Source organism: Nocardia sp. NPDC051570 (assembly GCF_044454005.1).
GTDB lineage: Bacteria > Actinomycetota > Actinomycetes > Mycobacteriales > Mycobacteriaceae > Nocardia.
On record NZ_JBITDI010000008.1, the window covers coordinates 88,430 to 145,596 of the forward strand.

The following is a 57,167-nucleotide window of genomic DNA, read 5'->3' on the forward strand; positions in this document are numbered from 1 at the left end:
GCGGCAGGGCGGCAGGGCGGCAGGGCGGCAGGGCGGCAGGGCGGCAGGGCGGCAGGGCGGCAGGGCGGCAGGGCGGCAGGGCGGCAGGGCGGCAGGGCGGCAGGGAAGAGAATAGGCCAACGCCGAGGGGCCGGGCGGCGGCGAACGGAATGGGCCGCCGAGGGGTATCGGAACGGCCGCCGCCCGGCGGCGGGGATCTCAGTGCCGCACAGCCTTTTCCGCGCCCGCGCCCGTGAGCGACCGGACCTGCATCTCCACGTACTTCTGCTCGTCGTGCTCCTTGGACAGCACGGTGCCGAGCCAGCCGAGCAGGAATGACACCGGGATCGATACCAGACCCGGATTGGCGAGCGGGAACCAGTGGAAGTCGGCGGATTTGATCATCGCGGTCGGGGCGCCGGAGACGGCCGGGGAGAAGACGATCAGGACGATCGTCACCGCCAGACCGCCGTAGATACTCCATAGTGCGCCACTGGTATTGAAGCGCCGCCAGAACAGCGAGTACAGGATGGTCGGGAGGTTGGCCGAGGCCGCGACGGCGAAGGCCAGTGCCACCAGGAAGGCCACATTCTGATTCTTGGCCAGGATGCCGCCGACGATCGCCACCGCACCGATGACCACCGCGGTGATCCGGGCCACCCGCACCTCGCCGGATTTGCTGTCGACCCGGCCGCGCTTGATCACATTGGCGTACACATCGTGCGCGAAGGAGGCCGAGGCGGTGATCGTCAGCCCGGCCACCACCGCCAGAATCGTCGCGAATGCCACGGCCGCAACGAATCCCAGCAATAACGGCCCGCCCAGTTCCAGCGCCAGCAGCGGCGCGGCGGCGTTCTCCTTACCGGGCGCCTCGGCGATCTTCTCCGGGCCCACCAGCGCCGCCGCGCCGTAGCCGAGTACCAGGGTGAACAGATAGAACAGCCCGATCAGCCCGATCGCCCACACCACCGAGCGCCGGGCCTCCTTGGCCGTGGGCACGGTGTAGAAGCGCATCAGCACATGCGGCAGCCCGGCCGTGCCCAGCACGAGAGCCAGTGCGAGGGAGAGGAAGTCGAGTTTGGACGTCTCGTTCTTGCCGTATTTGAATCCGGGCTCGAGCAGCTTCGCGCCGGTCTTACCGCCGTGATCCACCGCATCCTGCAGCAGCGACGACAGATTCAGCCCATACTTCGCCAGCACCCATACCGTCATCGCGGCGGCCGCGACGATCAGCAGGACCGCCTTCACGATCTGCACCCACGTGGTGCCCTTCATCCCGCCGACGAGCACGTACACGATCATGATCGCGCCCACCACCGCGATGACCAGGTTCTGCCCCAGATCCCCGGACACGCCCAGCAACAGCGACACCAGCACACCCGCACCGGCCATCTGTGCGAGCAGATAGAACAGACTCACCGTCAGCGTCGAGGTGGCCGCCGCCGCCCGCACCGGCCGCTGCCGCATCCGGAACGCCAGCACATCGCCGAGCGTGAACTTGCCGGTGTTGCGCAGCAATTCGGCCACCAGCAGCAACGCGACCAGCCACGCCACCAGGAATCCGATGGAGTAGAGGAATCCGTCGTAGCCGTACAGGGCGATCGCTCCCGCGATACCGAGGAAGCTGGCCGCCGACAGATAGTCGCCGGAGATCGCGATCCCGTTCTGCGGCCCCGAGAACGCCCGCCCGGCCGCGTAATAGTCCGCGGCGGTGCGGGTATCGCGGCTGGCGCGGAATACGATCACGAGCGTGATCAGGACGAACACCACGAAGATCGTGATGTTCACACCGGGACGGCTCCCCTCGACGGCCGCGGCCACGATGCCGCTCATCGATCGGCTCCTTCCATCCGCTCGCGCAGCGCATCGGCCAGCGGATCCAGTTTCCGATCGGCGTAGCGCACATACAGCGCGGTGATCGCGAACGTCGAAACGAATTGCAGCAGACCGAAGATCAGCCCGACGGTGATATTGCCGGCCACCTTCGCCGACATGAATTCGTGCGCGTAGTCGGCGAGCAGTACATACAGCGCGTACCAGGCGAGGAACAACACCGTCATCGGAAAGACGAAGATCCGGAAACGCCGTCGCAGGCGCTGGAATTCGGGACTGTCGTAGACCTGCGCCCACTCCCCGGCATGATGTTCTGTAGTCAACGCGCTACCTCCTCGTGAGCCCGGTCACAGTATCAAGGAAGCCGACATTTCACCCGTCGAATGCCGTTGTCCGCAAGCGGGACCCGCGACGGATGCCCCATGGTTGCGGTGGCAGAGTTCGCTGCTATGCCGACGAACCGAACGACGACCGTCTCCGAGCTCGCCGCACTCGCCCCCGACCTGCGCGCCGCGCTGACCCGGGCGCGCTACGACACCGACTCGCTCCTCGAGGCGCTCGGTGAACAGGCCCACGGCGCGCTGGGCCGCTCCGAACCGGTTCCGGTGCGCCGGGCCGCGCGCGCCGCGGGCGAATTGGGCACGCTGGTGCGGTTGCTGCTGCTGCGCGATCCGCTGCCCGAACAGGAGGTGGCCGCGGCGCTCGCGCCCCTCGACATCGATCGCGCGGTCGCGGCCGGATTGCTCGAACAGGACGGCGCACAGATGCGGGCCGCCCTGGATCTGCGGCCGATGGATCTGGGTACCGGAACCCGTTGGATCCTGTCGGATCTCGACGATTCGATGCAGCGTCGCTCGCTGAGCGGTGACCATGTGCTCGGCGTCGGCCAGGCGTCGCTGTCGCTGCTGCGGGCCACGCCGAACCGACCGGTCGGTTCCGTATTGGATCTGGGCACCGGCTGCGGCGTGCAGGCCGTGCACGCCACCTCGTATGCCGGCACGGTCACCGGAACCGATATCAGCCGCCGCGCATTGTGGCTGGCCGAGGCGAACGCCGCGCTCAACGGGCTGGATATCGAACTGCGCGAGGGCTCCTGGTTTGAACCGGTGGCCGGGCGGCGCTTCGATCAGGTGGTGGCCAATCCCCCGTTCGTGGTCGGCACGGCCCGCATCGAACACACCTACCGCGATTCGGGCCTGGCCCTGGACGGTGCGAGCGAACTGGTCATCGGGCAGGCGCCGCAGCTGCTCGCGCCCGGCGGCACCGCGGCCATGCTGGCCTCCTGGGTGCATCTGTCCGGCGAGGACTGGCAGGCCCGGGTGTCGTCCTGGTTGCCCGATCACGGCATCGACGCGTGGATCGTGCAGCGCGATATCGCCGATCCGGCCCTGTATGTCGGAACCTGGCTGCGCGACGCCGGATTCGATCCCCGCGCGCCCGAGGCGCAGCAGCGTGCCGAGCGGTGGCTGGACGCGCTGGCGGCGGCCGACGTCGAGGGCATCGGCTTCGGATTCGTCTATCTGCGCGCCATCGACGGACCCACCGAACTGCTCGCCGAGGACCTCACCCACGCCTTCGACGATCCGCTCGGCGCCGAGGCCATCGGTTACTTCGAGCGCTCGGCCTGGCTGCGGGCGGTCGCCGCGAGCGAAAACCTCGCCTGGGCTTCGCGTTTCGAGGTCGATCCGGCCACCGCGCTCGAGCGGGTCTCCCTGCCCGGCGCCGAGGGCTGGGAGCAGCGCGTCGTCCGCGTGCACCGCGGCGACGGACCGCGCTGGCAGCACGAGATCGACGACAGCGCCGCGGCCCTGCTGGCGGGAATGCGCGCCGAGGGTCTGCCGTTGGAAGAACTGGTCGATCTGCTCGCGATCGGCCACACCGGCTCGACAGCCACTCCGGAGTTTCGGGCGGCCGCACTTTCGGTGGTCACCGGGTTGGTTCGACACGGACTGATCCATCCGGTGGGCACTGTGTGACCTCGAACCGAGGGGCTTACCTATCCGTCCTCCGGGTAGGCCTCATCGGAAGCAACGGTGAACACAGTCACGGATTGATCCCCGTCGCGTCGCCGCCCGGCAACGCCGGGTGCACTCGTTCCCCACGGTGTTCCTTCTTAGGAACTTCTCAGATGGGGGTGACGAAAACCGCAGTTCAAGGCGGTTTTACCGCGACCGCCGCGGGGAACTATCCCAGTGTCGGGTCCGTTGTTCGGAGTGAGACACCACCGACAGGAGGCAAGTCATGACAAGCCCCGCCACCACTGGAGTGCGCGCCAGCGATTCGGACCTCGACGCCCAGAGCCCCGCCGCCGACCTGGTACGCGTGTACCTGAACGGGATCGGCAAGACGGCGCTGCTGACGGCGGCCGACGAGGTCGAGCTGGCCAAGCGCATCGAGGCGGGTCTCTACGCCCAACACCTGTTGGAGACCAGTAAGCGTCTGTCCGCCAGTCGCAAGCGCGATCTGGCGATCATCGTCCGCGACGGCCAGGCCGCGCGGCAGCATCTGCTCGAGGCCAACCTGCGCCTGGTCGTATCGCTGGCCAAGCGCTACACCGGCCGCGGCATGCCGCTGCTCGACCTCATCCAGGAGGGCAACCTCGGCCTGATCCGGGCGATGGAGAAGTTCGACTACACCAAGGGCTTCAAGTTCTCGACCTACGCCACCTGGTGGATTCGTCAGGCCATCACCCGCGGCATGGCCGATCAGAGTCGCACGATCCGGCTGCCCGTCCACCTCGTGGAGCAGGTCAACAAGCTGGCCCGGATCAAGCGCGAACTGCACCAACAGCTGGGCCGTGAGGCCACCGACGAGGAACTGGCTCGCGAGTCGGGCATCGCGGTCGACAAGATCGCCGATCTGCTCGATCACAGCCGCGACCCGGTAAGCCTGGATATGCCGGTCGGCAACGACGAAGAGGCCCCGCTCGGCGATTTCATCGAGGACTCCGAGGCCACCTCCGCCGAGAGCGCGGTCATCGCCGGACTGATGCATCGCGATGTCCGCAGCGTCCTGTCCACCCTCGATGAGCGCGAGCAGCAGGTCATCCGGCTGCGCTTCGGCCTCGACGACGGTCAGCCGCGCACGCTGGACCAGATCGGCAAGCTGTTCGGCCTGTCCCGCGAGCGGGTGCGCCAGATCGAGCGCGAGGTCATGTCCAAGCTGCGCAAGGGCGAGCGGGCCGACCGCCTGCGTGCCTACGCCAGCTGACACAGACGCTGGGCCGTCCGGAATCCGGCCCAGCTCCTTCGTGGTGATCATGTCGGGTGATCACCACGAACGCCGGCCGGTGGCCGCGCGCCCATCCCCTTCGGGCTTGGCGCGAGCCGGTCGGCGTTGTTGTCTTCGCGAAGTTTGCTGGGCGCCCTTCGCCGGTTTGCCAGTGACATGCAGCAATCTTCCAGCTATTCTCGACACGCCCGACCGGGCAACACGCTGATTTTCCCAAACGTCCACTTCAAACCGTCGGGTCGTTATTTAATGTGGTAATGACCACATCCCGAACGTCGCGAATCCTGCAGTGGACGGTCGCAGCAGTATCGGCCGGTCTCATGTCTCTGGTGGCAGCGGCCCCAGCCGCGGTCGCGAATTCCCCCAGCAACGGAACTGCTATCAATCAGGGCGGTGGAAACGGCACTGGCGGAAACAGTGGCGGAGCCGGTGGCCCGAAAAACCCCCCTCAGAATCCCCCGCAGAACATGGGCGGCGGCAACGGCGCCCCGAGCCCGCAAGGTGGACAGGGCGGCAAGGGCGGGGGCGCGCCCGGCATGGGCCAGAAGCCAGGGCAGAACGGAACACCCAACAAGGGCAGCAAGGGTGACGGTACCGACGGTACCGACGGCAAGAACGGGACCGACGGCAAGAACGGCACCGACGGTAAGAACGGCACCAACGGCACGGGCGGCCAAAGTGGCACGGGCGGACCGGGAGGTGCCGGTCTGTTCGGTTTCAACGGCTTCAACGGCGGCATGACCGACTTCAGCGCCATTCCGGGCCTGGGTCAGCTGCTGGGCCAGAACGGCCTGGGCACACCGGGGGAGAACGGCAACGGTCCCAAAACGCCCCCCGGCGCTCCGACCGGCCAGAACGATGGCGACGCCCAGAGCCAGGGTTCCGGCAAGGACAAGGGCAAAGATGGCGAGACTCTCAAAGACAAGGACAAGAACAACAAGCAGGCCGGCGATCGGAGTGGCAACACTCAGGGTGGCGGCCAGTCCGGCAACTAGGGAACACACATTCCCGCATCCGACCTTCCCGGGTCGCCGATGGCCCCGAAGAACACTTCGGGGCCATCGCATGTCCGGACCTCGGAACCGTCGCCTGCCATAGTTTCGGGGCCATCGCGCATCCCGTCCCGGGCGGGACAGTCGCTTACTCCTCTTCGAGCACGGTCTCCAGACGGCCGAGCATGCCCGGCCAGCCGCCGCGCATGATCTGGCGGGAGAGTTGGGAATTCGGATCGTCGGGGTCGAAACCGGTGTGGGTGAACAGGATTCGGGTCCCGGTGCCCTCGGGGCGGAGTTCCCAGGTGACGACCCAGCCGGTGTCGGTATCGGCGTGGGCGTCGTTCCAGCCGAGGCTCAGGCGCCGGGGCGCGACGACTTCCATGACCTCACATCGGATCTCGCCGGAGAAGCCGATCTGCGGCACGGCGCGGCCGCGCATGCGGAACTCGGTGCCCACCACCGGTTCGAAGCCCGTGGTCCGCATCATCCACCGAGCCATCAGGTCCGGTGTGGTCAGCGCACGCCACACCTTCCGCGGCGGATGCGGGTAGAAGTGATCGAGTTCGATGGTCGTCGGATCATCGGTCACCGGTCGGATTCCGTTCTGTCGTCGGGGTCGTCGGGCATGGTGTCGAGTACCGCGCCCAGGTCGCGCAGTCGGGCCCGCCAGAATCGTTCGAACGGATCGAGCCAGGTCTGCAGGTCGTGCAATGGTTGCGGCTCCACTCGGTAGTACCGGTAGCGCCCGCGTTTGCGCTCATCGACCAAACCGCAGTCGCGCAACACCTTCAGATGTTCCGACACGCTGGGTCTGGCCATATCGAACCGGTCGGCGATCGCCTGCACGGTCTGCTCGCCGTCGAGCAGCAGGTCCAGAATCTCGCGCCGAGTCGGATTGGCGAGCGCGCCGAACACCAGATCGGTACTGCTGGATTTCACGCGATGCGGCATCGGCCCTCGTTCCATCGGTATTCAGCGCCGCCGGAACAGCATCGGGGCGGCGATGGCGAGCAGAAGAATACGCAGGCACCAGGCCGCGGCCGCGACGTAGCACCCGCGCCGGTATGTCCGAATCCGGCCGAGACCGGTCGGGCTCCGGTCGTCATGTCCGCGCCGTCGCGATCGCAGCCTCCCGCAGCGTTCCCGGGCAGCAGACGGCTTCGATCCGCCTGCGTCGAAAAGCGTTGTCACCGCAGCGGACTCGCCGCGGCGAGGATGAAGGAATCACCGTCCGGATCGGCGAAACTCGCCCGCCGCCCCCAGGGCAGATCCTGGGGTCCGTCGACCTCGGCGCCGGACTCGCGCAGCCGCGCAACGGTCGCGTCGAGGTCGACACTGTCGAGCAGGACACCGCCAGGTTCCCGGATTCGCGCCCGGGAACGGCGTGTGCGAGACGATCGAAGTGCCGGACTCGCCCGGGGGCCACCTCCAGCCACCGGTTATCGCCCCGGACGTCGTCGCCGCGCACGGCGAAGTCGAGGACCTCGGTGTAGAACTTCTCGGCCCGATCCTGGTTGGAGACCAAGGCCGTGATCTTGCCGATCTGCGAGATGGTCATGGTCGTGACCATAGGTCGGATTTTCCCTACCTGTCAACCGTAGGAGTTTTCCTACGCGTTGTGAGTAGCATCGCTCTATGGACGAGGCGAACTACGTACGACCCGATGAGGCTCGGCGGCGCTTCCGATCGGGTCTGTGGGCGGGTCCGACGACGGGCATCTGCCTCGGATATGTCCAGGCGAACCTCGTGGTGCTTCCCGCCGAGGCGGCCGACGACTTCCACGCGCTATGCCGGGCCAATCCGAAACCCTTACCGCTCATCGAGATGACCACACCCGGCGACCTGGAACCACGGCACGCCGCGCCGGGCGCGGATCTGCGCACCGATCTCCCCCGCTATCGCGTCTACCGCCACGGCCGCCTGGACGACGAGCCGACCGATGCCCGCGAGGTGTGGCCCGAGGACGCCGTCGCCTTCCTACTCGGCTGCAGCTTCACCGCCGAGGCCCGCCTGCTGGCCGCCGGAATCCGCCTCCGGCATCAGGAATTACGCCGCAACGTCCCCATGTTCATCACCTCGCGGCAGTGCACCCCGGCGGGCCGATTCCACGGTCCGATCGTCGTCTCGATGCGTCCGCTGCGCCACGACGATGTGGAGACCGCGTGCCGTATCACCGCCGAACTGCCGCTGGCACATGGCGCTCCGCTGCATATCGGCGATCCGTCGGCGCTGGGCATCGTCGACCTGACCCGGCCCGAATTCGGCGACGCGATCGAGCCGGAACCCGATGAGACGCCGGTGTTCTGGGCCTGCGGGGTCACCCCGCAGGCCGTGATCGCCGCCTCCGCCCCGCCCCTGGCGATCACCCACGCGCCGGGTCATATGTTCCTCACCGACCTGCGCGACGACAGCACACCGTTCTAGCGCGACGTCATTTGGTGGCTTCCGCCGTCGAACGCGGGGATCTGTTGTCCACCATGGACTTTCCGTCGAAGACCGGATCGGCGGGCACGCCGAGCAGATCGAGTACCGTGGGCGTGACACCGATCAGCGAGTGGGCGCCGGTGGTGACGCCGCGCCGGAACGCCGGCCCGCGGGCGATGACGAAATTCGCTGTCTCGTCGGCGGATTGGCCGCCGTGACCGCCGCCGGGCTTATGGCCGTGATCGCAGGTGACGATGATGTTCCACCGCTCGCGCGGATGGGCCTTGGCCCGGGCGTCGACGGCATCGACGATCCGGCCGACGAGTGCGTCGACGCGGGTGACGGCGTCGAGATAGTCCCGCGAGGCGCCGCCGTGGCTGTGACCGGCGGTGTCGACCTGATCGAGATGGGTGAACAGCAGATCCGGACCGGCCTTGGTGATCGCGTCGACATCCAGATCGGTGGTGGCGGCGTCGATCTTCTGCTCGGTCGGGTCGGCCGGGGGCTTGCGGGTGGCGATGTCGACATCGGCATGCGGGGTGCCGCTGCCGCTCATGACAGGGATGCGATCCCAGCTCGCGATCGAGCGGGTGTCGAGTGCGGGCCTGGCCCGCTCCGCCCGGGTGAAGACGGTCGGATACTTCGCGAACGGCGCGGCGGTGAAGTTGTTGTCCTTGATGCCGTGTTTGGTATCCCACACTCCGGTCAGCACGCTGGCCCACGACGGTCCGGAGACCGTGATGTGCGGCGCGATCGAGCGCTGCCCGAGGGTGCCCTCGGCGGCCAAGCGCAACAGCCGAGTGGCTTTGGCCTCCTGGACCTTTCGGAACATCGTCCCATCCAATCCGACCACCACCACCTTCTCGATGCCGCCGGCGCTGTCCTGAGATGGTTCCGCGGCCGCGGCCCCCGCCGCGACGAGTGCGCTCACCGCGACGAGACCGATGGCCGCCAACTGCTTCAGATAACCCGGTGCTCTACTCATGCCCACCACCAGACCACGGCCACCGCCGCCCGCGGCCCCCGTCGGCACGACGTTCACACAGGATTCAGCGGGGAACCGATTACGTTGTCACGGTTGACAATTCGAGAACAACGTCCGACTCTGCGACGGCTATCCCGAGTTGCGCAGGGCCGTCGCCAGGCCGTTCATGGTGAGCAGGATGCCGCGCTCGACCAGTTCGGTGGTGTCGCCGGCGCGGCGTCGACGCAGCAGATCCACCTGCAGCTGATTGAGAGGCTCCAGATAGGGGAAACGATTGCGAATGGATTCGGCCAGCGCCGGATTGTCGGCAAGGAGCTGGTCGCTGCCGGTAACGGCCGCATGCATGCGGACGGTGCGGTCGAATTCGTCGCGGATCATGCCGAGGATGTGCTCGCGCAACGATTCGTCCTCGACGAGTTCGGCGTAGCGGGCGGCGATATCCATATCGGCCTTGGCCATGACCTGCGCCAGATTCGAGATGACCGTGCGGAAGAACGGCCACTGCTGATACAGCCGCGACAACGTCGCCAGTCGGCCCGGATCGTCGCCCACCCACTGCTCGATCGCGGTGCCCGTGCCGTACCAGCCGGGCAGCATGACCCGCGACTGGCTCCAGGCCATCACCCACGGAATCGCGCGCAGATCGCTCACCGAGCTGGTGGGCTTGCGCGAGGCCGGGCGGCTGCCCAGGTTCAGGTCGGCGACCTCGGCGATGGGAGTGGACGCGCGGAAGTACTCGACGAAACCCGGTGTGTCGTGCACCAGTCGCGCATACGCGCGCCGGGCCAGCTCGGCCAGCTCCTCGAACAGCTCATAGGCGGGTTCGGCCTCGGCGCCGAGGCCCTCGACATCCAGTAGCGTCGACTCGAGCGTTCCGGCGACCAGCGCCTCCAGATTGCGGTAGGCGGTGCCGCGATCGGCGTATTTGGTCGAGATCACCTCGCCCTGTTCGGTCAGGCGCAGCGATCCACGCACCGCGCCTGCCGGCTGGGCGAGGATGGCGTCGTAGCTGCGGCCGCCACCGCGGCCCACGGTGCCGCCACGACCGTGGAACAGCCGCAACCGAATTCCGGTCTTGCGCGCCGCCTCCACCAGATCCAGTTCGGCGCGATACAACGCCCAGTTGGCCGCGAGATAGCCGCCGTCCTTATTGGAGTCGGAGTAGCCGAGCATCACCTCCTGCTGCATGCCGCGCGCGACGACCAGACGGTGGTAGGCCGGGACTTCCAATGCGGCGACGAGGGTTTCGGCGCCGTGGCGCAGATCGTCGATGGTCTCGAACAGCGGCACCACCCCGACCGGGCTGCTCGGCGGCGTCTGCGCATCGCCGGGATCCAGGATCCCGGCCTCCTTCAGCAGCAGCGCCGCCTCGAGCAGATCGCTGACCGAGGTGCACATGCTGATGATGTAGTTGGGCACGGTGTCGGGGCCCAGATCGTCCAGTGCGGCCTTGGCGGCCCGCACCACGCCCAGCTCCTTGACGGCCAGTTCGCTCAGCCGCGCCGTCGGGCCGAGCAGCGGACGTCGCGTGCCGAGTTCGGCCGCCAGCAATCGCACGCGTTCGGGTTCGGGCAGGCTCGCATAGTCGGAATGCACTCCCGCCCAGGCGAACAGCTCCGCGACGACCTGTTCGTGCGTTTCGGAGTTCTGGCGCATGTCCAGGCCCTGCAGATGGAAGCCGAAGGTTTCGACCGCGCCGCGCAGCGCGGCCAGCCGGTCGTCGGCCAGCAGCCCGTCGCCGGAGGCGCGCATCGACGCGTCCACGACAGTCAGATCGTCGAGCAGTTCCCCGGGACCCGCGTACGGTTGTGCGCCGACATCCACGCCCTCGCCGGGGATCTCGCCCACGGCCCGCTTCGTCGTCGCGGTGAGCCGCGCCCGGATACCGCGGATCGCGCGGCGATAGGGTTCGTCGGCGCGCTGCGGCGATTCGTCGTATCCGGCGTCGGCCAGCCGCGCCAGCTCGGGCGAGACCTGCACCAGCCGCGCCGACTGGGACAGCGACTTCTCCAGGCCCACAAGCTCTTTCAGATAGTGACCGAATGCGACCGCGCCCGCGCGGTGGGTGGCGCGACGCACCACCTCCCCGGTGACGTTCGGATTCCCGTCGCGATCGCCGCCGATCCACGATCCCGGCCGCAGGATCGGGCGCGTCAGCAGCTCGCGATCGGGCCACCGCGACCGCAGCGCGTCGCGCACCTCGGCGTTGATCCGCGGGATCACCTCGAGCAGGGACATATCGTAGTACCGCAGCCCGACCTCGATCTCGTCCTGAATTCGCAGGCGCGCCAAGCGAATCAGAGCGGTGCGCCACAGCGTGAGCACCTGACGGCGCAGCCGGGTCTCGAGTTCGGCGTATTCCGGCTCGGTCGCGCTGTAGCGCTGACGCATCCGCATCAGCTCGGTGATGCGCGACTGCACGTCGAACACCGTGCGGCGGCGGGTCTCGGTGGGATGCGCGGTGATCACCGGCGACATCAGCGCATCGGCGAGCAGCTCGGCGACGGTCGCGCCGTCCGGCGGGGCGGAGTCCAGCTTGCGGTACGTCGCGGCCAGGCTCGAATCCTGCGGCGGCTCGCCCGCCGCCTGATGGACCGTGCGGCGGCGGTCGCGCTGCAGATCCTCGGACAGATTGGCCAGCAACAGGAAATGGCTGAACGCCCGGATCAGCGGGATGGCGACGTCGATCTCGGTATCGCGCAGCATATCGGCGACCGCGCTGCGTTCCACCTCCGATCGGCGCACCCGGAACGCCTCGACCCGGACCCGCTCGATGAGGTCGAATACCTCCGGCCCCTCGTGGTCGCGAATCGTCTCACCCAGGATCGCACCGAGGAAACGGATATCGTCGCGCAGCGGCGCGGTGGCGGCCTCGATCTGATCTTCGCGCATAGGGCCAGTATCGACCATCGGTGCGATCGCGGGCCGTCGCAGGCTGCGCAAATGTGGGCGCGGCCACCATCGCGCCCGGAATACTCCCGCTCGACCGGCGGGTTCGCCTGGAACATGCGTACCTTCATCGTGCACGGCTACTCCGCCTCCGTCGATGCTCACTGGTTCCCCTGGCTGGCCGAACGGCTCGAGAACGCCGGCCATCGTGTATCGATCGTGGACCTGCCCACGCCCACCGCTCCGATCCGGCGGGAATGGGATGCCCGGCTGGCCGCCGAGCGGGTCACCCACGGCCGCGCGGTTCAGGACAGTCGGCGGGGCCCGACATCGAAGCGGCTGGGTTCGGGGCCGATGCGTACGCGCGCGTAGAGGATGGCGGCCCCCTGCGGCGAGGCCAGCACCGGTTCGATCGCGAGCTCACGGACCTCGGGCAGATCGTCGCAGAGGGCCGAAATGCGTTGCGCCAGTTCGGCGAGCGCTCGCTTGTCCACCGGTTCCCCGACCGTGCGCCCGGGCACTCCGGTCTGCCCGTCCAGCAGCGGTGCCGCGCGCGGCGCCTCGATCAGCGCGACCGCTTCGGCCTCGGTCAGCGGCAGCGCCCGGTACACCCGGTCGCCCAGCAGGTCGATGATGGTTCCCGACAGCCCGAAGCTGATCACCGAGCCGAACGACGGATCGTCGCGCACCCGCAGCACACAGCCCAGGCCCTTGGTGGCCATCCGCTGGATGTGCACGATCTCATTGCCGGACAGTTCGGCCAGATCGTCGTAGGCGCGGCCCACCGCCGAGGGTCGCCACAGATCCAGCCGTACCCCGGTCAGATCCGGGCGCAGCCGCCACAGTTCGCCGGTTGCCTTGGCCGCCACCGGATATCCGAGCTCCTCGGCCGCGGCGATCGCCGCCTCGGCATCTCGGACCTCCCGGAATTCGACCACCCGCACGCCGTAGCAGGCGAGCAGTTGCGCGGCGTCGAGATCGGCGAGCCAATCACCCTCGGGTACGCGAGACATCCACTGCCCCACCAACTCCCGTGCCCGCTCGGTATCCAGATCCGCCGGTCGCACGACCGCCGACACCGGCCGGGTTCGCCAGTCCGCGTAGCGCCGCACCCGAGCCAGCGCCCGCGCCGCCCGTTCCGGCTCCGGATAGGACGGGATCGACCCGCGCTCGACGATCCCGCCGGCACCTCGTGTGGACAACAGATTCGGCATCCCGTGTTCGGCGACGAAGGTGGTCAGAACCGGTTTCGAGATGCCGGCGGCGCCGGAGCGAATGGCCTCGGCGTACGCCGCGATCGATATCGGCACGGGCGGGGAGAAGATCACGATCAGCGCGTCGACCTGCGGATCGTGCGCGGCCGCGGCGACGGCGGTGAGATAGTCGGCCGGATCGGCCCGCGGGCCCAGATCGGTCGGCTCGCCCACGACGAGTCCCTCCCCGAGCGCCGCGTCCGCGGCCAGCCATTCCAGCGCCGCGCTGTTGCCGATCACCGCCAGCCGCGGCCCGGCGGGCAGCGGCTGATAGGCCAGCAGCATCGCGCAGTCGAACATCTCCGAGATGGTGTCCACCTGCACGATCCCGGCCTGCGCGAACAGGTCTCGCTCGAGTGAGCGTTCCAGCGGGCTGATCGGACCGGTATGCATGGCGTTGCGGCCGTTGCTCACCACGACAACGGGTTTGGTGCGCGCCATCCGCCGCGCGATCCGCGAGAACTTGCGCGGATTGCCGAACGTCTCCAGATACAGCAGCACCACATCGGTATCGGGATCGGTGTCCCAATACTGCAGCAGATCGTTACCGGAGACGTCGGCGCGATTACCCGCGGAGACGAAGGTCGACAACCCCAGCATGCGCGCGGCCGCCTCGCCGAGAATCGCCCCGCCCAACGGTCCGGACTGACAGAAGAATCCGACCCGACCCCGGCCAGGCAGCACGGGGGCCAGAGTGGCATTGAGCGAGACCGCCGGATCGGTGTTGGCGATGCCGAGCGCACTCGGCCCGACCACCCGCATGCCATGCCCGCGCGCGGCATCGACCAGATCGCGTTCGGCGGCGTATCCGGCCGGTCCGGTCTCGGAGAATCCGGCGGTCAATACCACCAACCCCTTGACGCCCTTGGCCATACAGTCGTCGAGCACCGATTTGATCTCGGTGGCCGGCACGGCGACCACCGCCAGATCCACCTCGTCGGGGATATCGCGGACGGTGGCATAGGAGCGCACGCCGCGCACCGAACTGCGATTGGGGTTCACCGGATAGACCGGCCCCTGGAATACCCCGGACAGCAGATTAGCCAGGACCGCGCCACCGACTCGGCCCGAGGACGGGGTGGCGCCGATCACCGCCACCGCGCGCGGGCTCAGCAGATTGCCGACGCTGCGCGCCTCCGACGCCCGCTCGCGCGAATCCCGCACCGAGAGCAGGGCTTCGGTGGGATCGATCGCGAATTCCAGATGCAGCACCGAACCGTCGCGATTGCGCCGCACCTGATATCCGGCGTCGCGGAACACGGTCACCATCGCGTTGTTCTCCGCGAGCACCTCGGCCACGAAGGTGTCGATGTGATTCTCCGCGGCGGCACCGGCCAAGTGCTCCAACAGAATCGACCCCAGACCCCGGCCCTGATGTCCGTCGGCGACCACGAACGCCACCTCCGCCGCGCGGGTGCCCGCACGATCGGCCAGCAATTCGTAGCGACCGACCGCGATGATCGACTCGCCCAGCACCACCACCAGCCCCACCCGATCGCGATAGTCGACGTGGGTGGTGCGGAACAGATCCTTCGGGGTCATCTTCGGATACGGCCCGAAGTAACGCAGATATCGGGTGCGGTCGGACAATCCGGCGTGGAATCGCTCCAGGGGCTCGGCGTCCTCGGGCGTGATCGGGCGCAGTCGCACCACGCGGCCGTCGGAGGCGAGCACATCGGCGAACCAATGCTGCGGGGGCGGAGGCGGATTCGCGGGCGTGGCGGCGGACGGTTCAGTCACGAGGGTCCTCCGGATCCAGGCCGAGCAGCCCGAAAGTGGCTCGGCGCGTGGCCAATACGGACGTGTCCAGAGCACGTTGCGCGCGGTCGTGGCGCTCGTCGCCGGTCTCCGCGGTGCCGCCGGGCCCGTCCCAGCGGGTGAAGGCGGGTTCGACGCCGTCACTCATGCTGCGCGGCGGTTCGACCGCGGGCAGATAGGCGCGGGCCTGCTCGATCCAGTCGGCCGGAATCGGTGTCGCCGGATCGATATCGCGGTCCAGTGCGGCGGCCAGCAGATGGGTCCAGGCCCGGGGCACGACCCGGATCAGGCCGTATCCGCCGCCGCCGACCGCGAGCCAGCGCCCCTCGGCGTAGCGGTCGGCGAGCTCGCGCATCGCGAGGAACGCCGCCCGCTGACCGTCCACGCTCAACTCCAGATCCGCCAGCGGATCCTCGCGATGGGTGTCGACACCGCACTGACTGATCAGCACCTGCGGCCGGAACGCCGCCAGCGCGCTGGGCACCACGGCGTGGAAACCGCGCAGCCACTGGGCATCCCGGGTCCCGGGCAGCACCGCCAGATTGACCGCGGTGCCCTCCGCCGCCCCCGCGCCGATCTCCTCCGGCCAGCCGGTATTGGGCCACAGCGTGGCCGGATGCTGATGAATCGACAGGGTCAGCACCCGCGGATCGCCGTAGAAGGCCCGCTGCACCCCGTCGCCGTGATGGACGTCGACGTCGACATAGGCGATGCGATCGAAACCGTTGTCCAGCAGCCACGAAATCGCCACGGCCACATCGTTGTAGATGCAGAAGCCCGACGCCGCATCGGCCATCGCGTGATGCATACCACCGCCGATGCTCACCGCCCGGCGGGTGCGCCCCGTGGCGATCTCCCGCGCGGCGGCCAGCGTGCCACCCACGATCACCGACGCTGCCTCGTGCATGCGCGGAAAGACCGGATTGTCCTCGGATCCCAGCCCGTGCGCGGGCGCGACCGGTGTCGGGGCGCCCGGTGGTGGCGGCACGATATGGCGGACCGCCTCGATATAGGCGGGCGTGTGAATCCGCAGCAACTCCGCCTCCCCGGCCGGATCCGGGCTCAGGGTCTCGATTCCGTCGAGTAATCCCAGGCCACGCGCCAGCGCCATGGTGAACCGCAATCGCGCCGGTTTCATCGGATGTTCCGGTGTCCAGCTGTACTCGAGGAACCGGTCGGTCCACACCACCGTGGCGTCGCTTGCCATGGATCCCACGCTAATGCACCGGTGTCGGCGCAAGCGAGAAGCGAACACGGGGAAGCACGGAGCGGATTTTGTCGTTGCCATGCAGTACAAATGCAGCAGACGCGGTGTGCCGGGCAGCGGCGCGCCCCGGGAGCGCACGCATCGTGCGTTCGGGATTTCCGCAGGACCAGCTACATATGCTGACGCCGGTCGCACATCCGCGCGTGAGTAGAATTCGTCCCGACGAAGGGGTAACAGGTGAAGGATCTGGTCGACACCACGGAGATGTATCTCCGTACCATCTACGACCTCGAGGAAGAAGGTGTCACTCCGCTGCGCGCGCGGATCGCCGAACGCCTCGAGCAGAGCGGTCCGACCGTCAGCCAGACGGTCGCGCGGATGGAACGCGATGGACTGCTGACCGTCGCGGGCGACCGGCATCTCGAGTTGACCGAGAAGGGCCGGGCCATGGCGGTCTCGGTCATGCGCAAGCACCGGCTGGCCGAGCGGCTGCTGGTCGACGTGATCGGGCTGGAGTGGGAGAACGTCCATGCCGAGGCGTGCCGCTGGGAGCATGTGATGAGCGAGGACGTCGAGCGTCGCCTCGTCGAGGTGCTCAACAACCCCACCACCTCCCCGTACGGCAATCCCATTCCGGGATTGGACGAATTGGGTGTGACCGGGACCTCCTCCGATGAGGAGAAGCTCGTGCGGCTGTCGGATCTGTCGCCCGGTCAGGTGTCGGCGGTGGTGGTGCGCCGGCTGTCCGAGCACATCCAGACCGATCCGGAGGTCATCGGCCAGCTGCGTGAGGCCGGTGTGGTGCCCGACGCCCGGGTGACCGTGGAGACCCGGCCCGGCGTGGTGGTCATCTCGGTGCCCGGCCACGAGGGTTTCGAACTGTCCGATGAGATGGCCCATGCCGTCCAGGTGAAGTTGGTCTGATCCATGAAACTTCTGGTGACCGGCGGCGCCGGATACGTCGGCGGCGTCTGCGCGCAGGTACTGCTCGAGGACGGCCACGAGGTGGTCGTCGTCGACGATCTGTCCACCGGCAACGCCGACGGCGCGCCCACCGGCGCGAAGTTCGTCGAGGGCGATATCGCGACCGTGGGCGTCGAACTGATCGAATCCGAATCCTTCGACGGTGTGCTGCATTTCGCCGCGCAATCGCTGGTCGGTGAGTCGGTGCAGCAGCCGGAGAAGTACTGGTACGGCAACGTGGTGAAGACGCTCGCGTTGTTGGAGGCGATACGCCGTACCGGAACTCCGCGGCTGGTGTTCTCCTCGACCGCGGCGGTCTACGGCGAGCCCGAACAGGTGCCGATCACCGAGGATTCGCCGACCCGCCCGACCAATCCGTACGGGGCGTCGAAGCTGGCCATCGATCACGCCATCACCTCCTATTCGGTGGCACACGGGCTGGCGGCGACCAGCCTGCGCTACTTCAACGTCGCGGGCGCCTACGGCGGCCTCGGCGAAAACCGGGTCGTGGAAACCCATCTGATTCCGCTGGTCCTGCAGACCGCTCTGGGACATCGGGATTCGATTTCGGTATTCGGCACCGACTACCCGACCTCGGACGGGACCGCGGTGCGCGACTACATCCACATCCGCGACCTGGCCCAGGCCCACCTGCTGGCGCTGGCCCAGTCCCGGCCGGGCGAGCATCGGGTCTTCAATCTCGGCAGCGGCACCGGATTCTCGGTGCGCCAGGTGATTTCGGCATGTGAACGGGTGACCGGCCTGCCCATCGCCGCCGTGGACGCGCAGCGTCGCGCCGGTGATCCGGCCGTGCTGATCGCCTCCAGCGAGCGTGCCATCGCCGAACTGGGCTGGGAGCCACGACACAACGATCTCGACGAGATCGTCTCCGACGCCTGGGATTTCCTGCGGTCGCTGGGCGAGCGGGCACACAGCGCCCGCTGACGGGCGTGCCGCGCTCATCGGTCCCACCGAACCGCGTCGATACCGAGATCCACACCCACCGCGGCGGCCTTGTCCCGGCCGCTGCGGGCCAGTTTTCGCACCTCCCGTGGCGGCATACCGGTCCGCAGGGCGGTATCGAGCAGTGCCGTGATCCGGTGGCCGGGTTCGGCGTGCAGCGCCGCGGCGAAGGCGACCCCGGCGAGCGGACCGTCACCGCGAACGTAGGCGCTGTAGCCGAGCAGGGTCGCCGCCTCGGCGCGATCGGCGCCGGTCGTCGCCTGGCACAGCAGCGTCCACACCGTCTCGGCGGCGTGGGCATGGTCGCCGACCGCGAGCGCGAACAGCGCATCGCGCACCGTCGGATCCCGCAGTGCCACGGCCAGTTCCGCGAGTTCGCGCGCCCGCACCAGCTCGCCGGAATCGACCGCCGCGATCGACCAGAGCACCATCTCCAACGCGGCCCGGCTGTAGGAGCCGGGCTCGCAACGACAGACGGCCCGGCGGTACTGGTCACGCGCCCGTGTCTCGGCCTGTTCGAGCACGGCGGCGACTTCTGCCGCGGCCCGCGGATCCGGCGCGACGACGGCCATCAGCTCCTCGCGTGAGGTCCGGATCGGGCGGCCGTCGAGCACGTGTGCGAGCGTGATCGGCGAATCCGCCGGATTCGATTGCAGGCCGCCGACATCGGGCTCGAGCAGGCTCCACCACGGCGCCTCGCCGGCGATCTCGCGCACCGCGCACACCTCGCCGACGACCACATCCTCGGCCTCCAGCGCGGCGCAGAGCACCCGGACCAGCTCGCGATGCCGCGCCGAGCGGGCGCCCGGGCGCCCGGCCCGCGGCGCGCCGGCGCGATCGTCGACGATCAGGAGCAACACGGCCAACGTCCGTTCCTGCACGCAGATCGTGGCCAGCTGACCGGCCAATCGGGCCCATGCGCCACAACCGAATACGTCCAGATCGTGCCGGGCCACGATGCCCAGGCTCAGCGAATCCGGGTGATCCGGGGCCTCCCGCAGCATGCACACCACCAGCGAACGTTCCGGCATGAAGCCGAGCAACGCCGGGACGGCCGCGATGAATTCGCTCGCATCGTCCAGCCGCAGTCTCGGATCGGGCCACAGCGGCTCGAAGCCGTGGTCGACGGATCGCTCGGCCGAACAACAGGGTTCGCCGGGCGCGGTGGGCGCCGGCGGCCCACCGCGCAGTCTCGGGACCGATCGAGGCTCTCCCGCCCGGCATTTCGGTGACCCGCAGATCGGCGGGCGGGCGGCGTCCCGGGGCGCCTCGAGGGCGCCGTTGTCGCCGGGTACTGGTTCGGCTGGCGTGGTCATGTCGACCAGCTTGCGCGCCAGCCGATCTCACCGATCCCCGGCGACCTGCGGTTTCATCCAGGCTGTGGATAACGGTTCGGCTGTGGATGAATCCGGTCGAAACGACCGTGCCACACCTAGTCCGACGCGGTGGTCAACTGAGCCAGCTCCGCTTCGCTCAGCCGCAGCCCACCCACGGCCAGCAAGTCGGCGAGCTGCGCGGTCGTCCGGGCGCTGGCGATCGGGGCGGCGACGGTCGGCTGCGCGGCCAGCCAGGCCAGGGACACGGCGGCCACCGGGACCCGATGGGCGGCGGCGATGGCATCCAGCGCGTCGAGGACGCGCAGCCCGCGGTCGTTCAGATAGGCCGCCGCACCTTCCGCTCGCGGGCTGTCCACCTCGGCGCCCGGACGGTACTTGCCGGTCAGAAAGCCCTTGGCCAGTGCGTAGTACGGCACGGTGGCCAGGTTCTCGGCCTGGGCCAGCGGCAGCAGATCGCGCTCGAAATCGGCGCGCTCCACCAGGTTGTACTGCGGCTGCACGGCCACGTAGCGGGCCAGGCCCTCGCGGTCGGCAACGGCCAGCGATGCGCGGATGCGCTCGGGCGACAGGTTGGAGGCCGCGACGTAGCGCACCTTGCCCGCGCGCACCAGCTCGTCGTACGCCGCGACCGTCTCCTCGAGCGGAGTGTCCGGATCGTCGTAGTGCGCGTAGTAGAGATCGATGTAATCGGTGCCCAGCCGCCGCAGCGACGCCTCGACCGCACCGTGAATCGCCTTGGCGGACAACCCTTGGAAGGGTGCGAGCCGACTGCCCTTGGTGGCGATCACCACACGCTCGCGCCCGCCGCGCGCCTCGATCCACTCCCCCAGAATCGTCTCGGATTCGCCACCGCTGTTGCCCGGCACCCACGCGGAGTACACATCCGCGGTGTCGATGAAGTTCCCGCCCCCGGCGACGAAGGCGTCGAGCACCTCGAAGGACCCCGCCCGATCCGCGGTCCAGCCGAACACGTTGCCGCCCAGACACAGGGGAAAGACGTCCAGATCCGTCGCACCGAATTTCGCCATGAATTCGAACGTACTCCGGTCAGCCCCGGCGCACGTCGCCTACTGCGGCGGTGAACACCTGATCCAGTCCGGCCGTATCGGCGCGGCCGTCGCCGTAGCTCATGTAGGTGACCGCGATGCGCACCTCACCGATCTGCCCGAGCAGGGTCTGCAGCGACCGCGTCAGCCCGGGCCCGCCCACCTGTCCGGTCACCGTGCGCCGCAACGCGAGCGCATCGTCGACATGTGCGGGCGGCGGCGGATCCAGCTGCGTGGCAACGGTATTCGTGACCGGTCCGCGGCTGACGCGGATCGTGCCGCAGCGCTGCAGCCGGTCGCGCAGCCGGGCCAGCGGGACATCGGTCCGGGTCAGCTCGACGGTGAGGGTGGCTCGGGTGTCGTTATCGGTGCCGACCGCGATCGCGCCCCGATCCGGCTCGAACGACGGCGTCGGTACGGCGCAGTCGGCCGGATCGACCTGTGCGCCCTCGGGAGTTCCGCTGATGTCCCCGGCCGCGCGGCGTGCCCGATCGGGCGGCAGCACGACGGTCGTATACCTCGCCGGAAACTGCTCCCGGCCCGGCAGCAACCGCGTCAACGGGCCGGCGGAGGGTGCGGTCGTATTCCGCGCGGCCTCGGGATGTCCGGACACCGTCGAACCGCACGCCGTGAGCATCAAGCCCAGCGCCGCGCATCCGAGGGCCCGACCGAACGCGCGCCCATACCGCGCGCCCGGTGAATCCGGCACGATCACATGTTCACTATGCCGAAGCGGCGCGAACGCCCCGCGCTGCCACGCCGGTGCCCGGTGGGCGGGAATGTGAATCGGTTACCGGTTGTTGTCCGGGTGCGGTCCACCCCACCCTGCGAGGTCTCCGAAGAACATGAGAGACAATGAAGGTGGTCGGCGATCCCGCGTCGAGGTGGGCCACCGCAGGAAGGAGTACGCGATGGACTACGAGTCGCGAATGTACGAGCTGGAGTTCCCCGCTCCACAGCTGTCGTCCGCCGACGGTGCCGGTCCGGTGCTGGTGCACGGGCTGGAGGGTTTCACCGACGCCGGCCATGCGGTGCGCCTGGCGACGACCCATCTGCGCGAGAGCCTCGAATCGGAGCTCGTCGCCTCGTTCGATGTGGACGAACTGCTCGACTACCGCTCGCGACGTCCGCTGATGACGTTCAAGACCGATCACTTCACCGATTACGCCGAGCCGGAACTGAACCTGTGGGCCCTCAAGGACACCGAGGGCACGCCGTTCCTGCTGCTGTCGGGTCTGGAACCGGATCTGCGCTGGGAGAAGTTCGTGACCGCGGTGCGCCTGCTGGCCGAACAGCTGGGTGTGCGCCGGACCATCGGCCTGAGCGCGATCCCCATGGCGATTCCGCACACCCGCCCGCTGGGCGTGACCGCGCACGCCAGCGACAGCGATCTGATCGGCGACCATCAGCGCTGGCCCGGTGAGCTGCAGGTACCCGGCAGCGCCTCGTCGCTGCTGGAATTCCGGATGGCCCAGCACGGCCACGAGTCGATCGGCTTCTCCGTGCACGTGCCGCACTACCTGGCCCAGACCGCCTATCCCGAAGCCGCTCAGACCCTGCTCGAGAGCGTTTCGGACAACGTCGGCCTGCGGCTGCCGCTGGCCGCGCTCGGCGAGGCCGCCGCGCGCGTGCGCGAACAGGTCAACGAGCACATCGCCGGCAACGCCGAGGTGGAGACGGTCGTGCAGGCCCTGGAACGTCAGTACGACAGCTTCGTCACCGCCCAGGAACGCCAGTCCAGCCTGCTCGCGGGCGACGCGGACCTGCCCACCGGCGACGAACTCGGCGCGGAATTCGAACGCTTCCTGGCCGAACAGTCCGGCCTCGGCGACGACGAGGACGGCCGCGAGAGGTAATGCCAGGGCGCGGAAAACCGCGTAACAACACCCGGTAACGTTGAAAGACGTGCAGCTTTCCGAACTGATCCCCGATCGCGCCATGCCCGATGTGGATCCGGAGTGGCTGTACGAGAGCTTCGCCGACTGGACCCTCGAACAGGGCCTGACGCTGTATCCGGCGCAGGAAGAGGCGCTGCTGGAGCTGATGACCGGGGCGAATGTCATTCTGGCCACGCCCACCGGTTCCGGTAAGTCGATGGTCGCGGTCGGCGCGCATTTCGCGGCGCTCAATCGCGGTCAGCGCAGTTATTACACCGCCCCGATCAAGGCCCTGGTCAGCGAGAAGTTCTTCGCGCTGTGCGAGGTATTCGGCGCGGACAAGGTCGGGATGGTCACCGGCGACGCCGCGGTGAATCCGACCGCACCGATCATCTGCGCGACCGCGGAGATCCTGGCGAATCTGGCGCTGCGCGAGGGCGCGGCCGCCGAGGTGGGCCAGGTGGTGATGGACGAGTTCCATTTCTACTCCGATCCCGATCGCGGCTGGGCCTGGCAGGTGCCGCTGGTGGAGCTGCCGAACGTCCAATTCCTGCTGATGTCGGCCACTCTCGGCGAGGTCGACTTCTTCGCGAAGGATCTCGAGCGCCGCACCGGCCGATCCACCGCGATCGTCACCGGCTCCGAGCGCCCGGTGCCGCTGATGTTCTCCTACGTCCGCACGCCGATCACCGAAACCCTCGAGGAATTGGTCTCCACCCACCAATCCCCGGTCTACGTCGTGCATTTCACCCAGGCCGCCGCCCTCGAGCGCGCGCAGGCGCTGACCAGCGTCAACTTCGCGTCCAAGGCCGAGAAGGATGCCATCGCCGAGGCCATCGGCAGTTTCCGTTTCTCCAGCGGTTTCGGCAAGACGCTCTCGCGGCTGATCCGCCACGGCATCGGCGTGCACCACGCGGGCATGCTGCCCAAGTACCGCCGCCTGGTCGAGCGGCTGGCCCAGGAGGGCCTGCTGAAGGTGGTGTGCGGCACCGACACCCTCGGCGTCGGCATCAACGTCCCGATCCGCACCGTATTGCTCACCGGGCTCACGAAATTCGACGGTGTGCGCACCCGCCGCCTCAAGGCCCGCGAATTCCATCAGATCGCCGGACGGGCGGGGCGCGCGGGCTACGACACCATCGGCACGGTCGTCGTGCAGGCCCCCGAACACGAGGTCGAGAACGCCCGGCTGCTCGCCAAGGCCGGCGACGATCCGAAGAAACAGCGCAAGGTCCAGCGCCGTAAACCGCCCGAGGGCTTCGTGTCCTGGTCCGAGGACACCTACAACCGCCTCATCGCCGCCGAACCCGAGGCGATGGTCTCGCGCTTCCGGGTGACCAACTCCCTGCTGCTCAACGTGATCGCGCGGCGCGGCAACTGCTTCGATGCCATGCGGCATCTACTCGAGGACAATCACGAACCGCGCCCGGCGCAACGCAAGCACATCCTCAAGGCGATCGGGCTCTACCGGGCTTTGCGCGATGCGGGCGTGGTGCAGCAGCTCGACGAGCCCGACGAATTCGGCCGCCGCGCGCGGCTGACCGTGGACCTGCAGCGCGACTTCGCACTCGATCAGCCGCTGTCCCCGTTCGCGCTGGCCGCGTTCGAACTCCTTGACAGCGACGCGGTGACCTACACACTGGATGTGGTGTCGATCATCGAGTCCACGCTGGAGGATCCGCGTCAGCTGCTGCTCGCCCAGCAGCACAAGGCGCGCGGCACCGCCATCGGCGAGATGAAGGCCGACGGCATCGACTACGACGAGCGCATGGAGCTCATCGAGGACATCACCTGGCCCAAACCCCTGGCCGAACTGATCGAGCCCGCGTTCGAGACCTATCGGGCCGGTCACCCCTGGATGTCGGAGTTCAGCCCCGCCCCCAAGTCGGTGGTGCGCGAAATGATCGAGCGCTCACTGACTTTCACCGAACTGGTCAGCGAATACGAGTTGGCGCGCTCGGAGGGTCTGGTGCTGCGCTACCTCGCCGACGCCTACCGCGCCCTGCGCCGCACCGTCCCCGAATCGGCCCGCACCGAGGAGCTCGAGGACATCACCGAATGGCTGGGCGAGCTTGTGCGCCAAGTGGATTCGAGTCTGCTCGACGAGTGGGAGCAGCTCACCAATCCGGGTGCGGAGAACGACGACGACCAGCTGGCCTTCGGCGCGGATACGGTACGCCCGATCACGGCCAATGAGCGCGCCTTCCGCGTGCTGGTGCGTAACGCGATGTTCCGGCGCGTCGAGCTGGCCGCGCTGGGCCGCTGGGATCGGCTCGACGAGATGGGTGACGGGCCGGACTGGGAGTCCGCGCTGGAACCCTACTTCGCCGAATACGGAACCCTCGGCACCGGCCCGAATGCCCGCGGCCCCAGGCTTTTCCAGATCGATCAGCGTCCGGACTTCTGGCATGTGCGCCAGGTGCTCGACGACCCGGCGGGCGATCACGGCTGGTCCCTCGACGCCGTGGTCGACCTCGCCGAATCCGATGCCGCCGGCGAGGTGGTGTTCGACGAGATGGCGGTGACGGCCGGATGAACTCTTCGGTCCGCATTCCCGTCAGCGCACTGATCCTGCGCCGAAAACAGGTCCCGGCATCGGCCGGGAATCCTGGATGGTGACACCGCTCACTGCCGAGTGGTGATGTTGTGCTGCGCATGCAGCGGCGTCATCAGGGCGTATGGAATCACCGTCGGGTGTCAAGACGGCGTCAATCCGGTTCGTAATACACAGCATCCTGCTGATACTGTCTCGCTCGGCCTGCAGCGGAAAGCTGCCCAGAAGGAAGAGAGTTCCCTTAGATTGTTGAGCTCAAACGCGCCCGAGTCGCCCTGTCTCGTCATCGATCTCGCCCGGGTGCGCGACAACTACCGCGCACTGCGGTCCGCGCTACCCACAGCGCGAATTCGGTTCGCGGTCAAGGCATCTCCCCTGCCGGAGATCATCCGGCTGCTCTCCGACGAAGGCGCCGAATTCGATGTCGCCAGCATCGGCGAGATCGAGCAGTGCCTGAGCCTGGGCGTCGACCCGGCCGCACTCTGCTACGGCAATCCCATCAAGAAGGCGAGCCATATCGCGGCCGCCCACGCCGCGGGTGTGCGCCGCTATGCCTTCGATACCGAGGACGATCTCGAGCGCATCGCCGAGCACGCGCCGGGCACGGAGGTCGAGTGCCGCTTCCTGGCCTCGGCGCCGCAGTCGCAGACGCCCTTCGGCACCAAGTTCGGCTGCGCGCCCGGTGAGGCGGTGCGGCTGCTGGTGCGGGCGCGCGATCTGGGACTGCGGGTCATCGGGCCGTATTTCCATGTGGGCTCACAGCAATTGGACCCGGCGGCGTGGCGGATCGGCATCGAGCAGGCCGGCGCGATCACGGAAGCCTTGGCGGTCAAGGACATTGCGGTCAGCGCGGTGAATATCGGTGGGGGACTGCCGATTTCGTATGTCGATCCCGCGCCGACGCTGTCCGAACTGGGTGCGGTGATCGCCGAGGCGGCATCGCACCATCTCCCGGAGCACACCGATCTGGTGGTGGAACCCGGCCGCGCCCTGGTGGGCAGCGCCGGCGTGATCCACGCCGAGGTCGTGAACGTGCGCATCGCGCCGGACGGGCGGCGCTGGATATACCTCGATATCGGCCGTTACAACGGAATGGCCGAAACCGAGAACGAGTACATCGCTTACCGGATCGAAACCTTACGAGACGGTGACCCCACAGACGAGGCGGTGATTGCCGGTCCGACCTGTGACGGAGACGATGTACTCTATCAACGCACGCGTGTCCTGTTACCTACCACGCTGCGAGCCGGTGATCCCGTTCGGATCTTCGATACCGGCGCCTATACGGCGAGCTATTCGTCGGTGTCCTTCAATGGTTTCCCGCCTCTGACTGTGCATGTCATTGGCGCTGAGCGAGAGTGAGTTTGCCCATGACGGCAGAATTCACCGGTTGGCATGTGCTGGCCGAGTTCGGTGGTGTCGACGCAGCCCTTTGCAACGATCTCGAACGACTCGAAACAGCGCTTCGAAAATCGTTGCTAGGAGCCGGAGTCACCATCTGCGATGTGGTTCATAAGCAGTTCGAACCGCAGGGCGTGACGGTGTTGGCGCTCCTTTCCGAGTCGCATGCCTCGATTCATACCTATCCGGAATCGGGCGATATCTTCGTCGACGTGTTCACCTGCGGCAGTATCGGCGCCGGTGCCACGAAGGCGGTCGAACTACTGCAGGCGGAGCTGTCCCCGGGCAGTGTGCATATGGAGGTGATCCAGCGCGGGCACGCCGCCCGCCGGATCCACGAGCCCGTCGGCGAGGGTCTGACCCGCGTCTGGGATCTGAAGGATGTCCTGGTCGACACCCGAACTCCGTTCCAGCACATGGTGATCGCGCGCACCGAACAGGGTGTGTCGCTGTTCTCCGACGAGGATCGCCAGTCCACCGAGTATTCCCAGCTGACCTATCACGAGGCCATGCTGGTGCCCGGTTACGCGCTGGCCGCGAAGCTGGACAAGGTGCTCATCGTCGGCTCCGGCGAGGGCGTGGCCTCGCAGATGTCGGTCGCCGCCGGTGCGTCGCTGGTCGACCACGTCGACATCGATCAGCTGGAGGTGGAGCTGTGCGCGAAGCATCTCCCCTACGGCTACACCGAGGCCGATCTGGACCGGGCGGTCGCGCAGCAGGGCCCGATCAAGATGCACTACGCCGACGGTTGGGACTTTCTGGCCAAGGCCGAGGCGGCGGGCGTCCGCTACGACATGATCGTCATCGATCTGCCCGACGAGCGCGTCGAGGACGCCCAGCACAACCGCCTCTACGAGGACGATTTCCTGCTGCGATGTAAAGCGCTGCTCGCCGAGGGCGGCGTGCTCGCCGCGCAGGCGGGCTGTCAGACCATGTGGCGCAACGAAACATTGAAGCGCTCGTGGACCCGCTTCCACAACCTGTTCGCCACCGTCGTGCCCTACGTCAGCGACGAACACGAGTGGACGTTCATCTTCGGCACCCCCGCGGTGCTCGAGGATCCGGTGACGAAGATGACCGCCACCCTGGCGAGCCTGCCCTACCGGCCCGAGACGGTCGACGCACAGGCCCTCGTCCGCGGCGCCATCGAACCGCACGCCCTGCGCGTCGGCGTCCCCGTAGGCTGACTGCCGCACAACGGAATACGAGAAAGGCCCGCCCGGATCGGTTGTCCGGGCGGGCCTTTCGCATCGCCACATCGGCGCCGAGGACCGACCGTCCGTCACGAACCCGGTAGCAGCAGACCGAAGGTCGGATGTGGGGAGGCCTGACGTAGGACCAGCCGCCCGCCCTCGGCCTCGACGAGGGAGCGGGCCAGGGCCAGGCCTATCCCGTGGGTGTCGTCGCGGCCGGTCGGGCGGGGAGCGAAGGCGGCGTCGGGATCGGTCAGACCGGGGCCGTGGTCGGAGACCTCGATGAGCAGGTCCTCGGCCACCGTGTGGGCGCTGAGGGTGGTCGGGCCCGCGCCGTGTACGAGTGCGTTGTCGACGAGGACCTCGACGACGTGGCGAATCGCGGTGGCGGAGGCGTGGATCGGCGGCAGGTCGGCCGCGCAGGACACCCGCAGGGATCGTCCGCGCTCGGTGAAGATGGTCTGCCAATGGTCGCGGACCGCGTCGAGCAGGTCGGCGGTCGCCAGCGCTGGGCGGGCCGTGGTCTCGTGCTCCCGGGCCAGGCGCAGGAGATCCTCGATCGTGGATTCCAGTCGCTCTCCGCGGCGCAGGGCGGTCACGACGGCCTGCCGCAGATCCGCGCCGGGGCGGGCCAGTGCCGCCTCCAGGCCGAGCAGCAGCGCGGTCAGTGGCGTACGCAGTTGATGGGAGACCTGGGTGCTGACCGCGCGCTCGCGCTCGAGCAGCCGGCCCAGCCGGCCCGCGGTGACCTGCAGCGCGTCGGCGAGGGTATCGGCCTCGGCGATCCGTGAGCGGTGCGGATCGATGGTGAAATCGCCGTCGCCGAGCGCCCGCGCCGAGGCGGTCAGCCGTTCGAGCGGCCGGGCGATCCGGCCGCCCTCGTAGCGCGCCAGCAGGGCCGCGATGCCGACCGCGGTCAGGCCGAGCAGCACCATGAGCAGCCAGGCGCCGTGGGTCTGTTCGCGGACCAATCCGTAGGGCATGGAGACCCGTACGGTGGCCGCGACGACGCGATCGGTCCAGATCGGCACCGACACCGCCAGATCCGGCCCCTCGATCAGCACATGGATATGGCCATCGGCGGCCGCGGCGGCCAGCGGTGATGTGGCGGGGCCGTTTTGGCGAATCAGCCGACCGTCGACGGTGTAGACGCCGACGGTGCGATTCGCGTGCGGGCGCGCGACGCCCTCGGAGCCGCCGGGTACCGTGGCCGCGGCCCGGAACGCATCGCGCTGCAGTTCGGTGACGGCCTCGGTGTAGTACATCCGCTCCACCGCGATCGTGAGCGGCACGGCGAACAACAGCATCGACAGCGCGGTGACCGCCACGATCGAATTCCATACCCGGCTCCGCAGCGATCGTGCGCGCGAGATCGTAACATGCACTGCCCGAATGCCTTTCGATTCTCCCGGCCCGGCCGTACCACCTATCATCGGATGATGGGATCGGCTCAGCTGCTGGTGGTCGAGGACGACCCCGATATCGGCGTCGAACTGCGTAACGCACTGGTGGGCAACGGTTATACGGTCCACTGGGTGCAGACCGCGGCCGATGCCGAGGCCGCGGTGGCGCGGCGGCGGCCGGATCTGATCCTGCTCGATCTCGGGCTGCCCGACCGCGACGGTGTCGCACTGTGCCGCGTCCTGCGCGCGGCCCTACCCGGCACCGTCATCGTCGTGCTTACCGCGCGTACACAGGAATTCGAGGTCGTGGTCGCCCTCGACGCGGGGGCCGACGACTATCTGACCAAACCCTTCCGGCTCACCGAGCTGTTCGCTCGCCTGCGCGCCCATCTGCGCAGGCAGTCGAGCGGCGAGGGCGCGGCCGTGTTGTGCGCGGGTGAGCTGCGCGTCGACCCGCACGCCCGGCGCGCCTGGATCGGCGAGGCCGAACTGTCGTTGCGGCCCAAGGAATTCGACGTACTGGCGCTGCTGCTGGCGCGCGCAGGGGAGGTGGTCACCCGCGACACGCTCATGTCCACCGTCTGGGACGAGCACTGGTACGGCTCGACCAAGACCCTCGACGTGCACATCTCGGCGCTGCGCCGCAAACTCGCCGAACACGGCGAGGATCCGCTCAGCATCACCACCGTGCGCAGCCGCGGGTACTGCTTCCAGACGCGATGACATTCGACACCTCTTGTCCCCCAATGTATTCGGGATCAACAAAGGCAAGCGTAAGGTTTACCTTCCGATGACCGGGCGCTAACCCTACGATTCGTAACGTCGATGACATGAGTTACGGCACTGCTCTTCGAACCGAGATCCACAGCGACCGCATCACTCCACTCATCGGCATCTTCGACATGTACTCCGCCTCGCTGGCCGCCCAGCACTACAACGGAATGTTCGTGTCCGGCTTCGGCTTCGCGGCCTCGCACTACGGCCTGCCCGATATCGGCTTCATCGCCTGGCCCGATATCGTCGCCTTCGTCCAGCGACTCCGGCTGGCCTTCCCCCGCCAGCATCTGCTGGTCGACATCGACGACGGTTACGTCGACCCCGAGGTCGCCTGCCACGTCGTCACCCACCTCGAACGCATCGGCGCCTCCGGGGTGATCCTCGAGGATCAGAAGCGGCCACGACGCTGCGGCCACGTCTCGGGCAAGCAGATCCTGCCCTTCGACGAATACCTCGAGAAGCTGAATCTGGTGCTCGAGACCCGATCCGATCTGGTCGTGGTGGCACGCACCGATGCCACCGAGGAATCGGAGATCCTCTACCGCGCCGCCGCCCTGGCCGATACCGATGCCGATGTGCTCCTGGTCGACGGCGTCCGCAGCATCGACTGGATCCGCAAGGTACGCAACGTCATCGGCGACAAACCCCTACTGTTCAACCAGATCGCCGGCGGCCTCTCACCACGACTGTCGCTGCCCGAACTCCAGGACCTCGGCGTCGACGTCGCGATCTACTCCACGCCGTGTCTGTTCGCCGCCCACACCGCCATCACCGACGCACTGCTGGAACTGCGCGCCAATGACGGTCGGCTACCCGAATTCGACGCCGCCAGCGTCGGCGTCGCCGCATCGCTGGAGCTGTTGGAGCGCAATATGGCCCGTCATCACGAGACTCGTGGCGATGATCTGCTGGTGACCAGCACCGCGATCACCCGCTGATCCGAGAGACGAAGGGCCCGGATCGATACAGACCGGGATCCGTTGCGGTCTGCGGGACGCAACGGATCCCGGTCTGTACCCATCGAGGAGGCGGTGCGACCCCTCAGCCGAATCGCACCGCCACGGGTCTCACGGCAGGACCGGCGGCTCGATTCCCAACTCGCGCAGGCGGTTCCGGTAGGTCTCGACCGAGGCGAGCTTGATGCCCTCGTAGCCGCGGACCACATCCGCGAGCGACGCGGCCTCGACGGCGCGGTCGTAGTCGGTGCTCAGAGTGGCGGCCAGTGCGGAGACCATGTCGGTGTAGTGCGCGAGCAGGGCGCGTTCGACCTTGCGCAGGTGCATGTAGCCGAACGGGTCGAACTTGGTGCCGCGCAGGCGCTTCCCCTTGGCGAGCACCTTGAGGGCGAGGTGGGTGCGCGGAGTGAAGCCGATCTTCTTCTTCCGGCCCAATGCGCGCAGGATCGGCGGGTGCAGTTTGTAGGTCAGGTTCGCGCCCTCGGGCACCTGGGCCGAAACCTGCTCCACGAAGGCCGGATCCACCAGCCGCCGCGCCACCTCGTATTCGTCCTTGTACGCGGTGAACTTGTACAGCCCGCGCGCGGCCTGTTCGCTGAACTCGGTGCGCTCGGTGACCGCCTGCTGGGCCAGCCAGATGTGCTGCATGACGCCGACGTATTCGCGGGCCACTCGCACACCCTGGAAGCCGATCAGCTCCACCGCCCGCAGCTCGACGAGCCTGCGGGTCTCACCCGTCGCGGACAACCCGTCGAAAAGGTCCACGGGAACGGCGATTTCGATGCGCTCGGCCTGCGGGCGCGCGATGGCGGCCGCGAACGCGTCCGGCCGCGCCACCGCGGCCCGGCCCCAGCGGAAGGCCGCGATATTCGCCGCCACGGCCACGCCGTTGATCTCGATGGCCTCCTCGATCGCCGAGGCGGGCAGCCGCAGGCCGCCCAGCTGATGAGCCGCGCCGATCAGCAGGAAGTTCGCGGCGGTGGTGTTGCCGAAGAGCTCCTCGGCCGCGGCCAGCGCGTCGAACGAATGCACCGTGCGCGACACGCCCTGCAGCCGCGACAGCAGCAGCTCGGTCTCCGGATAGCTCACCGACTTGTCGTAGACCATCGCGCCGGTCGGCGTCTTACTGGTCGAGGCCACCGACAGCGTGGTCTCGGCCGATCCGTACGCCAGATTCTTGTTATCGGCCGCGGCCAGCAGATCGAAGGCCACGATGCAGTCGGCGCCGGCCGGGGTCAGCCGATTGGACGGCTCCAATTCGCCCGCGGCGAACCGCAGATGCGAGACCACCGGTCCGGCCTTCTGGCTCAGCCCGATCTGATCCAGGCTCGCCACCTCGTATCCCGCACGCAGGGCCGCCGTGGCCAGCACCTGGTTCACGGTCACGATGCCGGTGCCGCCGATACCCGCGAGGAAGACGTTCTGCGTGGTGGTCAGGACGGCCGCCGGGAGATCGGCCAGCGCGGGCGGTTCGGGCCGGGTCCGCTTGCGCGGCTTGGCCTTCGCCGGATCCGGCAGCTCCACGGTCACGAACGACGGGCAGTCGCCGTCCATGCAGCTGTAGTCGGTGTTGCAGGAGGTCTGGTCGATGCGGGTCTTGCGGCCGAATTCGGTGTCGACCGGCTGCACCGACAGGCAGTTGCTCTTCACGCCGCAGTCGCCGCAACCCTCGCACACCGCCTCGTTGATGACCACGCGGGTGTTGCGGGTCGGCAGCGTGCCCCGCTTGCGCTGGCGGCGGGCGTCGGCGGCGCAGTGCTGGTCGTAGATCAGCACGGTCACGCCCGGGACCTCCCGCAGGGCGCGCTGCGCCTCGTCGAGCCGATCCCGGTCCCACAGCAGCGTTCCCGGCGCGAGATCGCGCTTGCGGTACTTCTTCGGCTCATCGGCGCAGATGATGATCTGCTTGACGCCCTCCACGCTCAGCTTGTGGGTCAGCCGCGGTACGGCCAGCGCGCCCTCGGCGTCCTGTGCGCCGGTCATCGCGACCACGTCGTTGTAGAGCAGCTTGTAGGTGATGTTCACCCCGGCCGCGATGCACGCTTGGATCGCGAGCTGTCCGGAGTGGAAATACGTTCCGTCGCCGATGTTCTGGAACAGATGCGGCACATCGGTGAACGGCGCCAGCCCGATCCACTGCGCGCCCTCGCCGCCCATCTGCGTGAGGCCGAGCACCTTGCTGTCCTCACGATCGGACAGGGTGACCATGGTGTGGCAGCCGATGCCACCACCGGCCAGCGACCCCTCCGGCACGGCGGTGGAGCGGTTGTGCGGGCAGCCGCTGCAGAAGTAAGCCGCGCGCTTGGTCTCCAGCACCGCCAGCGACAGCGGTTGCGGCAGTGGACGTTTCATCTCGAGGTGGCCGTCGAGCACCCGGCGCAGCGGCTTCACGATGCGCCCGGCGGTCAGCTCGCCGTCCTGATCGAACAGCGGGCGGCCCGCGGCGTCGCGCTTGCCGACGATCTGCGGCGCGTCGGCGCCGCCGTAGAGGATCTCGCGGATCTGGGTCTCGATGAAGGCGGTCTTGTCCTCGACCACGATCAGCCGCTCCAGGCCCCTGGCGAATTCGACGACCCGCTGCGGGGCGATCGGGAACGGCATGCCGATGCGCAGCAGCCGCACGCCCGCGCGGTGCAGTGCCTCGTCGTCCACGCCCAGATCGATCAGCGCCTGGCGCACCGCGTCGAATGTCGTTCCGGTGGCGGCGATTCCGATGCGCGCCTGCGGCGGATCGACCTCGATGACATCCAGATCGTTGAGGGTGCTGTAGGCCTTCACCAGTTCCCAGCGCGGGCCGTACAGATCGGCCTCGGCGATCACGCTGTCGGCCGGGGCGGCCATCGGACGCTGCCGGTAGGTGAACGGCCTGCCCTCCCACTGGATCTCGGGCAGCACGATATCGATATCGCCGGTCGCACCGTCGACCGTCCAGGCGCCGTCGGCGACATCGGCGACGATCTTGAGCGCCACCAGGCAGCCCGATACCCGCGACAGCGCGACACCGTGCAGGCCCATGGTGATGATCTCGCGGGCATTGCGCGGAAACAGCACCGGAATGTTCAGCGCGGCCAGCGAACGCTCCGAGACCGCCGGGACCGTCGAGGACTTCGAGGCCGGATCGTCGCCGACCAGCAGCAGCACACCGCCATTGGCGTTGGCGCCGTACATGTTCGCATGCCGCAGCGCATCGGTGGAGCGGTCCAGGCCCGGGCCCTTGCCGTACCAGACGCCCACCACACCGTCATGGGTCGCCCCGGCGCCGGTGGGCAATTGGCCCTGGCTGCCCCACACCGCGGTCGCGGCCAACTCCTCGTTGAGGCCGGGCACGAAGCGAATATCGTGCTCCGACAGCACATCCGGCATGCCGCTCAGCATCCGGTCGACGCCACCCAGTGGCGAACCCTGGTAGCCGGAGACGAACGTGCCTACCCGTCTGCCCGCCCGCAGATCGCGCACATGCTGTTCCACCAGCTGGCGCGCGATGGCCTGGACACCGGTCAGGACCACGGTGCCGCCGCCGACCCGGTAGCGGTCGGCGAGGTCGTACGGTGCTGGGATCAGTTCGCGGTCGGCGAGCTCGGTCATCAGTTCCACCCGTCCGTTCGGCACCTTCTGAGCGCCTCTCGAAGTTGAGCATTCGTCGCCGTCATCCTGTCCTGACGAGGCGGAATGAACAACAGATGGATCTGGAATTGCGCAATGTGCGCAATTGGGTGCCGTCGGGGTGGGCAGAGGTTGTGCAGAGTGTGACCCGCGACACGATCTCAGGGCTACCGCGTAGAATCGCCCGCGCTGTGGCCCCGGCTACTGTTCGGCACGAGAGGCGGCCTCGCGTCGCCACCGCGCGCACCGGTCCGCATAGCGCGCGAGATGATCGGTCGCGAATGTCTCGGCCGCCCAGTCGTTTCGGGTGACCTCCGCGGTCCAGACGTACGTCGGCACCGGATCCGGACAACCGATCACCGCGATGGCGCGCAGATCGTATTCGTCATCCTCGAAGGCGTCGATGACCCGCCATTCGGCCGCGGTGACCCCGTCGAGGACCAGCCCCGCGACCAGGCGTCCGGGCTGCGGCACGAGGCCCGGATACAGCCGCCCCGCCAGCGTCGCCGCGCGCCAGTCGCGCGCCACGGCCACCTCGTGATCCGGTGTGCGCCCGAGCAATTCGTCGAGCACCGGGGCGAACTGCAGGGTGCCGTAGACGAACAGCCGCGCGCCGACGCCCTCGAGTCTGCTCATACCGACCACCATCCGCGAACGGGCGCGACAATTCGCCGCGCAGTTGCCAGTCTCATGAAACTACTCTGCCCACATCGTCTGAAAAGGCCGAAGCTGCGGATACGTGACCTCAGTCACGGCGGTGCCGATCAGTTGCTGAGCGAGTTACCGGGGGCGGGACACGGCCGCGCCGGTCAGCCGGGCGAAGGCCCGGGCATCGTGCGAGCAGAAGATCGTGATCTCGTTGCCGTGTTCCCGATTGAGCTCGACCAGCCGGCGCTGATTGGCCCGGTACGCGCCCATCGAGATCGAACCCATCTCGTACAGCCGCCACATCCAGGGCGTGGTCGGATTCGCCGGATCGATCTCGCTGTCGAGATAGAAGGCGTCGCCGGCATGCAGCAGCCAGCCCGCGCCGGTATCCACCGCGACGCCCACATGGCCGCGGGTATGCCCGGGCAGCGGAATCACCAGGATCTCCGGCGGCAGCCCCGGCAGATCGCGCACCGCCTGGAAGCCGAACCATGGTTCGCCACCCTCGAATTCGTTCACCATCCACCGCGGCCCGTGCGCCCATTCCACGGCGCGATAGCGCATGCGTTCGGACATCGTGCGGCCCGCGGTCGCCGCGCGGAATTCGGGGCCGTGCACATGCACTACCGCACCGGGGAAATCGGATAACCCACCGGCATGGTCGAAATCGAGGTGGGTCAGCACGATATGGCGCACATCGGCCGGGTCGTAGCCCAGGGCCTGGATCTGGCGGATCGCGGTCTCGTGTTCGGCGGGCTTGGCGCCGACCAGGAAGCGGCTCGGACCGAGCAGCCGTCCCGGGTTACGTACGCAGTCCAGCCCGAAACCGGTGTCGACCAGCACCAGCCCGGTCCTGGTCTCGACGAGCAGACAGTGAGCGATCGTACCCAGGGACATGCTGCCGCAGTTGAGGTGATGAATCCGCACGGCCCGAGCGTCCCAGACCCTTACCGAACGGTCAATCGCGCTGGTGGCAAAGCAGAGCGGAGATCATTGTGCAGTCTCACAGGGGCCGCCCGGACCGAATGATCTCGGCGAGGTTCTCATAGTCCTCGATGCGCGCGGTCGAGCCGCGAAAGACCAGGCCCAGCGTCCGGCCGGGTGCGGGCGCGGCGAATCGGGCGATTTCCAGCGTGCCCCGGGCGGTTTCGGCGGGCACGGCCATCTCCGGGATGAGCGTCACGCCCAGACCGCCCGCGACACACTGCACCACGGTCGCCAGCGACGCCGCGCGGGTATCGCCGACCGGTCCGGGCCGCACATCGCGCGCCCGGCACAGCTCGAGCGTCTGATCGCGCAGGCAATGCCCCTCGTCCAGCAGGAGCAGCGGCAGCCGATCCAGCGCCTCCGGCGCGAGGTCGGTGCGCCCGGCGAGTTCATGTCCGCGCGGGGCGATCAGCACGAACTCCTCGCTATAGAGCGGGATCTCGACGAAGCCGGTGGATTCGGTCGGCACCGCCAGCAGTGCCACGTCGAGCACGCCGGTGCGCAGCCCGTCCAGCAGCCGCGCGGTCTGATCCTCGATGACATACGGCACCAAAGTGGGCAGTCTACTGCGCAATTCGGGCAGCAGGCTCGGGAGCACATAGGGCGCGACCGTCGGGATGATGCCCAGTCGCAGCGTGCCCCGCAGCCCGTCGCCCGCCGCCGAGGCGACGAAGCGGTCGGCCGCCTCGAGCGTCGCCATCGCCTGCGGCAACAGTCTTTTGCCCGCGGCGGTGACCAGCACGCGGCGCGTGCTGCGCTCGATCAGCTGCAGTCCCAGTCCGTTTTCCAGTGATGCCAGAGCCTGCGATAGCGTTGGCTGGCTCACATTCAGCCGCGCCGCCGCGGTGCCGAAATGCCGATATTCGGCAATCGCCACGAACGCACGCAGCTGTGACAGGGTGGGCTGATAAGTCTGATCAGTCACGCCTATTAGTATAGTGCGACTGATCACCTTTACCTTTCAGTGCTGGTTGGGCAAGATCACACCCGAACACTTCGCACGGCAATCCCGACAACGAAGAGGAGCAAGCATGGCCCTGCTGACCATCGGCGACCAGTTTCCCGCCTACAACCTGACCGCGGTTATCGGCGGTGATCTGTCCAAGGTGAATGCTCAGCAGCCCGACGACTACTTCACGCAGATCTCGAGTGACGACTACGCCGGCAAGTGGCGGATCGTCTTCTTCTGGCCCAAGGACTTCACCTTCGTGTGCCCGACCGAGATCGCCGCGTTCGGCAAGCTGAACGACGAGTTCGCCGACCGCGACGCCCAGGTGCTCGGCGCGTCCGTCGACAACGAGTTCGTGCACTTCCAGTGGCGGGCTCAGCACGAGGACCTCAAGACCCTGCCGTTCCCGATGCTGTCGGACCTCAAGCGCGAATTGGCCGCGGCCACCGGTGTTCTCAACGCCGACGGCGTCGCCGACCGCGCGACCTTCATCATCGACCCGAACAACGAGATCCAGTTCGTCTCGGTGACCGCCGGTTCGGTCGGCCGCAATGTCGACGAGGTGCTGCGCGTGCTCGATGCGCTGCAGTCCGACGAGCTGTGCGCATGCAACTGGAAGAAGGGCGACCCGACCATCAACGCGGGTGAGCTCCTCGCCGCCAGCGTCTGATCCAGGAGGTCACCAAGTGTCTGTCGAGAACCTCAAGAACTCGCTTCCCGAGTACGCCAAGGACCTCAAGCTCAACCTGTCGTCCATCGCGCGGTCGACCGTGCTGAACGAACAGCAGCTGTGGGGCACTCTGCTCGCCTCCGCGGCGGCCACTCGTTCGGCCACCACGTTGCGCGAGATCGCCGAGGAGGCGGCCGACACCCTGTCGGCCGAGGCGTACAACGCCGCCCTCGGCGCCGCCTCGATCATGGGCATGAATAACGTGTTCTATCGGGGCAAGGCGTTCCTCGGCGGCCGCTACGACGACCTGCGGGCCGGGCTGCGCATGCAGATCATCGGCACGCCGGGCGTCGACAAGGCCGACTTCGAGCTCTGGTCGTTCGCGGTGTCCTCGATCAACGGCTGCCAGCATTGCCTGGAGGCACACGAGCACACGCTGCGCGAGGCCGGTGTCTCGCGTGAGGTGATCTTCGAGGCGCTGCGCGTGGCCGCCATCGTCGCCGGTGTCGGCCAGGCCGTACAGGCCACCGAAACCCTCGCCGCGGCGAACGTCTGATTCGATCGAAATGCCCTGCCCCCTTTGGGGGCAGGGCATTTTCGTGTCCACAACAGACCCGTCGGTACTCAGCGGTACGCTGGTTCACCATGGGCGCAGTCGAGAGCGACAGCACACAGATCGAGGTCGTTCGCGTCTTCACCGATGCGGCGGGCCGTTTCGGCAATCCCGTGGGCATCGCCCGCGCCGACGAGGTCGGCGGCGCCGATCACCAGGCCCTGGCCGCGCGCGCGGGCTACAGCGAGACCGTGGTCCTCGACGAGCCCGCCGACGGGCGCACCCGGATGCGGATCTACACGCCCACCAGGGAGCTGCCGTTCGCCGGACATCCCTCGGTCGGTGCGGCCTGGTGGCTCTCGCACACCGGCCGGCCGGTCAAGGTGATCGATGTGCCCGCCGGTCCGGTCGAGGTCGAAGCGCTCGACAACGGCCTGACCTGGATCCGCGCCCGCGCCGAATGGACGCCCAGCTTCACCGTCGACCAGTTCGACAACGTCGATGATCTACTCACCCTGCGGCCCACCGACTTTCCCGAGGGCCATCACTACGTCTGGGCCTGGGTCGACGAACATCGCGGCGCCATCCGCTCGCGATTGTTCGCCCCGGACCTGGGCATCGCGGAGGACGAGGCCACCGGCGCCGCGGCGGTCGCGATCACCGCGCTGCTGCGCCGCGGGCTGATCATCACCCAGGGCCGCGGCTCGCAGCTGTTCACCGAATGGGATTCCGACGGCTGGGTCCGCCTCGGCGGCCGGGTCGTGCCCGACTATCCGGTGGTCATCTGAGCGCTCAGCACCGCCCCGGCACGGGCAGCGCCTCCTGCAGGGCCTCGAGCGTTGTCAGCGGATTGTGATAGCTGACGAAATCCGCGATCTTGCCCTCGCGCATCCGAATCAGCACCACCATGTGATCGCGATAGGAGCCGGCGCCCTCCTCGGCGGCGTCGACCGCGTCGACCTCGGCCAACCAGCGTCCCGGATCGATGAACGGCCGCATCGAGGTGACGGCGAGAGCCTGGTGGCCGTGCATGCCCATCGTCGCGAAGGCCGCACGAATCTCCTCATGCCCGACCAACTCTCGCGGGAAACCCGGCGGCTGCCACGGCAGCAGGATCCGCGCGTCGTCGGTGAGGGTGGCGAGGTAGCCGTCGAGATCGCGGGCCGACTGGCACTGGAAGTTTGCCAGGACGGTCATACGCTCGCGCCGGCGCCGCGCGTCCAGCCCGGCCCGATCGGATTCGGTGGTCATCATGCTGGGTCTCCTACTCCGGAATCTCACGACTTACTAGGGATAACTGAATGTGAGCTAAACCTCTTTCTCATAGTGATCCAGGTCAAACGATCCGCGCAACCGCGAGGACGTCTCACTTTCGTTAGGATCACGACATGCACGTCGTTGCGGCGGTGGTCCCGGATCGGGTCGAGATCTACGACCTGATCATTGGTTGCCATGTCTTTGCCACAACGGTCATACCGGACGTGGGCTACGGCTATGAGGTGCGGGTCTGTGGCGGCGACACCACCGCCATGTCCTTCGGCCAGCGGTTGTTCGGTCTGCGGGCCCGATGGCCGATGGCCGAGCTCGAGAATGCCCACACCATCCTGATCCCGGGATTCCAGCCGCCGTGGGACGTCGATCCGGAGCTGGCCGAGCTGCTGCGGCGCGCCGCACGCGCCGGGGTGCGCATCGCGTCGGTCTGTACCGGTGCGTTCATCCTCGCCGAGACGGGGCTGCTGGACGGGCAGCGGGCGACCACCCACTGGATGAACTGCGATGCGCTGGCGAGTCGCTATCCGAATGTCAAGGTCGATCCGGATGTGCTGTTCGTCGACAACGGATCGGTGCTCACCTCCGCGGGGTATTCGGCGGGTCTGGATATGTGCCTGCATATGGTGCGCAACGATTACGGCGCGCAGGTGGCCGCCGATACCGCTCGCACGATCGTGATGCCGCTGCAGCGCGACGGCGGGCAGGCACAATTCATCGCGCATGCCCCGGATCCCGGCGAGCGCACGGCCCTGCAGCCGATACTGGAATGGGTCGAACATCATCTGGACAAGCCGCTCAGCCAGACCGATATCGCCCGCGCGGCCGGGGTTTCGGTGCGCACGCTGCAGCGGCACTTCCAGGAGCAGCTGGGTACCACCGCCCTGCAATGGCTGCTGCGCACCCGCATCGATCGCGCCCGGCAGCTGTTGGAGACCACCGATCTGTCGATCGAGCAGATCGCCGACCAGTGCGGCTTCGGTTCGGCGGTCACGCTGCGGCACCACTTCGGCCGCAAGGTCGGGGTCGCACCGCTGGCCTACCGCAAGGCCTTTCGCTGACTCAGCGCAGTGCCGCGATCATCATGTAGGCGGTGCCGAGGTCCATCACCACATGCGGAATCCGCGCGAGCGGGCCGGTGACACCGGATGGATGTGCGAAGGCGTGCCACAACGACACCCGAGCCGGGAGCAGCGCCAGGACGGCGTCGACCGCGAATACCGCCGCGAGGGCCCACAGCACCGGCCCGTGCCGGCCCGTGCCCATCTGTCCCGACATGGTCATATGTCCCGACATGGCGTAGAGCATGGCCGCCGCGGCCAGCAGATGGTAGGCGACCGCCGCGCCCGGACCCGAGGCATTTCCCGTGCGCCACTGGATGATTCGCCCCATCAGCAGCAGTGCGTAGACCACGACCATGGCGGTCAGCACCCCACTGAGGGCGGGCGGACTGGCCGCGGCCGGAAAGATCAGCATCACCCCCATCACCAGGCACATCAGCAGATGGGCGGCATCGGATTCGTAATCGACCGCACGCGAAAACCGCTGTGCCCCTTCACCCGCCACCGACCCCAAGGCGACCCGCCCCGCCACGATCATTCCGGCCACCGCGAACGCGATCACCGCCGCCCACCGCAGCACCCCGTACTCCAGCACGAATCCGGCCACGCCAGCCCACCTTTCCGGCACTGCCCCTCCGCCGCCCTGCCTCCATGCTCGCACCCGATCCGGGCAGGGGCACCCTGTTCTGCGGATTCACCTTTCTGACGACCGACCAGTTTCGAGTTACCGTGTCGCATGCGAATCCTGGTGGACGATGTGACCGGCGCGGAGCTGATCGACCTGCTCGGCAGCCACCTGGCCGATATGCACGAGCACTCCCCCGAGGACAGCGTGCACGCGCTGGATCTCGACGATCTGCGCAAGCCGGAGGTCACGGTCTGGACCCTCCGGGACGGCGACGCCCTGGCCGGATGCGGTGCCCTGAAGGAACTCGATCCCACCCACGGTGAGATCAAGTCGATGCGCACCGCCCCGAACTTCCGCCGCCGCGGCATCGGCGCCCGGATGCTCACCCATCTCATCGCCGAGGCACGCACCCGCGGCTACGACCGACTGAGCCTGGAAACCGGTACGGCAGAGTTCTTTTCACCGGCCCACCGCCTCTACGAACACCACGGCTTCCGGTTCTGCCCACCCTTCGCCGACTACGCCGAAGACCCCCACAGCGTCTTCATGACGCTACCGCTATAGGGCCCCGACCTCGCCTTCCTTCAGCCCAGCGCGCGGGCGAGCGCCACGGCCGGATCGGCCATCGACCCAAGGCGCGGGCGAATGCGGCGGCCAACTCGGGCCGCCGACCCGACGGTAACGCCGCCCGTCAGCCCAGAGCGCGGGTGAACGCCGCGACCAGGTCGGCCACCTGCTGTTCGGTGATGACGAACGACGGGGAGATCTGCATGGCGCCCTGGCCCGCGGCGCGGCCCGAAACACCCTGGGCGCGTAGGGCCTTCACCATGGCCGGGCCCGCGGTGGGGTCGGTCAGTTGGACCGCGGCGACCGCGCCCAGGCCGCTGCGGATCTCGGCGACGCTCGGGTGGTCGGCCAGCGGGGCGAGGTGTTCGTGCAGCAGTGATTCCAGATTCTTGCTGGCGTCGAGGAGGTGTTCGCGCTCGATGATGTCGAGGTTGGCCATGGCGGCGGCGGCCGAACCCGCATGTCCGCCATAGGTGTAGCCGTGGCGGAACCAGACGCCGCCGGAGTAGAACGGTTCGGCCACCCGCGGGGCGACGAAGACCGCGCCCATCGGCAGATAGCCGGAGGTGAGGCCCTTGGCGGTGGTCATCAGATCGGGCTCGAGGCCGAAACGGGTGGAGGCGAACCAGGATCCGCCGATGCGACCGAAGCCGGTGACGACCTCGTCGGCGACGAACAGGATGTCGTTGTCGCGGCACAGCCGGCGCACCTCGGCGAGGTAGCCCTCCGGCGGCAGGTACACCCCGCCCGCGCCGATGATCGGCTCACAGAAGAAGGCCGCGATCCGATCGGCGCCCACCTCATCGATCAGGGCCCGCAGCGCCTGCGCGTCATTCCATTCGACCGTGCGGGCATCGGGCATGAGTTCGCCGTAGCCCTCGCGGTTGACCGCGATACCGCCCAGCGCGGTACCCGCGACGTGCATGCCGTGATAGGCCAGCCGACGACCGACGATCAGCGTCTTGTCCGGGCGGCCCAGTTCGTGCCAGTAGCGGCGGGCCAGCTTGGCGGCGGTGTCGACGGAATCGGAACCGCCCGAGGTGAACATGATCTTGCTGCCGGGCACCGGGGCCAGCTCCGACAGTCGCTCGGCGAGCTCCTGGGTCACCGGCGCGGTGAGATCACCGAAGTTGCTGTAGTGGGCCAGCGTCGACAGCTGAGCGGCGACCGCATCGGCGATCTCGCGGCGGCCGTGCCCGACATTGGTGAACCACAGTCCGCCCGTGGCGTCGAGGTAGCGGGTGTCGTCGCGATCCCAGATATAGGCGCCCTCACCGCGTGCCACCACGAACGCACCATCGCGTTCCACCGCACCCATATCGGCGAATCCATGCCACAGCGCACCCATGTTCAGGCTCCTCTCCGCACACCCAACCGGCCGTTACCGACCGCGCACCACACTACCTGCGCGCCGATCCGGCCTCGACCCACCGGGCGCGCGGCGCCTCACCCCGCGGAATCGGCCCGTGGCGGTCCGCGCAGCGCACCCAGTCCGGCGACCGCGGTCGCCAGGAGCGCGAAGACGGCCGCCAACATCACCATTCCGATGAACAGCGAGACATAACCCTGTCCGCGCGGGTCCATGAACGGATACGGATACCAGTCCACGATCGCCCCGCGGATCAAGGTGTAAACCCCGTACACCGCCGGATAGATCAGCCAGCCGACCACCAGCCGCGCACCGGCCCCCAACCGAGCCGGTATCAGCAACCAATCGGCCATCACGACGATCGGCAGCACCCGATGCAGGACGGAGTTGATCCACTGGTCCTGCAGCATGACGTCGATATTCGCCAGCAGCACCGCATACACCACGCCGGTGATCAGCAGGTAGAGCGTCGCGGCCCCGCGCACCTCCTGCCAGCGCCGCCCCTGCGGGTCGATCAGGCCGCCGAACAGCAGTACGAGCACGCCGAACACAGCGGATTCGATCGTGAAGTAGCTGAGGTAGTTCCCCAGCGAGAATCCGGCGTCGCCGATGTCGCGAATCGGAATCCACACCAGCGCAACGATTCCCAGCACCGCGAACCCGATCCGAATCCCCCGCACCCACAGCGCCGACCCCGCACCGGTGATCATGATCAGATCCTGGCACAGACCACTACATTTCCCACGGCAACGAGGCCGCAAACCCAGTGCCGATCGCTATCGCATACGGCGATACGCGCCGCGGGTCGTAGCGGCCCCGCGGATGCGGTGGTGCGGTCCTACATCCGTGGGGTCATGGTCGTCCCGGCAGCGGATCGCCGTCAGCGTCGTAACGCGGACGGCTCACCGCGGACATCGCGACCGCATCGAGGGCGCGGATCCGGCCCCGGATCAGGGCGGCGATGCCCAGCAGCACGGAGATGAATCGCAGGACGCGGACCCATATCGGCGTTCGGGAACCAGCGATCATTCCTCGATGGTGACATATGGGACAGGCGCTTCGGAGCAAGATCGGCACCGGGTGTGCGCCGCGACGGCGGCGTTTCGCTAGGCTGGTCGATGCAATGACCAGGACCGCCGCCACCTCTCGCGCGCTGCGCACCCGCCTGGGCGATCTCACGATCCGCGACGAATATCGTCTGCGCCGCCGGCTCGATCGGGCCCGCGGCGATATCGCCGACCTCGAGACCGAGATCGCCGCCGCCGAACGGCGAATCCAGGCGCGTCGCGCGGCCGTACCGCAGATCCGCTATCCCGAGCAGCTGCCCGTCTCCGCGCGCCGAGCCGATATCGCCGACGCCATCGCCGCCCATCAGGTCGTCGTCATCGCCGGTGAGACCGGTTCCGGTAAGACGACCCAGATTCCGAAGATCTGCCTGGAGTTGGGGCGCGGCATCCGCGGCACCATCGGGCATACTCAGCCGCGCCGGTTGGCCGCGCGCACGGTCGCCGAGCGGATCGCCGAGGAGTTGGGCACCGAACTCGGCGATGTGGTCGGCTATACGGTCCGCTTCACCGATCAGGCGTCCGAACGCACCCTGATCAAGCTGATGACCGACGGCATCCTGCTGGCGGAGATCCAGCGCGACCGGCTGCTGCGCCGCTACGACACGATCATCATCGACGAGGCACACGAGCGCAGCCTCAACATCGACTTCCTGCTCGGCTATCTCAAGCAGTTGCTGCCCAGGCGGCCCGATCTCAAGGTGATCATCACCTCCGCGACCATCGATCCGGAGCTGTTCGCCCGCCACTTCGCCGACGAATCCGGCACGCCCGCACCGATTGTCGAGGTCTCGGGCCGGTCGTATCCGGTGGAGCTGCGCTATCGCCCACTGGCGCTGGAGATTCCGGCGCCGGCCGGTGAGGGCGAGGACGATGAGGACGCCGATCCTCGCGTGGTGGACCGGGATCCGGTCGACGCCATCGGCGACGCGGTCACCGAGCTGCTCGCCGAGGGCGACGGCGATGTGCTGGTCTTCCTGTCCGGTGAGCGCGAGATCCGCGACGCCGCCGACGCATTGCGCGATCTGCGGCTGCCACGCACCGAGATCCTGCCGCTGTACGCGCGGCTGTCCACGGCCGAGCAGCATCGAGTCTTCGAGTCCCACACCGGACGTCGCGTCGTACTGGCCACCAACGTCGCCGAAACCTCGCTGACCGTCCCCGGCATCCGCTACGTCGTGGATCCGGGAACCGCACGCATCTCCCGCTATTCGATGCGCACCAAGGTGCAGCGCCTGCCGATCGAACCGATCTCCCAGGCCTCGGCCCGCCAGCGCGCCGGCCGCTGCGGCCGCGTCGCCGACGGCATCTGCATCCGCCTGTACTCCGAGGACGATTTCGACACCCGCCCCGCCTTCACCGAACCAGAGATCCTGCGCACCAACCTGGCCGCCGTCATCCTCCAGATGACCGCCCTGGGCCTGGGCGATATCGAGAACTTCCCGTTTGTCGAGCCGCCGGACCGCCGCGCGATTCGCGACGGCATCGCGCTCCTGGAGGAGCTGGGCGCGCTTGCCCAGAAGGATCCGCCGAAACCACTTGCGGCCCGGCCGGATCCCGAATCCAGCGGCCAGAGCAAGAAGGACTCGTCCGGCCGCGCCGAGGACGACCGCCCAGACGGGGAAGACTCCACCGGCGGCCAGGATCTCGGCGCCGACGGCCCGGACCGCGACGATCACAGCTCCGAAGAGGTTCAGGGGCGCGGGAATTCGCGGCGCCGGGATGAGGCGATGGTCGGCGATCTCGTGCTCACCCCGGTGGGGCGCGAGATGGCCCAGATTCCGGTCGATCCGCGAATGGCGCGAATGCTGGTGGAGGCCGATAAGAACGGCTGCCTGCCCGAGGTGCTGGTGATCGTCGCGGCATTGTCGATCCAGGACGTGCGGGAGCGCCCGGCCGAGTTCCAGCAGCAGTCCGATGCGAAACATGCCCGGTTCATCGTGGAGGGTTCGGACTTCCTGGCCTATCTGCGGCTCTGGGACTATCTGCGCGCCCAGCGCAAGGCGTTGTCGTCCAATCAGTTCCGGCGGATGTGCCGCGACGAGTTCCTGCACTACTTGCGGATTCGGGAATGGCAGGATCTACAGGGGCAGCTGCGGACCATCACCAAGGGGCTCGGCTGGTCGTCCGGTGACGGCCAGATCGCCTCGATGCCCGACGATTCCGATCTGCTGCCGTGGGACGGCACGGCGATCCACCAGTCGCTGCTGGCGGGCATGCTGTCGCATATCGGGGTGCGCGAGGCCGAGAGCCGGGAGTTTCTCGGTGCGCGTAATGCGCGGTTCATGATCTTCCCGGGCTCCTCGCTGGCCAAGAAGCCGCCGCGCTGGGTGATGGCCGCCGAATTGGTGGAGACCTCCCGGCTGTGGGGCCGCATGGCGGCGCGCGTCGAACCGGAATGGGCGGAGCGGCTGGCCGGGGATCTGGTCAAACGCACCTACTCCGAACCGCATTGGTCCTCGCGCCGGGGCGCGGCCATGGCCTATGAGCGGGTCACGCTGTACGGCATTCCGCTGGCGGTCCAGCGCCGGGTCGACTTCGGCCGCATCGATCCGCAGATCTCGCGCGAGTTGTTCCTGCGGCACGCGCTCGTACAGGGCGAATGGCAGACCCGCCACGAATTCTTCCATCGCAACCGCGAATTGATCGACGACGTCGCCGATCTGGAGAATCGGGCACGCCGCCGCGATATCCTCGTCGACGATGAGGTGCTGTTCGAATTCTACGATCAGCGCATCCCGGCCGATGTGGTCTCGGTCCGCCACTTCGACAGCTGGTGGCGCAAGGCGCAGCGCAAAGACCCTGAGCTGCTGAACTTCTCGACGTCCACGGTGGTCAACTCCGATGCCGCGGTCCTCGATCCGACCGCCTTCCCCGACCAGTGGCGCCAGGGCGAGCTCACCTTCCCCCTCACCTATCAATTCGAGCCCGGCCAGGCCGATGACGGTGTGACCGTGCACATTCCGATCACGCAGCTCGCGCATGTGCGCGCGGTCGGCTTCGACTGGCTGGTGCCGGGCATGCGCGAGGAGCTGGCGGCGGCGCTGATCAAGACACTGCCGAAACAGTTGCGCCGCACGGTGGTTCCGGCGCCCGATTTCGCCCGGGCGGCCCTGGCGCGGCTCACCCCGCGTGCCGAACCGCTGCGGGTCGGGCTGGCCCGCGAGCTGTCCCAGCTGGGTTCGGTCACCATCGGTACCAACGATCTCGATCCGGGCGCACTCCCCGACCATCTGCGCATGACCTTCGCGGCCACCACGCCCGACGGCACGATCGTCGACCGCGACAAGAGCCTCGCGACGCTGAAAACCCGCCTGGCCGACCAAGTCTCGAAATCGGTCGCGCGCGCCACGAAGGCCGCCGAGCGGGCCCCCGCCACGGTGTGGACCTCCGAATCGCTGGGCACGCTGGCGCCGACGGTGCGCCGCGAGGTCGGCGGTCAGACCATCACCGGATATCCGGCACTGGTCCCCGAGGGCGACGGTGTCGCGGTGCGCGTGCTGTCCTCACCCGGTCAGCAGGCGGCCGCCATGCGCGCGGGCATCCGGACGCTGGTGCTGAACGAGTTGCCCGCCTCGGCGCGGGCGGCGACGGCCGGACTGTCGCCCACCGATCGCCTTGCGCTGAGCCAGAATCCGTACGGCTCACTGGAGGCGCTGATCGAGGACTGCCGCGCCTGCGCCGCCGACGAGCTGATCGGCGCGAACGGCGGTCCGGTACGCAGCCCCGAGGAGTTCCGGGCGCTGATCGAGCGCATCCGACCACGCTTCGGCGACACCGTGATCCGGATCGTGCGGCTCGTGGTGCCCGTGCTGGCCGAGGCCCATCGGGTGCGCACCGCCCTGTCCGACACCACCGATCGCGATATCGCCGACGATGTCACCCATCAGCTCGACGAGCTGGTGTTCGCGGGATTCATCACGGAATTCGGCAGTGCCCGGCTGCGCGAGCTGCCCCGATACCTGCAGTCCGCCACGGTGCGGCTGCAGGCGCTGCCCGCATCGCTCAACCGCGACCGCCAGGGCATGGCCGAACTGGATCGCGTGCACGCCGCCTATCAGCGACTGCTCGACAGCCTGCCGGAGCCGCGACGCGGCGCGGCGGATGTCACCGAAATCTGGTGGATGATCGAGGAATTGCGGGTGGGTCTGTTCGCGCAGCAGCTCGGCACGCCGTATCCGGTGTCGGCCAAGCGAATCGAGAAGGCGATCACGGCCGTGCGTGCCACGCCCGTGAAACGTCCTGCGCGATAACCGCGTCGGTCACGACCGGCGCAGGATCGCGAGGTATTCGTACTCGTCGCGCAGCGCGGCCGGATCCGCGTTCTCCCCGGCGACGATTCCGGCCAGGGACAGGCCGGTCCCGTCGAGCAGCAGTCCGAGATCGGCGGGTGAATAGCAGCGCAGCGACTGACGGAATGTCCGCTCGGGCGTCGTCGGCTCCCACCAGGTGTCCGTCGCGGTGCAGGTGATCGGGTCGAAGCTGATCCGCTGCCGCAGTTCGTAGTCGTATCCGGCGGCCGGATCCGGCAGGTGATGATCCTCGTCGCCGTCCCAACCCGCCCAGACGAACGGATTGAAGATATCGATGAGCGCGACCCCGCCAGGCTCGAGCCAGAGCGAACCGATCCGTTCGAGTAAGCGGCGCTGGTCGGCGTCCGAGCCGACGCCGAATCCGTTCCAGTAGCAGACGATGTCGAATCGCTGGTCCAGTTCCACGTCGTAGAAGTCGGCCCGATGCACCCTCAGTGCACCCGGGGTCAGGTCGTGGGCCAATCCGGCGGTGTGCTCCGCGCGATCGCTGATCTCGATCGCGGTCACGTCGTATCCGGCGCGCGCGGCAGCCACCGCGGTCGCCCCGTATCCGGAACCCAATTCCAGGACTCGGCCCGTGCCGGGACCGTGCTCACCGATCAGGCGCACTCGCCGCAGATCCCGATCAGTGATCCGCGCATCCGCCTTGGCCCACCATGCCCCGGTCGTGGAATAGAACTCCCGCACCCAATTCATGGGCGAAGTCAAGCACGCACGAGCGCTTCCGGGCCACAGGTTTTCGGGATCGCGCCAGCGGAAATCGGTGCGCGGGAACAGGATTCGGCAGTTCAGTCGGCGTTGACGGTGACCGCGTGTTCGGCACGGAGGCGGCGCAGTTCGGCGATCTCGTTCTCGAAGTCCTCGGCCGAGCTGAACGAGCGATAGACCGAGGCGAATCGCAGATACGCCACCTCGTCCAGATCACGCAGCGGGCCGAGGATCGCGAGCCCGACCTCGTGGCTGGCGACCTCCGGAGACCCCTTGGCCCGCACCGAATCCTCGACCTGTTGGGCCAACAGGTTCAGGGCATCGCTGTCGACCTCGCGACCCTGGCAGGCGCGGCTCACACCGCGGATGACCTTCTCCCGGCTGAACGGTTCGGTGACGCCGCTGCGCTTGACCACCGACAGGATCGCGGTCTCGACAGTGGTGAAGCGTCGCCCACACTGCGGGCAGGCGCGACGGCGCCTGATGGCCGTGCCTTCCTCGGCCTCACGGGAGTCGACCACACGCGAATCCGGGTGGCGACAATACGGGCAATGCATCCGTTGAGATCCTTCGGCGAGCGGGGTGTACAGGGATCTTCCCGACACAGCGTATAACGCGCGAACTCGTGTTATACGTGCTTAGCACCGTTGAGGATACTCCCAGGCGGGAGAGAACTGCCGACCGGCCGGTCGGCGCCCCCGATCGCGCACCGGTCTTCAGGCCGTCAGGCACCACTGGCCGGTCAGATCGCCGAGGAGTTCCGGCAGCCGGACCGATAACCGATTGTGCGCGAGCTGATCGGGGAACGGAACCGAGAGCACCGCCTGTGCGGCGGCCCGATTCGACCGCAGTTCGGTATAGCGCGGCACCAGATCGCCGGTGATATAGGTCCATCGGGTATCGCGGTCGGCCCAGTCGAAGTCCGGCAGCGGCGCCCGCAGCGCGACGCGGCGGCCCTCGACATCGGCGGCGACCGTCACCGGGGCGAAGATCCCGGGCGCTCGCACATCGGGCACAGCCGGTTTACCGGCGATGGTGCTCACATAGGTCAGCACCCGGCCGATCGCGCCGCGGCCCCATGCGGTGGCGTCCCATTGATCGGCGATGATCTGGTTCTGTTCCCGGTCGGTCATCCGCACCAGCGCGTCCCGATAGCCCGATTCGGTGCCCGCGGCGATGGATTGCCATGCGGCGACGGCATTCTCGTCGAGTACCCCCGCCCGATACATCTCCTCGATCGCGGGCAGGCCCTCGGCCGCATAGGCCTCGTGCATCGGGACCTGGTCGAGGAAGATGTGCCGCTGCATGATCAGCAGCCGGGTCTGATACCAGGACAGGTCCGCGGGCGTGAGCCGCGGCCCCTCGGTAGCGAGCAGGCGCAGATCCGAGGGCAGCAGATCCAGCAGCGGGGCCGGGGTCCGGCGGAGCAGATCGGCGACCGCGTCGCCGAGCCGGCGGATCTCCGGCAAGCTCACGACCCCGGCGGCATCGTTCATATCGAAGAATCCGGACGCAAACGATCCGCCCGCCAGCTCGGCCAGTCCGGCCCAATAGAACTGCGGATGAGCGAGGGCCAGTCGCCGATAGTTGACGTACACCTGGGTGAAGGTGTGCGCATTGGCGTCCACTCCGCGCGCGGGATCCCATGCTGCCAGGTCGATTCCGGCATCGGCGGCCGCGACCGCCAGCCAATACTGGTGCAGCAGCGTGGCATAGCGCGGTGGCGCGATACCGTCGGCACGGACCTGCTCGACCGCCGCCCGCAGGGTCGCGACATCCAGCGGCAGGGCGGGATTGAGCCCGCCCCCGCCCGAGCCGTCGCCGTTGACGGACGGCAGATCCAGATAGGCGGCATAGCCCGATACGGCGTGCGCGACCGGTGCGGCCGTGAGCCCGACCATGAAAGACGCCAGCAGCCCGGCGATTCCGGCGAGCAGACGCGCCGGACGCGCGGCGATGGTGGGTGGAGTCATGGTGCCAAGCCCTCGAAATCGATCAGCGGCGAATGTCGCCCAGGTCACATTCCGAGCACAGTAGCAACGAGTTCTATTCGGCGATCAAGAAATTCGGCCACACGCGATGGCCGTGGGGCTATACCCGCGTCGGCCATCGATGATCCGGTGTCAGACCGCGCGCCGGTCACCTCGATCGATGAGATCGGTGACGTGCCCGACCATCGAGATCGGCACGGTCAGCGAGCAGCCCGGGCCGGGACGATCAGGGTCCGCCCGGTGGCGACCTCCGCGCCGCCTAATCCGTTGAGCTCCACGATCTTGTGGACCGTCTCGCGTATAGGGGTCTCGGGGGCCACCCGCTCGGCCACCTCGGACAGGGACTCGCCCTCGCGCACCTGGACGACCGAGGTCGGGCCGGGACCGGTATCGGCCGAACGCAATTGCGCCACGCCGATGAGGCCGCAGACCACCACCGCACTGAGCAACGCGGTGACCGCCAGGGTCGCGAAGCCCACGCGGGCCCGCTCCACCCGCTCCATGGGATGCGGGCCGCGATCGCGCTCCCCCGCGACCGTCCGCAGGCGCATGCGGTCGTAGCGCATGGTCGCAGTCGCGGGACGGGCGCCGCGGGGGCGACTATTACCCGGCCCGGCGCAGGCCGGTGCGGCGGCGGGCGATCGGTGGACGCGCGGTACGGAATCGAAGCCGAGATCGGTGTCGGCGGAGTCGAATTCGCTGATCGGGGTGCGCATCGGACAGAACCTCCAGGAGGGAGTGGGGCGGGACTGTGTGCGATTGATTCGATCATGTGTTCGATGAACTGGTGTTCGATTTCTACCACGGGGCACCGACAAAGTCACGGATTTGCGAGACATGCGTCGAACAGATGTTTGAAACCTGGTCGCGAGCGGACTACATTCGAGACACGCAATCCGGTGAGACCACAGCAGAGCACCTCGCGGGCACGCCCCGCGCGGCGCGAGGAGGACCGAACACCCCCATGAACGGAGGACGGCGACCGTGAACGAACGAACGGTGGGCGGACACGACGACCTGGCCGACCCTGTCACCGAATCCGACGGCGCCGAAACATCCGGCGTCGCTACGGATCTCACCGTCCGCCAGCGCAAGGTGCTCGAGGTCATCCGCACCTCGGTGAGCGAACGCGGCTATCCGCCCAGCATCCGGGAGATCGGCGATGCGGTCGGACTGACGTCCACCTCCTCGGTCGCCCATCAGCTGCGCGCCCTCGAGCGCAAGGGCTATCTGCGCCGCGATCCGAACCGCCCCCGCGCGGTGGACGTACGCGGCCTGGACGAGACGGTGCTGCGCGCGGTCGCGCCGGTGACCAGCCTGCGCTCCGCCGAATCCGAATCCGAGAGGGGCGATCAGCCGATCCCGACCTATGTGCCGGTGCTGGGCCGGATCGCCGCCGGTGGTCCGATCCTGGCCGAGCAGGCCGTGGAGGATGTGTTCCCGCTGCCGCGCGAATTGGTCGGCGAGGGTTCGCTGTTCCTGCTCAAGGTCGTCGGCCAGTCGATGATCGACGCGGCCATCTGCGACGGCGACTGGGTGGTCGTGCGTCAGCAGAACGTCGCCGAGAACGGCGATATCGTCGCGGCGATGATCGAGGGCGAGGCAACGGTGAAGACGTTCAAACGCACCGGCAAGGATGTCTGGCTGATGCCGCACAACCCGGTGTTCGAACCGATTCCGGGTAACGACGCCCAGATCCTCGGCAAGGTCGTCACGGTCATCCGGAAGATCTGACGGCCGTCAGGGCATGAAAACCTCGGCGCCACGGCCGACCAGATGCGTGGTCGTATCGCCGCGCTGGCGGTTCTCGCAGATGACACGCACCATATGTCGGCCGCCGCGCACCGGACCGGAGTCCAGATCGACATCACCACCCGGATTAACCGGCCCCCAGGGTCCGTCGATGTCATGGGCCGCGATCTGGCAGTGATAGCCGGGCTTTTCGCCGGTGACATGGGCGGTGATGGTGCCGCCGATCCGGAAGGTGACCGCTGGCGCCGCCGCGGCCGGTTCGGCGGCAATGATGAGCGATCCCGCCGTCGCGCCCACGGCCAGGGCGACGCGCAGAACGAACGGGCGAGCAGAGCTCATCCGCTTATCGTGCCCTCACAACTGTGAGGATTGCGTGAATCCGGACTACGCGTTTCGGTAACGACCGTGCATCAGTAGGGGCGGGCGGCGAAGTCAGCGACGGAAGCGCCCGCGCAGCTGCGGGTCGTTCTCCCACCACAGCCCGCTGCCCTGCGGCTCCTCTTCGGCGGCCTCCGGCTGTGGCGGCGAATCCTGTTCGGCCGCATCGAGTTCGGCGTCGACCTCGGCCGCCCGGCGGCGCTCGTCGGAGGCCCAGGACCGCATCAGCGCCAGCAGATACGGCAGTCCGAGCACATCGCCGAGCACCCAGATCACCCCGGCGCCGACGATCTGATCCATCCGCGGATCCGGACCCCAGGTCCGGCCGACCTCGGCGTAGTACCCGGCCGCGACGAGCGGGCCGAACCAGAGCACCAGCCCCAGGATCCCATCGGCCATCGACTCGAACACGGTGATCAGCACGGAGATCGACTGGTTGAACCGCTGCGGCACCGGATCGGCCTGCAGTCGCGAATAGAAGTAGAGGAATCCGATGGCCACCAACAGGATTCGGGTCAGCGCATCGATGGCGCCATGCCGTAGCACCAGCTCGTACCACGGCGTGAGGAACAGCAGCCAGGGCGCGGCGAGGATGGCCGCCGACGGCACCAGCGGATAGGTCAGCGCCCGCGCCAGCGGCGAGGCCACCGCCCGATCCAGCCGTGCCTGCCCGGCAGGGCCCAGCGCCGCCCGCACGAGGGTGACGGGCCGACCGCTGGCCAGCCCGAACGGCACCACATACAACAGCAGCAGCGTCTGCAGCGCCCGCATCCAGAACAGGGTGTCGGAGTACACGCCGACCACGCTGATCCCGGTGAGCAGCCATATCCCGAGCCCGAGCGCGCAGAACGAGGCCGCGCGCCCGATCGGCATCGCCTCCCCGTGACGACGCGCCCGCGTCCGAGCCACCTGATATCCGAGCGCCAACCCCGCGGTGATCACGATGGTCGCGGTATCCCACCGCCATGAGGTCACGATCGACCCCATGGTCAGCGGTGTGTCGATCCATGCCACGGCAGCCAGTATCCACCGCCCGCCGGCCCGGGGTCAGCCCAGGTCGGCGGGCGCTTTCGCAGATCGGATAAATCGGGCAGCGCGAATTCAGTGCGCGTGCCGCATATCCCGGGCGCGATGGGTCGGCCCGTGCGAATCCTCGCAATGCGCGTCCGCGGTGGCGCCGATCTCGATCAGCTCCGGCCGCGCATGGTCGACCTGCAGGGTGGCGTGTTCGATGTGATGCTCGTCGGCGAGCCAATGCGCCAGATCCTCGCGCACGGCGTGGCAGTCGCGGCCCGGATCGACCAGCACATGCGCCGACAGCGCGGGCGAGCCGGAGGTGATCTCCCAGATGTGCAGATCGTGCACCTCGTCCACCCCGTCGCGCGCGACCATGGCCCGGCCGATCTCGGTCGGATCCAGATCGGCGGGCGCGGCCTCGAGGAAGATGCGGCTCGACGCGCGGACCAGATCCACCCCGGCCTTCACCATGAGCACCACCACGACCAGTGTCGCGATGGCATCGGCGCGCTCGAAGCCGGTGAGCACGATGATCACACCGGCGACCGCGGTGGCGATGAATGCGAACAGGTCGTTGAGGAGGTGCTGATAGGCGCCCTCGACATTGAGACTGCTCCGATTGGCGCGCGAAACCATCCAGGTGGCAGCGACATTCACCACGATGCCGACCAGTGCGGTGCCCAATACCAAACCACCGGTGACCTCCGGCGGATTGATCAGCCGGCGGATGGCCTCGTACCCCAGCCATGCCGCCAGTAGCAGCAGGGTGAGCCCGTTGGCCTGTGCGGACAGGATCTCGACCCGCTTCCAGCCGAAGGTCATCCGCCCGGCGGCCGGGCGCGCCGCCAACCGGATCGCCGACAGGGCGAGCACGATGGAGGCGGCATCGGTGAGCATGTGCGCGGCATCCGACAGCAGTGCCAGCGATCCGGCCAGCACACCGACGGTTACCTCGCCGAGCAGGAAGATCACGATCACCGCCAGCGCGCCGGCGAGCCAGCGCCGGTCACTGTCGGGCGTGGCGTGTGCGTGCTGATGGGAGTGCGCGTGTCCGGCACCCATGCGGTGTCCCCTTTCGGTTGTTCGACCCGAAGGCGATCATATGCACACATCGCTATGTATGCAAGGAGGCTCGACACGGTGATCCGAGTCACAGGCGCGCCATCCGACGTGTTCGCGAAAGAACCCACCCCGCAGGGGTTTTCGCGTTCGACTTGACTTCTCACCGCACGGAGGTCCACGATTGCCGAGTCAGCACCTCGCTAGGCGAGGCTCCTGTTCGAACACAGGCCACTGATCCGACGACGTCGAGAGACGCCCAGGGTTAGGACAGATCTTCCCGGATTAAGGGGTGATCCGAAGTGGCTTCCCTTGGGGATACGTCGTTCAGTGCCGAAGCTCTGACGAGAGGGGTGCACGCTCGGCGGTTCAGGCGGGCGCAATCCCTCGGCGTTGTCACGCCGGTTCTGATTTCGAATTCGACGCTCGCATGCGTCCTGGCGGCAAGGAGGTGAGGGACAAGTATGAAATCTGGCGATAGTCCGTATCCGAGTCCGGGTCGACATTCTGTTCCATTGCCAGCCTGCCGCACGCTTCCCGCAGCCTGATCCCCGCGCAGACCGCTCGTCTCCGCGCGCCTCAGCATGCGCGAAAAATGTTGTGCCGGTTGGATTTTCCCTCGAGGAGTCCATCATGACCTTCATCACCTTCCCCCGCCTGTCCCTGGCCACCGCCGCACGCCGCGTTCGGGCGCGGTACACCCTGACCCCGCAGGAGCGGCACAACCTGCGCGCCTCGCAGACCCCGCTGGCGGTCGTCAGCGCCTCGCTGGGCGCCCACCCCTACCACCGGTAGGGCCCAAGACGGCACGTATTCGCTTGTGCCGCAAGATCATTCACGCACGTTCAGATGCAAGCTCGGTGTCGGTGCTCGAACACAAGTGGTGGGCAGCACGGCAGTAGTTCGCACAGCCAAGAAAGAGAGAACGGCGATGGCCTTCTTCTCCGGTGGCGCCTCGCGCCGCACCACCACGACCGTCACCGCACCCGATCCGGCGCCGACCGGCGCGGTCATGGACAGCGCCCACGTCGGCGATATCGTCGGCGCGCTGGGCACCATCGGCCGCAACGACACCCTCGCCGGGCGCAGCCGGTGGCAGCGATTCCGGATGCTGCTGGCCATCCTCGGCCCCGGCCTGATCGTCATGGTCGGCGATAACGACGCGGGCGGTGTCGCCACTTACGCCACCGCGGGCCAGAACTACGGCATGGCCCTGGTGTGGACGCTGCTGCTGCTGATTCCGGTGCTCTACGTCAACCAGGAAATGGTGGTCCGGCTCGGCGCGGTCGCCGGGGTCGGGCATGCGCGGCTGATCTTCGCGCGGTTCGGCAAGTTCTGGGGCGCGTTCAGCGTCGGGGATCTGTTCCTGGTCAACGCACTGACCATCATCACCGAATTCATCGGCGTCTCGATGGCATTGGGCTACTTCGGCCTGCCCAAATCCATCTCGGTGCCGCTGGCGGCGGTGCTGCTGTTCGCGGTGGTCGCGGGTGGCTCGTTCCGGCGCTGGGAGCGATTCCTGTTCGGGCTCATCGCGATCAACATCGTCATGTTCCC

The 57,167-nt window shown here is 68.0% G+C and carries 51 protein-coding genes and 1 riboswitch (1 of these 52 cut by a window edge); of the genes, 22 read left to right on the forward strand and 29 right to left on the reverse strand.

Annotated features, from left to right (window positions below; all coding sequences use genetic code 11):
- Positions 1-198 precede the first annotated feature (198 nt).
- Entirely contained in the window at positions 199-1,812 is a 1,614-nt protein-coding gene (locus tag ACIA76_RS21360; RefSeq protein WP_397153586.1) for a cation acetate symporter, read from the reverse strand.
- The gene (locus ACIA76_RS21365; protein ID WP_397153587.1) at positions 1,809-2,135 is read right to left on the reverse strand and encodes a DUF485 domain-containing protein; all 327 of its coding nucleotides are present in this window, start codon (positions 2,133-2,135) and stop codon (positions 1,809-1,811) included. Before ACIA76_RS21365 ends, ACIA76_RS21360 begins: the two co-directional genes overlap by 4 nt.
- 126 nt (positions 2,136-2,261) lie before the next feature.
- Here ACIA76_RS21365 and ACIA76_RS21370 point away from each other — a divergent pair, with 126 nt between their 5' ends.
- From ACIA76_RS21370 to ACIA76_RS21380, 3 genes are all read left to right on the forward strand, one after another.
- The gene (locus tag ACIA76_RS21370; RefSeq protein ID WP_397153588.1) at positions 2,262-3,788 is read left to right on the forward strand and encodes a methyltransferase; all 1,527 of its coding nucleotides are present in this window, start codon (positions 2,262-2,264) and stop codon (positions 3,786-3,788) included.
- A 265-nt stretch (positions 3,789-4,053) separates the two neighbouring features.
- Positions 4,054-5,022 (forward strand): sigma-70 family RNA polymerase sigma factor, encoded by a 969-nt coding sequence (locus ACIA76_RS21375; RefSeq protein ID WP_397153589.1) that lies wholly within the window; start codon positions 4,054-4,056, stop codon positions 5,020-5,022.
- 488 nt (positions 5,023-5,510) lie between these two features.
- Complete coding sequence (locus tag ACIA76_RS21380; RefSeq protein WP_397153590.1) at positions 5,511-6,038, forward strand: hypothetical protein; 528 nt, start codon at positions 5,511-5,513, stop codon at positions 6,036-6,038.
- A 145-nt stretch (positions 6,039-6,183) separates the two neighbouring features.
- On the opposite strand, the gene ACIA76_RS21385 is transcribed toward ACIA76_RS21380, so the two are convergent.
- The 3 genes from ACIA76_RS21385 to ACIA76_RS21395 form a co-directional block, all read right to left on the reverse strand.
- Positions 6,184-6,627, reverse strand: a complete 444-nt coding sequence (locus ACIA76_RS21385; RefSeq protein ID WP_397153591.1) for an SRPBCC domain-containing protein — start codon at positions 6,625-6,627, stop codon at positions 6,184-6,186.
- The gene (locus ACIA76_RS21390) at positions 6,624-6,989 is read right to left on the reverse strand and encodes an ArsR/SmtB family transcription factor (RefSeq protein WP_397153592.1); all 366 of its coding nucleotides are present in this window, start codon (positions 6,987-6,989) and stop codon (positions 6,624-6,626) included. The genes ACIA76_RS21385 and ACIA76_RS21390 overlap by 4 nt, the downstream gene beginning before the upstream one ends.
- 236 nt (positions 6,990-7,225) lie before the next feature.
- A complete protein-coding gene (locus ACIA76_RS21395; protein WP_397153593.1) occupies positions 7,226-7,474 on the reverse strand; it encodes a VOC family protein in 249 nt (82 codons plus the stop codon).
- Between the two features lie 199 nt (positions 7,475-7,673).
- On the opposite strand from ACIA76_RS21395, the gene ACIA76_RS21400 reads away from it, so the two are divergent.
- Complete coding sequence (locus ACIA76_RS21400) at positions 7,674-8,462, forward strand: putative hydro-lyase (RefSeq protein WP_397153594.1); 789 nt, start codon at positions 7,674-7,676, stop codon at positions 8,460-8,462.
- Positions 8,463-8,469: 7 nt separating this feature from the next.
- Here ACIA76_RS21400 and ACIA76_RS21405 read toward each other — a convergent pair whose 3' ends face one another.
- Both ACIA76_RS21405 and ppc read right to left on the reverse strand, forming a co-directional pair.
- Complete coding sequence (locus tag ACIA76_RS21405; RefSeq protein ID WP_397153595.1) at positions 8,470-9,447, reverse strand: alkaline phosphatase family protein; 978 nt, start codon at positions 9,445-9,447, stop codon at positions 8,470-8,472.
- Between the two features lie 129 nt (positions 9,448-9,576).
- Positions 9,577-12,339: a phosphoenolpyruvate carboxylase gene (ppc, locus tag ACIA76_RS21410; protein WP_397153596.1), complete on the reverse strand. Its 2,763-nt coding sequence runs from the start codon at positions 12,337-12,339 to the stop codon at positions 9,577-9,579.
- Positions 12,340-12,453: 114 nt separating this feature from the next.
- Here ppc and ACIA76_RS21415 point away from each other — a divergent pair, with 114 nt between their 5' ends.
- Positions 12,454-12,708: an alpha/beta hydrolase gene (locus tag ACIA76_RS21415; protein ID WP_397153597.1), complete on the forward strand. Its 255-nt coding sequence runs from the start codon at positions 12,454-12,456 to the stop codon at positions 12,706-12,708.
- On the opposite strand, the gene ACIA76_RS21420 is transcribed toward ACIA76_RS21415, so the two are convergent.
- Entirely contained in the window at positions 12,642-15,329 is a 2,688-nt protein-coding gene (locus tag ACIA76_RS21420) for a GNAT family N-acetyltransferase (protein WP_397153598.1), read from the reverse strand. The two genes, ACIA76_RS21415 and ACIA76_RS21420, sit on opposite strands and share 67 nt — an antisense overlap.
- Positions 15,322-16,554, reverse strand: coding sequence for an acetoin utilization protein AcuC (locus tag ACIA76_RS21425; RefSeq protein WP_397153599.1), 1,233 nt, complete (start codon positions 16,552-16,554; stop codon positions 15,322-15,324). The genes ACIA76_RS21420 and ACIA76_RS21425 overlap by 8 nt, the downstream gene beginning before the upstream one ends.
- A gap of 237 nt (positions 16,555-16,791) precedes the next feature.
- On the opposite strand from ACIA76_RS21425, the gene ACIA76_RS21430 reads away from it, so the two are divergent.
- Positions 16,792-17,478: an iron dependent repressor, metal binding and dimerization domain protein gene (locus ACIA76_RS21430; RefSeq protein WP_397153600.1), complete on the forward strand. Its 687-nt coding sequence runs from the start codon at positions 16,792-16,794 to the stop codon at positions 17,476-17,478.
- Between the two features lie 3 nt (positions 17,479-17,481).
- The gene (gene galE, locus ACIA76_RS21435; protein WP_397153601.1) at positions 17,482-18,462 is read left to right on the forward strand and encodes a UDP-glucose 4-epimerase GalE; all 981 of its coding nucleotides are present in this window, start codon (positions 17,482-17,484) and stop codon (positions 18,460-18,462) included.
- A 14-nt stretch (positions 18,463-18,476) separates the two neighbouring features.
- Here the strand turns inward: galE and ACIA76_RS21440 are convergent, their stop codons facing one another.
- The 3 genes from ACIA76_RS21440 to ACIA76_RS21450 all read right to left on the reverse strand — a co-directional run bounded on the left by ACIA76_RS21440 (position 18,477) and on the right by ACIA76_RS21450 (position 21,578).
- Positions 18,477-19,796, reverse strand: a complete 1,320-nt coding sequence (locus ACIA76_RS21440) for a DUF4192 domain-containing protein (protein WP_397153602.1) — start codon at positions 19,794-19,796, stop codon at positions 18,477-18,479.
- A 116-nt stretch (positions 19,797-19,912) separates the two neighbouring features.
- Complete coding sequence (locus tag ACIA76_RS21445) at positions 19,913-20,845, reverse strand: aldo/keto reductase (protein WP_397153603.1); 933 nt, start codon at positions 20,843-20,845, stop codon at positions 19,913-19,915.
- Between the two features lie 19 nt (positions 20,846-20,864).
- Entirely contained in the window at positions 20,865-21,578 is a 714-nt protein-coding gene (locus ACIA76_RS21450; RefSeq protein WP_397153604.1) for a sensor domain-containing protein, read from the reverse strand.
- A 196-nt stretch (positions 21,579-21,774) separates the two neighbouring features.
- On the opposite strand from ACIA76_RS21450, the gene ACIA76_RS21455 reads away from it, so the two are divergent.
- The 4 genes from ACIA76_RS21455 to speD all read left to right on the forward strand — a co-directional run bounded on the left by ACIA76_RS21455 (position 21,775) and on the right by speD (position 27,882).
- On the forward strand, positions 21,775-22,719 hold the full coding sequence (locus ACIA76_RS21455) for a proteasome assembly chaperone family protein (RefSeq protein WP_397153605.1): 945 nt from the start codon (positions 21,775-21,777) through the stop codon (positions 22,717-22,719).
- A gap of 49 nt (positions 22,720-22,768) precedes the next feature.
- Positions 22,769-25,276 (forward strand): DEAD/DEAH box helicase, encoded by a 2,508-nt coding sequence (locus ACIA76_RS21460; protein WP_397153606.1) that lies wholly within the window; start codon positions 22,769-22,771, stop codon positions 25,274-25,276.
- 267 nt (positions 25,277-25,543) lie between these two features.
- Positions 25,544-26,656: a type III PLP-dependent enzyme gene (locus tag ACIA76_RS21465; RefSeq protein WP_397153607.1), complete on the forward strand. Its 1,113-nt coding sequence runs from the start codon at positions 25,544-25,546 to the stop codon at positions 26,654-26,656.
- 8 nt (positions 26,657-26,664) lie between these two features.
- Positions 26,665-27,882 carry an adenosylmethionine decarboxylase gene (gene speD, locus ACIA76_RS21470; protein ID WP_397153608.1) on the forward strand — a complete coding sequence of 406 codons (1,218 nt, stop codon included), beginning with the start codon at positions 26,665-26,667 and terminating at the stop codon, positions 27,880-27,882.
- Positions 27,883-27,977: 95 nt separating this feature from the next.
- Here the strand turns inward: speD and ACIA76_RS21475 are convergent, their stop codons facing one another.
- The gene (locus ACIA76_RS21475) at positions 27,978-29,216 is read right to left on the reverse strand and encodes a histidine kinase dimerization/phospho-acceptor domain-containing protein (RefSeq protein WP_397153609.1); all 1,239 of its coding nucleotides are present in this window, start codon (positions 29,214-29,216) and stop codon (positions 27,978-27,980) included.
- Positions 29,217-29,327: 111 nt separating this feature from the next.
- On the opposite strand from ACIA76_RS21475, the gene ACIA76_RS21480 reads away from it, so the two are divergent.
- Positions 29,328-30,014 (forward strand): response regulator transcription factor, encoded by a 687-nt coding sequence (locus ACIA76_RS21480; RefSeq protein WP_397153610.1) that lies wholly within the window; start codon positions 29,328-29,330, stop codon positions 30,012-30,014.
- A gap of 107 nt (positions 30,015-30,121) precedes the next feature.
- A complete protein-coding gene (locus tag ACIA76_RS21485; protein WP_397153611.1) occupies positions 30,122-31,006 on the forward strand; it encodes an oxaloacetate decarboxylase in 885 nt (294 codons plus the stop codon).
- Between the two features lie 129 nt (positions 31,007-31,135).
- Here the strand turns inward: ACIA76_RS21485 and ACIA76_RS21490 are convergent, their stop codons facing one another.
- From ACIA76_RS21490 to ACIA76_RS21505, 4 genes are all read right to left on the reverse strand, one after another.
- Positions 31,136-34,609: an indolepyruvate ferredoxin oxidoreductase family protein gene (locus ACIA76_RS21490; protein WP_397153612.1), complete on the reverse strand. Its 3,474-nt coding sequence runs from the start codon at positions 34,607-34,609 to the stop codon at positions 31,136-31,138.
- A 219-nt stretch (positions 34,610-34,828) separates the two neighbouring features.
- Positions 34,829-35,263, reverse strand: coding sequence for a gamma-glutamylcyclotransferase family protein (locus tag ACIA76_RS21495; RefSeq protein WP_397153613.1), 435 nt, complete (start codon positions 35,261-35,263; stop codon positions 34,829-34,831).
- Between the two features lie 144 nt (positions 35,264-35,407).
- The gene (locus tag ACIA76_RS21500; protein WP_397153614.1) at positions 35,408-36,172 is read right to left on the reverse strand and encodes an MBL fold metallo-hydrolase; all 765 of its coding nucleotides are present in this window, start codon (positions 36,170-36,172) and stop codon (positions 35,408-35,410) included.
- Positions 36,173-36,278: 106 nt separating this feature from the next.
- The gene (locus ACIA76_RS21505; RefSeq protein WP_397153615.1) at positions 36,279-37,187 is read right to left on the reverse strand and encodes a hydrogen peroxide-inducible genes activator; all 909 of its coding nucleotides are present in this window, start codon (positions 37,185-37,187) and stop codon (positions 36,279-36,281) included.
- 106 nt (positions 37,188-37,293) lie between these two features.
- Between ACIA76_RS21505 and ACIA76_RS21510 the strand changes: the two genes are divergently transcribed.
- From ACIA76_RS21510 to ACIA76_RS21520, 3 genes are all read left to right on the forward strand, one after another.
- Complete coding sequence (locus ACIA76_RS21510) at positions 37,294-37,881, forward strand: peroxiredoxin (protein WP_062504858.1); 588 nt, start codon at positions 37,294-37,296, stop codon at positions 37,879-37,881.
- 16 nt (positions 37,882-37,897) lie between these two features.
- Positions 37,898-38,437 carry a carboxymuconolactone decarboxylase family protein gene (locus tag ACIA76_RS21515; RefSeq protein WP_397153616.1) on the forward strand — a complete coding sequence of 180 codons (540 nt, stop codon included), beginning with the start codon at positions 37,898-37,900 and terminating at the stop codon, positions 38,435-38,437.
- Positions 38,438-38,526: 89 nt separating this feature from the next.
- Positions 38,527-39,222: a PhzF family phenazine biosynthesis protein gene (locus ACIA76_RS21520; RefSeq protein ID WP_397153617.1), complete on the forward strand. Its 696-nt coding sequence runs from the start codon at positions 38,527-38,529 to the stop codon at positions 39,220-39,222.
- 4 nt (positions 39,223-39,226) lie between these two features.
- Here the strand turns inward: ACIA76_RS21520 and ACIA76_RS21525 are convergent, their stop codons facing one another.
- On the reverse strand, positions 39,227-39,688 hold the full coding sequence (locus ACIA76_RS21525) for a nuclear transport factor 2 family protein (RefSeq protein WP_397153618.1): 462 nt from the start codon (positions 39,686-39,688) through the stop codon (positions 39,227-39,229).
- A gap of 134 nt (positions 39,689-39,822) precedes the next feature.
- Here ACIA76_RS21525 and ACIA76_RS21530 point away from each other — a divergent pair, with 134 nt between their 5' ends.
- Entirely contained in the window at positions 39,823-40,764 is a 942-nt protein-coding gene (locus ACIA76_RS21530; protein ID WP_397153619.1) for a GlxA family transcriptional regulator, read from the forward strand.
- Position 40,765: 1 nt separating this feature from the next.
- On the opposite strand, the gene ACIA76_RS21535 is transcribed toward ACIA76_RS21530, so the two are convergent.
- The gene (locus tag ACIA76_RS21535; RefSeq protein ID WP_397153620.1) at positions 40,766-41,371 is read right to left on the reverse strand and encodes a DUF5134 domain-containing protein; all 606 of its coding nucleotides are present in this window, start codon (positions 41,369-41,371) and stop codon (positions 40,766-40,768) included.
- A gap of 129 nt (positions 41,372-41,500) precedes the next feature.
- On the opposite strand from ACIA76_RS21535, the gene ACIA76_RS21540 reads away from it, so the two are divergent.
- Complete coding sequence (locus ACIA76_RS21540) at positions 41,501-41,956, forward strand: GNAT family N-acetyltransferase (RefSeq protein WP_397153621.1); 456 nt, start codon at positions 41,501-41,503, stop codon at positions 41,954-41,956.
- A gap of 127 nt (positions 41,957-42,083) precedes the next feature.
- Here the strand turns inward: ACIA76_RS21540 and ACIA76_RS21545 are convergent, their stop codons facing one another.
- From ACIA76_RS21545 to ACIA76_RS21555, 3 genes are all read right to left on the reverse strand, one after another.
- Positions 42,084-43,307, reverse strand: coding sequence for an aspartate aminotransferase family protein (locus tag ACIA76_RS21545; protein ID WP_397153622.1), 1,224 nt, complete (start codon positions 43,305-43,307; stop codon positions 42,084-42,086).
- Positions 43,308-43,405: 98 nt separating this feature from the next.
- A complete protein-coding gene (locus ACIA76_RS21550) occupies positions 43,406-44,038 on the reverse strand; it encodes a Pr6Pr family membrane protein (RefSeq protein ID WP_397153623.1) in 633 nt (210 codons plus the stop codon).
- A gap of 142 nt (positions 44,039-44,180) precedes the next feature.
- Positions 44,181-44,357 carry a hypothetical protein gene (locus ACIA76_RS21555; RefSeq protein ID WP_397153624.1) on the reverse strand — a complete coding sequence of 59 codons (177 nt, stop codon included), beginning with the start codon at positions 44,355-44,357 and terminating at the stop codon, positions 44,181-44,183.
- A 94-nt stretch (positions 44,358-44,451) separates the two neighbouring features.
- Between ACIA76_RS21555 and hrpA the strand changes: the two genes are divergently transcribed.
- The gene (gene hrpA / locus ACIA76_RS21560; protein ID WP_397153625.1) at positions 44,452-48,645 is read left to right on the forward strand and encodes an ATP-dependent RNA helicase HrpA; all 4,194 of its coding nucleotides are present in this window, start codon (positions 44,452-44,454) and stop codon (positions 48,643-48,645) included.
- A gap of 9 nt (positions 48,646-48,654) precedes the next feature.
- Here hrpA and ACIA76_RS21565 read toward each other — a convergent pair whose 3' ends face one another.
- The 4 genes from ACIA76_RS21565 to ACIA76_RS21580 form a co-directional block, all read right to left on the reverse strand.
- Entirely contained in the window at positions 48,655-49,401 is a 747-nt protein-coding gene (locus ACIA76_RS21565; protein ID WP_397153626.1) for a class I SAM-dependent methyltransferase, read from the reverse strand.
- 92 nt (positions 49,402-49,493) lie between these two features.
- Positions 49,494-49,970, reverse strand: coding sequence for a transcriptional regulator NrdR (nrdR, locus tag ACIA76_RS21570; RefSeq protein WP_397153627.1), 477 nt, complete (start codon positions 49,968-49,970; stop codon positions 49,494-49,496).
- A 159-nt stretch (positions 49,971-50,129) separates the two neighbouring features.
- The gene (locus ACIA76_RS21575) at positions 50,130-51,386 is read right to left on the reverse strand and encodes a hypothetical protein (protein WP_397153628.1); all 1,257 of its coding nucleotides are present in this window, start codon (positions 51,384-51,386) and stop codon (positions 50,130-50,132) included.
- Positions 51,387-51,604: 218 nt separating this feature from the next.
- The gene (locus ACIA76_RS21580) at positions 51,605-52,120 is read right to left on the reverse strand and encodes a LysM peptidoglycan-binding domain-containing protein (RefSeq protein ID WP_397153629.1); all 516 of its coding nucleotides are present in this window, start codon (positions 52,118-52,120) and stop codon (positions 51,605-51,607) included.
- A 301-nt stretch (positions 52,121-52,421) separates the two neighbouring features.
- On the opposite strand from ACIA76_RS21580, the gene lexA reads away from it, so the two are divergent.
- Entirely contained in the window at positions 52,422-53,138 is a 717-nt protein-coding gene (gene lexA / locus ACIA76_RS21585; RefSeq protein WP_397153859.1) for a transcriptional repressor LexA, read from the forward strand.
- A gap of 6 nt (positions 53,139-53,144) precedes the next feature.
- Here lexA and ACIA76_RS21590 read toward each other — a convergent pair whose 3' ends face one another.
- The 3 genes from ACIA76_RS21590 to ACIA76_RS21600 form a co-directional block, all read right to left on the reverse strand.
- Complete coding sequence (locus ACIA76_RS21590) at positions 53,145-53,495, reverse strand: hypothetical protein (protein ID WP_397153630.1); 351 nt, start codon at positions 53,493-53,495, stop codon at positions 53,145-53,147.
- Positions 53,496-53,588: 93 nt separating this feature from the next.
- Positions 53,589-54,521, reverse strand: a complete 933-nt coding sequence (locus ACIA76_RS21595) for a cytochrome c oxidase assembly protein (RefSeq protein WP_397153860.1) — start codon at positions 54,519-54,521, stop codon at positions 53,589-53,591.
- 114 nt (positions 54,522-54,635) lie between these two features.
- On the reverse strand, positions 54,636-55,613 hold the full coding sequence (locus ACIA76_RS21600; RefSeq protein WP_397153631.1) for a cation diffusion facilitator family transporter: 978 nt from the start codon (positions 55,611-55,613) through the stop codon (positions 54,636-54,638).
- Positions 55,614-55,802: 189 nt separating this feature from the next.
- A riboswitch (M-box (ykoK) riboswitch) is annotated at positions 55,803-55,970 on the forward strand.
- Between the two features lie 273 nt (positions 55,971-56,243).
- On the opposite strand from ACIA76_RS21600, the gene ACIA76_RS21605 reads away from it, so the two are divergent.
- A complete protein-coding gene (locus ACIA76_RS21605) occupies positions 56,244-56,405 on the forward strand; it encodes a hypothetical protein (protein WP_397153632.1) in 162 nt (53 codons plus the stop codon).
- Between the two features lie 136 nt (positions 56,406-56,541).
- Positions 56,542-57,167, forward strand: the start of a protein-coding gene (locus ACIA76_RS21610; RefSeq protein ID WP_397153633.1) for an NRAMP family divalent metal transporter. The gene runs 1,126 nt beyond the window's last position; 626 of the gene's 1,752 nt are visible here — the first part of the coding sequence; its start codon is at positions 56,542-56,544; its stop codon lies off the right edge, out of view.

Excerpts from the sequence above, each read along its gene's own strand:
- ACIA76_RS21485 (WP_397153611.1), top strand. The coding sequence starts at position 30,122 with ATGAGTTACGGCACTGCTCTTCGAACCGAGATCCACAGCGACCGCATC.
- ACIA76_RS21415 (WP_397153597.1), top strand. The coding sequence starts at position 12,454 with ATGCGTACCTTCATCGTGCACGGCTACTCCGCCTCCGTCGATGCTCAC.
- ACIA76_RS21525 (WP_397153618.1), bottom strand. The coding sequence starts at position 39,688 with ATGATGACCACCGAATCCGATCGGGCCGGGCTGGACGCGCGGCGCCGG.
- nrdR (WP_397153627.1), bottom strand. The coding sequence starts at position 49,970 with ATGCATTGCCCGTATTGTCGCCACCCGGATTCGCGTGTGGTCGACTCC.
- ACIA76_RS21530 (WP_397153619.1), top strand. The coding sequence starts at position 39,823 with ATGCACGTCGTTGCGGCGGTGGTCCCGGATCGGGTCGAGATCTACGAC.
- ACIA76_RS21375 (WP_397153589.1), top strand. The coding sequence starts at position 4,054 with ATGACAAGCCCCGCCACCACTGGAGTGCGCGCCAGCGATTCGGACCTC.
- ACIA76_RS21565 (WP_397153626.1), bottom strand. The coding sequence starts at position 49,401 with ATGAATTGGGTGCGGGAGTTCTATTCCACGACCGGGGCATGGTGGGCC.
- galE (WP_397153601.1), top strand. The coding sequence starts at position 17,482 with ATGAAACTTCTGGTGACCGGCGGCGCCGGATACGTCGGCGGCGTCTGC.
- ppc (WP_397153596.1), bottom strand. The coding sequence starts at position 12,339 with ATGCGCGAAGATCAGATCGAGGCCGCCACCGCGCCGCTGCGCGACGAT.
- ACIA76_RS21360 (WP_397153586.1), bottom strand. The coding sequence starts at position 1,812 with ATGAGCGGCATCGTGGCCGCGGCCGTCGAGGGGAGCCGTCCCGGTGTG.
- ACIA76_RS21555 (WP_397153624.1), bottom strand. The coding sequence starts at position 44,357 with ATGATCGCTGGTTCCCGAACGCCGATATGGGTCCGCGTCCTGCGATTC.
- ACIA76_RS21540 (WP_397153621.1), top strand. The coding sequence starts at position 41,501 with ATGCGAATCCTGGTGGACGATGTGACCGGCGCGGAGCTGATCGACCTG.
- ACIA76_RS21580 (WP_397153629.1), bottom strand. The coding sequence starts at position 52,120 with ATGCGCACCCCGATCAGCGAATTCGACTCCGCCGACACCGATCTCGGC.
- ACIA76_RS21605 (WP_397153632.1), top strand. The coding sequence starts at position 56,244 with ATGACCTTCATCACCTTCCCCCGCCTGTCCCTGGCCACCGCCGCACGC.
- ACIA76_RS21380 (WP_397153590.1), top strand. The coding sequence starts at position 5,511 with ATGGGCGGCGGCAACGGCGCCCCGAGCCCGCAAGGTGGACAGGGCGGC.
- ACIA76_RS21390 (WP_397153592.1), bottom strand. The coding sequence starts at position 6,989 with ATGCCGCATCGCGTGAAATCCAGCAGTACCGATCTGGTGTTCGGCGCG.
- ACIA76_RS21575 (WP_397153628.1), bottom strand. The coding sequence starts at position 51,386 with ATGACTCCACCCACCATCGCCGCGCGTCCGGCGCGTCTGCTCGCCGGA.
- ACIA76_RS21500 (WP_397153614.1), bottom strand. The coding sequence starts at position 36,172 with ATGTCCCTGGGTACGATCGCTCACTGTCTGCTCGTCGAGACCAGGACC.
- ACIA76_RS21405 (WP_397153595.1), bottom strand. The coding sequence starts at position 9,447 with ATGAGTAGAGCACCGGGTTATCTGAAGCAGTTGGCGGCCATCGGTCTC.
- ACIA76_RS21520 (WP_397153617.1), top strand. The coding sequence starts at position 38,527 with ATGGGCGCAGTCGAGAGCGACAGCACACAGATCGAGGTCGTTCGCGTC.
- ACIA76_RS21495 (WP_397153613.1), bottom strand. The coding sequence starts at position 35,263 with ATGAGCAGACTCGAGGGCGTCGGCGCGCGGCTGTTCGTCTACGGCACC.
- ACIA76_RS21510 (WP_062504858.1), top strand. The coding sequence starts at position 37,294 with ATGGCCCTGCTGACCATCGGCGACCAGTTTCCCGCCTACAACCTGACC.
- ACIA76_RS21400 (WP_397153594.1), top strand. The coding sequence starts at position 7,674 with ATGGACGAGGCGAACTACGTACGACCCGATGAGGCTCGGCGGCGCTTC.
- ACIA76_RS21490 (WP_397153612.1), bottom strand. The coding sequence starts at position 34,609 with ATGACCGAGCTCGCCGACCGCGAACTGATCCCAGCACCGTACGACCTC.
- ACIA76_RS21445 (WP_397153603.1), bottom strand. The coding sequence starts at position 20,845 with ATGGCGAAATTCGGTGCGACGGATCTGGACGTCTTTCCCCTGTGTCTG.
- ACIA76_RS21545 (WP_397153622.1), bottom strand. The coding sequence starts at position 43,307 with ATGGGTGCGCTGTGGCATGGATTCGCCGATATGGGTGCGGTGGAACGC.
- ACIA76_RS21370 (WP_397153588.1), top strand. The coding sequence starts at position 2,262 with ATGCCGACGAACCGAACGACGACCGTCTCCGAGCTCGCCGCACTCGCC.
- speD (WP_397153608.1), top strand. The coding sequence starts at position 26,665 with ATGACGGCAGAATTCACCGGTTGGCATGTGCTGGCCGAGTTCGGTGGT.
- ACIA76_RS21590 (WP_397153630.1), bottom strand. The coding sequence starts at position 53,495 with ATGAGCTCTGCTCGCCCGTTCGTTCTGCGCGTCGCCCTGGCCGTGGGC.
- ACIA76_RS21480 (WP_397153610.1), top strand. The coding sequence starts at position 29,328 with ATGGGATCGGCTCAGCTGCTGGTGGTCGAGGACGACCCCGATATCGGC.
- ACIA76_RS21600 (WP_397153631.1), bottom strand. The coding sequence starts at position 55,613 with ATGGGTGCCGGACACGCGCACTCCCATCAGCACGCACACGCCACGCCC.
- ACIA76_RS21550 (WP_397153623.1), bottom strand. The coding sequence starts at position 44,038 with ATGATCACCGGTGCGGGGTCGGCGCTGTGGGTGCGGGGGATTCGGATC.
- hrpA (WP_397153625.1), top strand. The coding sequence starts at position 44,452 with ATGACCAGGACCGCCGCCACCTCTCGCGCGCTGCGCACCCGCCTGGGC.
- ACIA76_RS21440 (WP_397153602.1), bottom strand. The coding sequence starts at position 19,796 with ATGACCACGCCAGCCGAACCAGTACCCGGCGACAACGGCGCCCTCGAG.
- ACIA76_RS21425 (WP_397153599.1), bottom strand. The coding sequence starts at position 16,554 with ATGGCAAGCGACGCCACGGTGGTGTGGACCGACCGGTTCCTCGAGTAC.
- ACIA76_RS21595 (WP_397153860.1), bottom strand. The coding sequence starts at position 54,521 with ATGGGGTCGATCGTGACCTCATGGCGGTGGGATACCGCGACCATCGTG.
- ACIA76_RS21455 (WP_397153605.1), top strand. The coding sequence starts at position 21,775 with ATGGACTACGAGTCGCGAATGTACGAGCTGGAGTTCCCCGCTCCACAG.